At 72.1% G+C, this 41,715-nt stretch carries 36 protein-coding genes and 1 pseudogene; 22 read left to right on the forward strand and 15 right to left on the reverse strand.

The window, feature by feature from the left end; translation table 11 throughout:
* The first annotated feature begins 211 nt into the window (after positions 1–211).
* Positions 212–1,462, forward strand: coding sequence for an FAD-dependent monooxygenase (locus WDW90_RS21015; protein ID WP_336489415.1), 1,251 nt, complete (start codon positions 212–214; stop codon positions 1,460–1,462).
* A gap of 10 nt (positions 1,463–1,472) precedes the next feature.
* Here WDW90_RS21015 and WDW90_RS21020 read toward each other — a convergent pair whose 3' ends face one another.
* On the reverse strand, positions 1,473–2,738 hold the full coding sequence (locus tag WDW90_RS21020; RefSeq protein ID WP_336489416.1) for a patatin-like phospholipase family protein: 1,266 nt from the start codon (positions 2,736–2,738) through the stop codon (positions 1,473–1,475).
* A 366-nt stretch (positions 2,739–3,104) separates the two neighbouring features.
* Here WDW90_RS21020 and WDW90_RS21025 point away from each other — a divergent pair, with 366 nt between their 5' ends.
* Complete coding sequence (locus tag WDW90_RS21025; RefSeq protein WP_336489417.1) at positions 3,105–4,151, forward strand: HpcH/HpaI aldolase/citrate lyase family protein; 1,047 nt, start codon at positions 3,105–3,107, stop codon at positions 4,149–4,151.
* Positions 4,152–4,255: 104 nt separating this feature from the next.
* The gene (gene hspQ / locus WDW90_RS21030) at positions 4,256–4,594 is read left to right on the forward strand and encodes a heat shock protein HspQ (RefSeq protein WP_336489418.1); all 339 of its coding nucleotides are present in this window, start codon (positions 4,256–4,258) and stop codon (positions 4,592–4,594) included.
* A gap of 109 nt (positions 4,595–4,703) precedes the next feature.
* On the opposite strand, the gene WDW90_RS21035 is transcribed toward hspQ, so the two are convergent.
* Complete coding sequence (locus WDW90_RS21035) at positions 4,704–5,483, reverse strand: invasion associated locus B family protein (protein WP_336489419.1); 780 nt, start codon at positions 5,481–5,483, stop codon at positions 4,704–4,706.
* Between the two features lie 385 nt (positions 5,484–5,868).
* On the opposite strand from WDW90_RS21035, the gene WDW90_RS21040 reads away from it, so the two are divergent.
* Entirely contained in the window at positions 5,869–7,236 is a 1,368-nt protein-coding gene (locus WDW90_RS21040; protein ID WP_336489420.1) for an AMP-binding protein, read from the forward strand.
* Between the two features lie 313 nt (positions 7,237–7,549).
* Complete coding sequence (locus WDW90_RS21045) at positions 7,550–7,894, forward strand: hypothetical protein (RefSeq protein ID WP_336489421.1); 345 nt, start codon at positions 7,550–7,552, stop codon at positions 7,892–7,894.
* Positions 7,895–8,520: 626 nt separating this feature from the next.
* Here WDW90_RS21045 and mfd read toward each other — a convergent pair.
* Both mfd and WDW90_RS21055 read right to left on the reverse strand, forming a co-directional pair.
* On the reverse strand, positions 8,521–12,123 hold the full coding sequence (gene mfd / locus WDW90_RS21050; RefSeq protein ID WP_336489447.1) for a transcription-repair coupling factor: 3,603 nt from the start codon (positions 12,121–12,123) through the stop codon (positions 8,521–8,523).
* A 145-nt stretch (positions 12,124–12,268) separates the two neighbouring features.
* Positions 12,269–12,565, reverse strand: coding sequence for an FAD assembly factor SdhE (locus WDW90_RS21055; RefSeq protein WP_336489422.1), 297 nt, complete (start codon positions 12,563–12,565; stop codon positions 12,269–12,271).
* A gap of 194 nt (positions 12,566–12,759) precedes the next feature.
* Here WDW90_RS21055 and recG point away from each other — a divergent pair, with 194 nt between their 5' ends.
* A complete protein-coding gene (gene recG, locus WDW90_RS21060; protein ID WP_336489423.1) occupies positions 12,760–14,919 on the forward strand; it encodes an ATP-dependent DNA helicase RecG in 2,160 nt (719 codons plus the stop codon).
* 200 nt (positions 14,920–15,119) lie between these two features.
* Positions 15,120–15,407 carry a hypothetical protein gene (locus WDW90_RS21065; RefSeq protein ID WP_336489424.1) on the forward strand — a complete coding sequence of 96 codons (288 nt, stop codon included), beginning with the start codon at positions 15,120–15,122 and terminating at the stop codon, positions 15,405–15,407.
* Positions 15,408–15,432: 25 nt separating this feature from the next.
* On the opposite strand, the gene WDW90_RS21070 is transcribed toward WDW90_RS21065, so the two are convergent.
* The 4 genes from WDW90_RS21070 to WDW90_RS21085 all read right to left on the reverse strand — a co-directional run bounded on the left by WDW90_RS21070 (position 15,433) and on the right by WDW90_RS21085 (position 18,328).
* Complete coding sequence (locus tag WDW90_RS21070) at positions 15,433–16,296, reverse strand: DUF502 domain-containing protein (protein ID WP_336489425.1); 864 nt, start codon at positions 16,294–16,296, stop codon at positions 15,433–15,435.
* Positions 16,297–16,483: 187 nt separating this feature from the next.
* On the reverse strand, positions 16,484–16,756 hold the full coding sequence (locus WDW90_RS21075) for a YiaA/YiaB family inner membrane protein (protein WP_336489426.1): 273 nt from the start codon (positions 16,754–16,756) through the stop codon (positions 16,484–16,486).
* Positions 16,757–16,818: 62 nt separating this feature from the next.
* On the reverse strand, positions 16,819–17,550 hold the full coding sequence (locus WDW90_RS21080) for a PspA/IM30 family protein (RefSeq protein ID WP_336489427.1): 732 nt from the start codon (positions 17,548–17,550) through the stop codon (positions 16,819–16,821).
* 208 nt (positions 17,551–17,758) lie between these two features.
* The gene (locus WDW90_RS21085; protein WP_336489428.1) at positions 17,759–18,328 is read right to left on the reverse strand and encodes a MarR family winged helix-turn-helix transcriptional regulator; all 570 of its coding nucleotides are present in this window, start codon (positions 18,326–18,328) and stop codon (positions 17,759–17,761) included.
* Between the two features lie 131 nt (positions 18,329–18,459).
* On the opposite strand from WDW90_RS21085, the gene WDW90_RS21090 reads away from it, so the two are divergent.
* From WDW90_RS21090 to WDW90_RS21140, 11 genes are all read left to right on the forward strand, one after another.
* Positions 18,460–19,734 carry an amidohydrolase/deacetylase family metallohydrolase gene (locus WDW90_RS21090; protein ID WP_336489429.1) on the forward strand — a complete coding sequence of 425 codons (1,275 nt, stop codon included), beginning with the start codon at positions 18,460–18,462 and terminating at the stop codon, positions 19,732–19,734.
* The gene (locus WDW90_RS21095; RefSeq protein ID WP_336489430.1) at positions 19,734–20,630 is read left to right on the forward strand and encodes an alpha/beta hydrolase; all 897 of its coding nucleotides are present in this window, start codon (positions 19,734–19,736) and stop codon (positions 20,628–20,630) included. Before WDW90_RS21090 ends, WDW90_RS21095 begins: the two co-directional genes overlap by 1 nt.
* A 58-nt stretch (positions 20,631–20,688) precedes the next feature.
* Positions 20,689–23,076, forward strand: a complete 2,388-nt coding sequence (locus tag WDW90_RS21100; RefSeq protein WP_336489448.1) for a xanthine dehydrogenase family protein molybdopterin-binding subunit — start codon at positions 20,689–20,691, stop codon at positions 23,074–23,076.
* On the forward strand, positions 23,073–23,948 hold the full coding sequence (locus WDW90_RS21105; protein WP_336489431.1) for an FAD binding domain-containing protein: 876 nt from the start codon (positions 23,073–23,075) through the stop codon (positions 23,946–23,948). Before WDW90_RS21100 ends, WDW90_RS21105 begins: the two co-directional genes overlap by 4 nt.
* Positions 23,945–25,210, forward strand: a complete 1,266-nt coding sequence (locus WDW90_RS21110; RefSeq protein ID WP_336489432.1) for a xanthine dehydrogenase family Fe-S subunit — start codon at positions 23,945–23,947, stop codon at positions 25,208–25,210. The genes WDW90_RS21105 and WDW90_RS21110 overlap by 4 nt, the downstream gene beginning before the upstream one ends.
* A 36-nt stretch (positions 25,211–25,246) precedes the next feature.
* Positions 25,247–26,401 (forward strand): ABC transporter substrate-binding protein, encoded by a 1,155-nt coding sequence (locus WDW90_RS21115; RefSeq protein WP_336489433.1) that lies wholly within the window; start codon positions 25,247–25,249, stop codon positions 26,399–26,401.
* 67 nt (positions 26,402–26,468) lie between these two features.
* Positions 26,469–27,341 carry a branched-chain amino acid ABC transporter permease gene (locus WDW90_RS21120; RefSeq protein WP_336489434.1) on the forward strand — a complete coding sequence of 291 codons (873 nt, stop codon included), beginning with the start codon at positions 26,469–26,471 and terminating at the stop codon, positions 27,339–27,341.
* The gene (locus WDW90_RS21125) at positions 27,338–28,369 is read left to right on the forward strand and encodes a branched-chain amino acid ABC transporter permease (RefSeq protein WP_336489435.1); all 1,032 of its coding nucleotides are present in this window, start codon (positions 27,338–27,340) and stop codon (positions 28,367–28,369) included. The genes WDW90_RS21120 and WDW90_RS21125 overlap by 4 nt, the downstream gene beginning before the upstream one ends.
* A gap of 20 nt (positions 28,370–28,389) precedes the next feature.
* A complete protein-coding gene (locus tag WDW90_RS21130; protein ID WP_336489449.1) occupies positions 28,390–29,250 on the forward strand; it encodes an ABC transporter ATP-binding protein in 861 nt (286 codons plus the stop codon).
* Positions 29,243–29,947, forward strand: coding sequence for an ABC transporter ATP-binding protein (locus WDW90_RS21135; RefSeq protein ID WP_336489436.1), 705 nt, complete (start codon positions 29,243–29,245; stop codon positions 29,945–29,947). The genes WDW90_RS21130 and WDW90_RS21135 overlap by 8 nt, the downstream gene beginning before the upstream one ends.
* 5 nt (positions 29,948–29,952) lie before the next feature.
* Entirely contained in the window at positions 29,953–30,309 is a 357-nt protein-coding gene (locus tag WDW90_RS21140) for a Rieske (2Fe-2S) protein (RefSeq protein ID WP_336489437.1), read from the forward strand.
* A 30-nt stretch (positions 30,310–30,339) separates the two neighbouring features.
* Here WDW90_RS21140 and WDW90_RS21145 read toward each other — a convergent pair whose 3' ends face one another.
* Both WDW90_RS21145 and WDW90_RS21150 read right to left on the reverse strand, forming a co-directional pair.
* Positions 30,340–30,879: a YidB family protein gene (locus WDW90_RS21145; protein WP_336489438.1), complete on the reverse strand. Its 540-nt coding sequence runs from the start codon at positions 30,877–30,879 to the stop codon at positions 30,340–30,342.
* Between the two features lie 337 nt (positions 30,880–31,216).
* Complete coding sequence (locus WDW90_RS21150; RefSeq protein WP_336489439.1) at positions 31,217–31,453, reverse strand: DUF6894 family protein; 237 nt, start codon at positions 31,451–31,453, stop codon at positions 31,217–31,219.
* Positions 31,454–31,644: 191 nt separating this feature from the next.
* Between WDW90_RS21150 and WDW90_RS21155 the strand changes: the two genes are divergently transcribed.
* Positions 31,645–33,438 carry an adenylate/guanylate cyclase domain-containing protein gene (locus WDW90_RS21155; protein ID WP_336489440.1) on the forward strand — a complete coding sequence of 598 codons (1,794 nt, stop codon included), beginning with the start codon at positions 31,645–31,647 and terminating at the stop codon, positions 33,436–33,438.
* Between the two features lie 751 nt (positions 33,439–34,189).
* Positions 34,190–36,070, forward strand: a complete 1,881-nt coding sequence (locus WDW90_RS21160) for a peroxidase family protein (RefSeq protein WP_336489441.1) — start codon at positions 34,190–34,192, stop codon at positions 36,068–36,070.
* A gap of 570 nt (positions 36,071–36,640) precedes the next feature.
* Here WDW90_RS21160 and WDW90_RS21165 read toward each other — a convergent pair.
* Positions 36,641–36,904 carry a hypothetical protein gene (locus tag WDW90_RS21165; protein ID WP_336489442.1) on the reverse strand — a complete coding sequence of 88 codons (264 nt, stop codon included), beginning with the start codon at positions 36,902–36,904 and terminating at the stop codon, positions 36,641–36,643.
* A 209-nt stretch (positions 36,905–37,113) separates the two neighbouring features.
* On the opposite strand from WDW90_RS21165, the gene WDW90_RS21170 reads away from it, so the two are divergent.
* On the forward strand, positions 37,114–38,514 hold the full coding sequence (locus WDW90_RS21170) for a hypothetical protein (protein WP_336489443.1): 1,401 nt from the start codon (positions 37,114–37,116) through the stop codon (positions 38,512–38,514).
* 192 nt (positions 38,515–38,706) lie between these two features.
* Here the strand turns inward: WDW90_RS21170 and WDW90_RS21175 are convergent, their stop codons facing one another.
* The gene (locus WDW90_RS21175) at positions 38,707–38,838 is read right to left on the reverse strand and encodes a recombinase family protein (RefSeq protein WP_336489444.1); all 132 of its coding nucleotides are present in this window, start codon (positions 38,836–38,838) and stop codon (positions 38,707–38,709) included.
* A gap of 486 nt (positions 38,839–39,324) precedes the next feature.
* Between WDW90_RS21175 and WDW90_RS21180 the strand changes: the two genes are divergently transcribed.
* Positions 39,325–40,536, forward strand: a complete 1,212-nt coding sequence (locus tag WDW90_RS21180) for a vanadium-dependent haloperoxidase (protein WP_336489445.1) — start codon at positions 39,325–39,327, stop codon at positions 40,534–40,536.
* 430 nt (positions 40,537–40,966) lie between these two features.
* Here the strand turns inward: WDW90_RS21180 and WDW90_RS21185 are convergent, their stop codons facing one another.
* The 3 genes and pseudogenes from WDW90_RS21185 to WDW90_RS21190 all read right to left on the reverse strand — a co-directional run.
* Complete coding sequence (locus tag WDW90_RS21185; RefSeq protein WP_336489446.1) at positions 40,967–41,188, reverse strand: hypothetical protein; 222 nt, start codon at positions 41,186–41,188, stop codon at positions 40,967–40,969.
* 121 nt (positions 41,189–41,309) lie between these two features.
* Entirely contained in the window at positions 41,310–41,591 is a 282-nt protein-coding gene (locus WDW90_RS40780; protein ID WP_431311092.1) for a PilZ domain-containing protein, read from the reverse strand.
* A gap of 34 nt (positions 41,592–41,625) precedes the next feature.
* Positions 41,626–41,715, reverse strand: a pseudogene (locus tag WDW90_RS21190) (IS5-like element ISMex42 family transposase); the annotation flags it as partial.

Consider the following 41,715-nt stretch of genomic DNA (forward strand, 5'->3'; position numbering starts at 1 on the left):
TCCGGATGGTCACGGGCCGCGGTCTGCGGCGCCCCCTCCGCCGGGCGGGGCGCGGGGTTGCGCGCCGCCCGGTCCGTGAGCCGTCGCCCCGGAACGGGGAGGAGAGACGCGTCGCGTTTCACAGGATGATCGCCCGCCGCGCCGGGACCGAACGTCGCCCGGCCCGAGACAGCGGGCCCGGGCCGTTCTAGATCACGCGGAACCCGCCTCGATGCCGCAGGAGACCTCCGTGAGCGCAGACCCCTCAGCCCCGAGCGCATCCCCCTGCCCGTTCGAGGTCGCGGTGGTGGGCGCCGGCGCGGCCGGGCTCGCGGCGGCGCTGGCGCTGGCGCGCGAGGGCATCCCGACCGCCCTCGTCGGGCGGCACGCGCCCGTCGCCGACGGCCGGACCGTGGCGCTCCTCGACGGGTCGGTGCGCTTCCTCGCGGCGCTCGGCGCCTGGGGTGCGATCGCCCCGCACGCGGCGCCGCTCGCCGAGCTCCACATCGTCGACGACACCGGCAGCCTGTTCCGGCCGCCCCCGGCCCGGTTCCGGGCCTCCGAGATCGGGCTCGAGGCCTTCGGCTGGAACGTCGAGAGCGCCCGCCTCGTCGAGAGCCTGCGGATGGAGGCCCGCGCCGCGCCGGGCCTGACCCTGTTCGAGTGCGACGCAGGGCCTTGCGAGCGCGGCGAGGCGGAGGCTCGCCTCGCGCTCGAGGACGGGCGCGGCGTCGCGGCCCGGCTCGTGGTCGCGGCAGACGGCGCGCGCTCGCTCCTGCGGGCGGCCTCGGGCCTCGCGGTGCGGGACTGGACCTACCCGCAGGCCGCGATCACGACGCTCCTCGCCCACGCGCGCCCGCACCGGGACGTCTCGACGGAGTTCCACACCCGCCAGGGCCCCTTCACCCTGGTGCCGCTGCCGGGCGGGCATCGTTCCAGCCTCGTCTGGGTCATGGGCGAGGGCCCGGCGCGGCGGCTCGCCGCCCTCGACGAGCCCGGGCTCGCCGCCGCGGTCGAGCGCCAGTCCCGGTGCCTGCTCGGATCGCTCCGCATCGACGGGCCGCGCGGCCTCGTGCCGATGCGGGGCCTCTCGGTCGGAAGCCCCGTGGCGCACCGCCTCGCGCTGATCGGCGAGGCCGCCCACGTCTTCCCGCCGATCGGCGCGCAGGGGCTGAACCTGGGCCTGCGCGACGCCGCCGCCCTGCGCGATGCCGTCGTGGCGGCGTCGCGCGATCGCCGCGACCCCGGCGCGCGGGGCGCGCTCGCGGGCTTCGCCCGGGCCCGCGGCCTCGACGCCAGGCTGCGCAATGCGGCGGTCGACGCGCTGAACCGGAGCCTCATCGCCGACCTCCTGCCCGTCGATGCCCTGCGGGGCGCGGGGCTGCTCGCCATGACGACGATCGGCCCGCTGCGCCGCGCGGTGATGCGCGAGGGCGTGCTGCCGCGCCTCAACGCGCCCGAGCTGATGCGGGCGCGGGGCTGAGGCCCGGCCGTCAGCGGCGGGCCACCTCCCCCGAGGCCGTCTGCGCGCGGGCCGGGGTGATCGAGCCCGTGGCAAGCTCCGGCCCGGCGCCGCCGGGACTTTTCGGCGCGAGCGCCAAACCGTCCTGGCTCCCGGGCTGGCTCCCGAAGGCGGTGCCGGCGCGCCCGAGCGCCTCGCCGTGGGCGAAGAGCGCCTGCATGTAGTGCTGGTCGAAGGGCGCCGTCGTGGTACGGGTGAAGCGCCCGTCGATCTCGGCCACCTTCAGCTCGAGCCCGTTGCGCGCCGCGAAGGCCCGCGACAGGGCGATCGTCCCCGCGGTCTGCGCCTTGATGGCGGCCGACAGGGAGCGGCCGAGCACGCTCAGCGTAGTGCGCGTCGCCATCTGGAAGTCCGGCGTCAGCTTGTTGTTGACGACCACGTAGACGGTCCTGGCCGGGATCCGGACGCTCGCCCCGCCGAGGATCGCTGGCCCGGGCGCGAGGTAGAACGGCGCCGTGGTGCCGCCATCCGCGTGCATCTCCTGGAAGCCCTTGCCGTCGGCCGCGACCGCGTCGATCAGCACCGGCGGGAAGATTCCCGGCACCGCCGAGGAGGCGAGCACGATGGCGCGGAACAGGGCGAGCGCCTTCGGGGAGCCGTCGCCGGCGATCGCGCCCAGATCCCACAGGACCGGGCGCTCGGCATCGACCTCCGTGGTCGCCACGAGCAGGCGGCGCCCCCTGGCGTTCTCGGCCGCGACCGCCTTGAGGAGCGCCGGCGTGATCGCCCTGTCGATGCGCTTCTTGAGCGGCCAGGTGTCGGTGAGCGCCTCGTTGCTGCCGCCGAACTCGAACACGTCGGCGGCCGTGATGGTGGTGTAGGCCTCCCGCAGGGGCCCGTTGCCGCGCTCGCCGACGAAGGCGAAGGGCGCGATCAGCGCGCCGGTGCTGACGCCGGTGACCACCCCGAAATCCGGGCGGTCGCCAGCCTCGGTCCAGCCGGTCAGGAGGCCCGCCGCGAAGGCCCCGTTCTCGCCGCCGCCCGAGAGGACGAGCCAGGGCTCGGCGGCCATCGGCGCGCGGTCGATCAGGGCCTGGAAGGCCGCGACGTCGTCGCCCGCGATGCGCACCAGTCCCTTCAGGCCCGCGGGCCGGGCGCTGCCCGCCTCGCCGGCCGTGAACGCGACCCGCTGCGGCTCGCCGGACCGCGGGGCGGCCGGGGCCATCTGCGGGGTGAGCGTGCCGAGCATCACCGCCGCGGTGCACAGGAGGGTGTGCCGCTTGGTCAGTCCGGACATGTGCCTCGGTCCCTCGATGAGCTTGGTTCCCTGCGAGGCTCCCCGCCGGGTTCTTCGCAGGGTTCTTTGCAGGCCCGCCTCGACCCGGAAACGTGCCGCCCGCCGGGGCAGTTCCTGATGGGACCTTGACCGTGCGTGCGATGCAACACCTCGCGCGAGCGCGGCCCCGGGTCCCCAGCCCGCAACCGGCCCCCGTCCCACCACCTTCGGACGGCTTTACGCAGGCCCCGCCCTTGCACTACGGGGTGAGCCGATTCGCCCCGCCGAGGTATCCGATCCCCGATCCCGGGGTACCCCGCGCGGGGTCGACGCCCAGGACCGCCCAGGACCGCCCAGGCAACCCCGAGGAAGACCCGAGGACATCCCATGAAACTGCCGCGCCGCTTCTTCCAGCCGCTCGCCACCGGCGCGCCGGCCCCGTTCCGCGACCTGCCGGTCCGGCTCGAGCGCATGATCCACTTCGTGCCGCCCCACAACGAGAAGGTGCGGGCCCGGGTGCCGGAGCTCGCCAAGACGGTCGACGTGGTGCTGGGCAACCTCGAGGATGCGGTGCCGGCCGACCAGAAGGAGGCCGCCCGCAAGGGCTTCGTCGCCATGGCCCGCGACACCGACTTCGCGGCCTCCGGCACGGGCCTGTGGACGCGCATCAACGCCCTGAACTCCCCCTGGATCCTCGACGACCTGTTCGAGATCGTCGCGGAGGTCGGCGACCGGCTCGACGTCGTGATGGTGCCCAAGGTCGAGGGGCCCTGGGACATCCACTACGTCGACCAGCTGCTCGCCCAGCTCGAGGCCCGCCACGGCGTCGGCAAGCCGATCCTGGTCCACGCCATCCTGGAGACCGCCGAGGGCGTGGCCAACGTGGATGCCATCGCCTGCGCCTCCCCGCGCATGCACGGGATGAGCCTCGGGCCGGCCGACCTCGCGGCCTCGCGCGGCATGAAGACCACCCGCGTCGGCGGCGGGCATCCGGATTACCGCGTCATCGCCGACCCGGCCGGGGACGCGCCGCGGCCTTCGGCCCAGCAGGATCTCTGGCACTACACCATCGCGAAGATGGTCGACGCCTGCATGGCGAGCGGCATTAAGGCCTTCTACGGCCCCTTCGGCGACTTCTCGGATCCGGAGGCCTGCGAGGCGCAGTTCCGCAACGCCTTCCTGATGGGCTGCGCGGGCGCCTGGACGCTGCATCCGAGCCAGGTCGCCATCGCCAGCCGCGTCTTCGCGCCCGACCCCGCCGAGGTCGCCTTCGCGGTGCGCATCGTCGAGGCGATGCCCGACGGAACCGGCGCGGTTATGCTCGACGGCAAGATGCAGGACGACGCCACCTGGAAGCAGGCCAAGGTTATCGTCGACCTCGCCCGGCTCGTGGCCCAGAAGGACCCCGGGCTCGCCAAGACGTACAACCTTTGATCTGCATCCTTTGATCTGCGATCCCTGAATATTACGCGCGCGAAGACCAGCCCTGCCCCGGGCCGGCCGTGACACGGCGCCGGCCCGGGCCTATCTTGAGAATCATGACCGACGAGAACGTGAAAGTCGCGAAGTTCGGCCTCGGCGCGGTGGTCCGCCACCGCCTCTATCCATTCCGGGGCATCGTCTTCGACGTGGATCCGGTGTTCGACAACACCGAGGAATGGTGGCTCGCGATCCCAGAGGACGTGCGGCCCGCCAAGGACCAGCCCTTCTACCACCTGCTCGCCGAGAACGCGGAATCCGAGTACGTCGCCTACGTCTCGGAGCAGAACCTGGTGCCGGACACCTCCGGCGAGGCCCTGCGGCACGCCGGCATCGCCGAGGTGTTCGTGCAGGACGCGAGCGGCGCCTACCGCGTCCGCGACCGCCACGCGAACTGAGGGCGGACCCTCGACGCGCCCTCTCCCGCACCGGCGGGGCGACCCGCGCCAATGAAAAAGCCGGGCATCGCTGCCCGGCTTGTCCGCTCGTGACCCTTGTTCCCGACGCTCAGGGCTTCGGGGCCGCGGCGGCGGCGGGCGCGGAGCCGCCCTTCTCGGACTCGAGCTTCTTGCGCATGTCCTCGCTGCGCTTCTCGAGCTCGGCCTGGAGCTTCTTCTGCTGCTCCTCCAGCACCTTCGGGTCCATGGCCGGGCCGTCGAAGGCCTTGCCGAAGCCCGCGAGCGGCACCGCGAAGGTGACCTCGCGCTGGGTCTGGTTCTGGACCGAGACGTTGAGGGTCGTGCCCTTCTTCATCGCGGCGACCACGCTGGCGTCGAGGTTGCCGGCCTCCGCGAAGCAGCCGTTGGGGAAGCAGACCGCGAACTTGCCGGTGGTCGGCTGCTGGCTGTCGACCGTGAAGCGGATGCCGGGCTGCAGCAGCAGGCCGAGCGGCAGCAGGTAGCGCACCACGCGCACCTCCTGCTTCGTCTGCGGGTTCTTCATCTCGTAGACGGCCACCGCCAGGACCGGCTGGCCCTGGTCGGAGACGAAGTCGCGGGTGGTGTAGCAGATGTCGGTGCCCGAGCTGCCGTCCTTGCCGCAGACCTTGGTCCAGTCGGCCTGGCTCGGCTCGGACTTCACGTTGACCACCTGCGGGCCGCTCTGCTGCTGCGACTGCGGCTGCTGCGCGGCCGGGGTCGTGGGGGCCGGCGCGGCCGGCGCGGGCGCGGCCGGAGCGGCGGGCTTGCCCTTCGGCTGGGCGAGGGCCGGCGCGGCCGCGAGGCCGCCGGCGAGCGCGAGGAACGCGGCGACGCGCAGCGGGCGCGCTTGGCGGTTGGCGAGGAACATCAGCTCTGACCCCTTGGAAGTCTCACGTAGAAGGCGAAAACCATGACGCGGCTCGAGACGCGCTGCCGCCGTGGCAGGAGCGTCGGCCGGCGCATGCCGGAGCACTCGAAGCCCCGGACGCGCCCTGCTCGGCCGAAGGGCAAGCCAAAAGCCTCTCGACTCCGCTCGAACGACCGGGCGGTCTGCTTTCCCCCCGAATGAGGCGAAGACATGACACCGCTGCCGTTCCCGATCCGGGACGCGGCCTCGCGCAGCACGCCCTGACGCAAGACGCCCCGCGACGCAAGCCCGGTCGTGCCGCCTCTCCGGCCTGCCCGCGGACAATTAGGGCCCGGTTAACCTTAAAGTCCCATCAACGACGGGGTATCGGGGGAGACGGGTGCAGGTGTTGGCTTCGATCAAACAACCCGTCGCGGCGCTCCGGGGGGCGGGTTCGCGCCCGCCCGCCCGCCCGCGTCCCCCTGCCCCGGCTCCCCCCGCCCCGCCGCCGGACCCCGTCGCGGAACCGGCGCCCGCCGCCACCCCCGCCGAGGTCCCCTCACGCCGCACGGGGCTGTGCGCGCTGCTCGCCGCCACGGCCCTGCGCCATCCGGACCGCGTCGCCCTCGTGGACGCCGCCGACAAGGCGGCCTGGAGCGGGCGGGCCTCCATGACCTGGACCTACGGCGCCGCGGCCGAGTTCGTCGCCCGCCTCGGCCACGGCCTGCGCGCCTGGCGTCTGCCTCCCGGCAGCCGCGTCGGCCTCGCCCTCCCGGGCAGCACCGAGGCGCTCGTCGCCCATCTCGCGGTCGAGGCCGCGGGCCACGTCCCCTGCCTCCTGCCCCCGTCCTGGGACGAGGACCAGCTGCTCGCCGGCATCCAGGCGGCGGGCATCGGCGCGGTCCTGACCCAGGCGCGGCTCGGGCAGGCCCGCCCGGCCGAGCGCCTGTGCCGCGTGGCCGCCCGCTACTTCGGCCTGCGCTACCTCGCGGCCTTCGGCCCCGGCCTGCCCGACGGGGTGATCAGCCTCGACGAGATGGCGCTCGACCGGCGCTCCGGCGCCGGGCCGGTCGAGGGCGGCGGCGGCCTCGTCAGCTTCGCGGGCGCCGACCCGGCGCGGCCGGTCCACCGGCCCGGCGACGCCCTCCTGGCGGCGGCGGCCGTGCACCTGATCGCGGCCCGGATCGAGCCCGCCGAGCGGATCCTCGGCCTCGTGGCGCCGGGCGACCTGCGCGGCCTCGTCACGGGCCTCGGCGCCGCGCTGATCTCGGGCGCGAGCCTGGAGACCCTGCCGGTCTTCGACGGCGCCGCCTTCGCGGCCGCCCTGCGGCGGCCGGTGCCGACCCATCTCGTCGTGCCGGCCTTCCTCGAGGCGGCGCTGGCCTCCGGGCCCCTGCCCGAGACCCTGCGCTCGGTCAGCGTCGCGCACCGCGCCCCCGCCCGCCTGACGGGGCGCACCCTGCGCCCCGCCTTCCGCGGCGGCCACCCGGCCCTGATCGACGTGCTCGCCCTCGACGAGGACGTCGTCCTGTCCTGCGCCCGCGGGGCGGCGGACCTCGCCCTCACCCTGGCGGAGCCCGGGCGGCTCGGCCTGCCGCCCGGGCTCCTCGCCCTGCGGCACGAGCCGGACGGCCGCCTCGGCTTCCGCGGCCTGGCCGGCAAGGCCGCCCCGCTGCAGCGCGCCGCGGAGCCGCCCGACGCCGCCACCTGGCGGTCTTCCCGCTTCCGGCCGAGCCTGTTTGCCGGGACAGCGACGGGCGTCGTCGAGGCCTGAGCCGCTCCGCTTCGCAGTGCGGGATTTTCTCGAGGCATCGCCCGGCGCGCGCGGCGGCGCCCCCGGACCCTTGCCCCGGACCCGCCCGGCTTCCTCCAAGATTGGTTAAAAACGAACCATCTCAGTCGTTTGGCTCGCCGCATTGACGCGGCGGGCGAGGCCCGCACACCGGTTCGCGCGGGCAGTTCATCGCACGGTCAGGCTCGCCCGGCATCTTCGCATCTGCAATCTCGCCGGCGAACCAACCGCCGCCCCGCGGGTTATGGCTAGGGTCCCTTCCCAAGGGGCACGCGATGGGGTAACGCTGAAGCTTATGGGTGCGCTGCAACAAGTTCTTGTTGTCGACGACGGCCACCGCGCCGTCGATCATTCCCTCGCCGCGGAGCTCGCCGAGCTCGGCTACGCGAGCGTCACCGCCTCGCTCGAGGCCGCCGACGACGTGCTCGCGGTGATCGCCCGCCCCGCCGCCATCCTGCTCCAGACCTCCACCCGCGGCGGCTCCGGCTTCGCGCGCCGCGCCGCCAGGCTCCGCGCCCAGATGCGCAGCGCCGGCATCCCGGTCATCACCGTCGACGAGGCCATGGGCCGGCGCGCCGGCGCCCCGGTGGACCTCAAGAGCTGCATCGGGCCCTACGTCCTGAACGAGCCGGAGCGCTGAGGCGAGGCGGGGCCCGAGGGCGCCTCCCGCACGGGCCAACCCGTTCGCACATCGTGAACAGCGACCGGATCAATGGGGCAACGCGCCCCCTCTCCCGTGCGGGAGAGGGTTGGGGTGAGGGGTGCGACCTCTCCGGAGACGGCGAACCCCTCACCCGGTCCGCTTTCGCGGACTCGACCTCTCCCGCACGGGAGAGGTGGGGCGGCGCGCCAACTCCGCCGGTATCCACGAGAGCGTCGGTGCAGGGCTCGATGGTTCCCAAGGCCGGGCGCGGGTCCCCTCTCCCGTGCGGGAGAGGGACAGGGTGAGGGGTGCGACCTCTCCGGAGACGGCGAACCCCTCACCCGGTCCACGTTCCGCGGACTCGACCTCTCCCGCACGGGAGAGGTGGCGGCGCGGGCTGCGCTGCATCGATACGCCGCCTGGAATTCGTTGAGGCGGAACGTGAGGTCATGGCCTCAACACACTGAGAACACGCGCATTGTCCGCCGAAGCGGCCGCCGGCCCGGGGCGAGGCGATGCGGCACCGGACAGGATTCGTGCGCGTTCCCTGATCCGCAGGCCAGGGACAACGCTCGAGCCGCGCCCCGCCGCCGTCTTCCGGAGCGCGGGCCCGGACATCCCCCTCACGCCGCCTTCCTGCCGCCCTGCGCCGCGATCTTGGCGAGGCTCCGGAGGATCTGCGTCGTCACCTTGAGGCGCTCGGGCACGCTGTCGAGCTCGCGGATGAAGACGATGCTCATGTCGGGGCGGACCTTGGCGAAGGAGCCCTGCTCGGCGACGTAGGCCACGAGGCCGGGCGGGTTGGCGAAGGCCCGGTCGCGGAAGTGGATGACGGCGCCCTTGGGGCCGGCCTCGACCTTCTCGACGTTCGTCTCCCGGCACAGGATCTTGATCGTCACGATCTTGAGGAGCTGCTCTACCTCCGGCGGCAGCGGGCCGAAGCGGTCGATCAGCTCGGCCCCGAAGCTCTCCATCTCGGCGTCGCTCCCGAGCGTCGAGAGGCGCCGGTAGAGGCCGAGGCGCACGCCGAGATCCTCGACGTAGTCCTCGGGGATCGTGACGGGGGCGCCGAGCGCGATGGTGGGCGACCACGCCTCCTCCACGGGCTCCTCGATGCCGGCCTTGAGCGCCGTGACGGCATCCTCCAGCATCTGCTGGTAGAGCTCGTAGCCGACCTCCTTGATGTGGCCGGACTGCTCGTCGCCGAGCAGGTTGCCCGCGCCCCGGATGTCGAGGTCGTGGCTCGCGAGCTGGAAGCCCGCGCCCAGCGTGTCGAGCCCCTGCAGCACCTTGAGCCGCCGCTCGGCCTGGACGGTGAGCTGGCGGTTGGCCGGCGTCGTGAACAGCGCGTAGGCCCGCGCCTTCGAGCGCCCGACCCGCCCGCGCAGCTGGTAGAGCTGGGCGAGCCCGAACATGTCGGCCCGGTGCACGATCAGCGTGTTGGCGGTCGGGATGTCGAGGCCCGATTCGACGATCGTGGTCGAGAGGAGCACGTCGAACTTGCCCTCGTAGAAGGCCGTCATCACGTCCTCGAGCTGGCCCGCCGCCATCTGGCCGTGGGCGACCGCGACCTTGATCTCGGGCATCTCGGCGTCGAGGAAGCGCTTCACCTCGGGGAGATCCTCGATGCGCGGCACCACGTAGAAGGCCTGGCCGCCGCGGTAGCGCTCGCGCAGCAGCGCCTCGCGGATGAGGAGCGGGTCGAAGGGCGTCACGAAGGTGCGCACGGCGAGGCGGTCGACCGGCGGCGTCGCGATGATCGAGAGCTCGCGCACGCCGGTCATGGCGAGCTGGAGGGTGCGCGGGATCGGGGTCGCCGAGAGCGTCAGCACGTGGACATCCGCCTGCAGCGCCTTCAGCCGCTCCTTGTGGGCCACGCCGAAATGCTGCTCCTCGTCCACGATGATGAGGCCGAGATCCTTGAAGGCGACCGCCTTGGCGAGCAGCGCGTGGGTGCCGACCACGATGTCGATGCCGCCGTTCGCGAGCCCCTCGCGCACCTTCTTCAGGTCGGCGCTCGACACGAAGCGGGAGGCCTGGGCGACGTTGACGGGCAAACCCTTGAAACGCTCCGCGAAGGTCCGGTAGTGCTGGCGCGCGAGCAGCGTCGTCGGCACCACGACGGCCACCTGCTTGCCGGAAATGGCCGCCGCGAAGGCGGCGCGGAGCGCCACCTCGGTCTTGCCGAAGCCGACATCGCCGCAGACGAGCCGGTCCATCGGGCGGCCCGCGTTGAGGTCGTCGAGCACCGCCTCGATGGCGTTGCCCTGGTCCTCCGTCTCCTCGAAGGGGAAGCGGGCGGCGAATTCTCCGTAGAGCCCCTCCGGCGCGGTGAGGCGGGGGGCGGGCTTCACGAAGCGCTCGGCCGCGACCTTGATGAGCGCGCCCGCCATCTCGAGGATGCGGCGCTTCATCTTGGCCTTGCGGGCCTGCCAGGCGCCGCCGCCGAGCCGGTCGAGGGGCACCTCGGCATCCTCCGAGCCGTAGCGGGTGAGGAGCTCGATATTCTCCACCGGCAGGAGCAGCAGGCCGCCCGTGTATTGCAGCTCCAGGCAATCGTGGGGGGCGCCCGCCGCCGTGACGGTCTTGAGGCCGACGAAGCGGCCGATGCCGTGGTCGGCATGGACGACGAGGTCGCCGGGCTGCAGCGCCTGCACCTCCAGGATCACGTCCTGGGGGCGCTTGGCCTTGCGCTTGGCGCGCACCAGCCGGTCGCCCAGGATGTCGCCCTCGGCCACCACGGCGAGCTGGCCGGCCGTGAACCCGGCCTCGAGCCCCCAGACCGCCACCGCCACGTCCGTGCCGCGCTTCAGCGCGTAGACGTCCGACAGGCGGGTGATCGCGATCGGCTTCCTCAGGCCGTGGTCGGTCAGCACGCCGCAGAGCCGGTCGCGGGAGCCGTCGGACCAGGATCCCAGGATCACGTGATGCCCGGATCCCTGCAGGTCGCGCACATGCGCGACCGCCGCGTCGAACACGCTCGCCGATTCCTCGGCGCGCTCCGGCGCGAAGCTGCGCCCCGGCTCGCCCTCGCAATCGATCACCGCGCGGGCCTCGCCGCCCGGCAGCGCGAAGGGCGTGAGCCGGGCGACGCTCGCGGCGGCGACGCGCTCCCGCCACTCGTTCGGCGTGAGGTAGAGGGCGCGCGGCGGCAGCGGCTTGTAGGGGGCGACGCCGGCCTGCGGGGTCTTGAGGGCGGATTCGCGCGCCTGGAAATAGTCCTGCACCAGGGCGAGGCGCTCGGCGGCCGCCTCCTCGACCTGCGCGTCGAACACCATCGGCACGCCCGCCACGTAGTCGAACAGGGTGTCGAGGCGCTCGTGGAAGAGCGGCATCCAATGCTCGAGCCCGGCGTAGCGGCGGCCCTCGCTCACCGTCTCGTAGAGCCGGTCGTCGCGGGTCGCGGCCCCGAAATTCTGGATGTAGCCCTGGCGGAAGCGCCGGATCGTCTCGGTGGTGAGCTGCACTTCGCTCATCGGCACGAGGTCGAGGGAGCGCAACTGCCCGATCGTGCGCTGGGTCTCGGGGTCGAAGGCGCGGATCGATTCGAGGGTGTCGCCGAAGAAGTCGAGGCGGATCGGGTTCGGCAGGCCCGGCGGCGACAGGTCGAGGATGCCGCCGCGCACGGCGTACTCGCCGGTGTCGCGCACCGTGCCGGTGCGCAGGAAGCCGTTCGCCTCGACCCAGGCCGTGACCTTGTCCATCGACACGACGTTGCCGACCGCCGCCGAGAAGGTCTCGACCGCGATCCGGTCGCGCGGCGGCACCCGCTGCACGAGGGCGTTGACGGTGGTCAGCAGGATGCGCGGCGCCGCCTCCGAGGAGCGCGAGCGGGCGAGCCGCGAGAGCGCCGTCATGCGGCTCGCGGCGATGCCGGCATTCGGCGAGACCCGGTCGTAGGGCTGGCAGTCCCAGGCCGGCACGCTCATGATCTCGAGCTCGGGCGCGACGAAGCGCAGCGCGTTCTGGAAGGCGTTCGAGCGCCCGGAATCGCGCGCCACGTGCACCAGCACCGCCGGCCCCTCGAAGCCCTGGCTGAGCGCGCGCGCGAGATCGGCCACCACGAGGGCGTCGAACCCCTCCGGCACGCGCGCCAGCGTCGGGCTGTCGCCGCGCTTCAGCGCCTCGAGCGCCTTCGCCAGCGGCCCGGATCTCGGCAGGGCGAAACGCGCGGCCGGCGGCTTCGGCGCGGCGGGGGCGGAGGGTTTCGGTGCGGGTTTGGCCATGAAGGTGGTGCGTGTCGCTTCGTTCGGCTTGCGGAAGTCGTAACCCGGCGCCGGCTCGTCCGGCGCCGACATGCCCCTCCCCGTTCGGGAGAGGGGCGAGGGATGCCACCGCTCCGGACGGGGAGCGGTGATGCGCGGGGACCGCTCAGCCGTGGATCGGCGCGTCGTGCTTATGGAAGGATCCGAGCCGGCGGTAGACCGGCGTGTCGTAATTCTCCGGCACCGGGGCCTCGCCGGTGAGCCAGCGGAACAGGTCGCGGTCGGGCACCTCGATCAGCGCCTCGAAATCGGCAAGGTCCCCCTCGCTGAAGGACCCGATCTCGGCATCGGCGAAGCGGCCCATGATCAGGTCCATCTCGCGGATGCCCCGGTGCCAGGCCCGGTAGAGGGTGCGGCGGCGGCGCGGGTCGAGATCCGCGCTGGTGCGGGTGGTGCCGGACATGAGCCAAACCTGTGATGCCGTGATCCCGGGATCGCCTGACCCCCGGATTGCAAGATCCCGCAATCCGGTGATTCCATGTGATCCCATGCGCAACCCGCGCGGGAAGCTGTGCCGCAGCGGGAGGCGGGCGCGATGGTCTATATAGGGTCTCCCGCCCGCGGCACCATCCCGTCCGCCGCCACCCCGCCGCCCGCATGACCGACGCCTCCGCCCCGACGCCCCCTGCCCCGACGGCCCTCCGGCCGAGCCTCCTCGACCCGCTCTTCGCCCCCGCCCGGACGCTGCCGGGCGTCGGCCCGAAGATGGCGCCCCTGATCGAGCGGCTCCTCGGCACGCCCGAGCAGCCCGCCCGCATCGTCGACCTGCTGTTCCACCTGCCGCAGGGCGGCGTGGCGCGGCAGCTGAAAGGCTCGATCGCCGAGGCGCCCCCGGGCGAGCCGGTGACGCTCGGCGTCACCGTGGTGTCGCACCGGCCCCCGCAGCCCGGGGCCGGCCGGCGCCCGCACCGGGTGCTGGTGGAGGATGCCACCGGCGACATCAGCCTCGTGTTCTTCGGCATGCCGCGCGCCCGCATCGAGAAGATGCTGCCGCTGGGCGCCCACCGCTACATCTCGGGCCGCATCGACCTCTGGGACGGGCACCGGCAGATGGTGCACCCCTCCCGCGTCACCGACGAGGCGGGGCTCGCGAGCCTGCCGGCCGTCGAGCCGATCTACGGGGCGACCGAGGGCCTGACCTCGCGGGCGATCTCGAAGCTCGCCCACGCCGCCCTCGACCGCCTGCCGGTGCTGCCCGAGTGGCAGGACCCGGCCTGGCTCGACCGCAACGGCTGGCCCCCCTTCGCGGACGCGCTGCGGGCCGAGCACCGGCCGGACGAGCCCCCGCCCCGCCGGCAGGAGGACGCGGACGCCCCGCCCCGCCCGCCCGCCCGCCGGCGCCTCGCCTACGACGAGATCCTGGCCTCGCAGCTGGCGCTCGCCCTGCTGCGCGCCCGCCAGCGGCGCAAGCCCGGCCGGGTCAATGCCGGCGACGGGCGCCTCGCCGCCCGGATCGAGGCCGACCTGCCCTTCGGGCTGACCGGCGCCCAGAGGCGGGCCGTGGCCGAGATCCGGGCGGATCTGGCCAGCGACCGGCGCATGCTGCGCCTCCTCCAGGGCGACGTCGGCTCGGGCAAGACTGCTGTGGCGCTCATCGCCATGGCGCATGCCGTCGAGGCGGGCCGCCAAGCCGCCCTGATGGCGCCGACCGAGATCCTGGCCCGCCAGCATTACGAGCGGCTGCGGCCCCTCGCCGGCCCCTTGCGCCTGCGCCTGATGACGGGGCGCGACCGGACGGCGGAGCGGCGCGCGAGCCTCGCCGACCTCGCGGAGGGGCGCATCGACATCCTGGTCGGCACCCACGCCCTGTTCCAGGAGAGCGTGGTGTTCCGCGATCTCGGCCTCGCGGTGGTGGACGAGCAGCACCGCTTCGGCGTGCACCAGCGCCTCGCGCTCGGCGCCAAGGGCGAGGCGGTGGACATCCTGGTGATGACCGCGACCCCGATCCCCCGGACGCTGGCGCTGACCTTCTTCGGCGACATGGACGTCTCGGTGCTCGACGAGAAGCCCGCCGGCCGCCAGCCGATCCGGACGATCACGATTCCCGTGGAGCGCATCGAGGAGGTGGTGGCGGGGCTGGAGCGGGCGCTGGCGCGGGGCGAGCGCGTCTACTGGATCTGCCCGCTCGTGGCCGAATCCGAGTTCGTCGACCTCGCCGCCGCCCAGGAGCGCTTCGACGACCTGAGGCAGCATTTCGGCGACGCGGTCGGGCTGATCCACGGCAAGATGCCGGGCCCCGACAAGGATTCCGCCATGGAGCGCTTCGCGTCCGGGCAGACGCGGATCCTGGTCTCCACCACCGTGGTCGAGGTCGGGGTCGACGTGCCGGAGGCCACCATCATGGTGATCGAGCATGCCGAGCGCTTCGGCCTCGCGCAGCTCCACCAGCTGCGCGGCCGGGTCGGGCGGGGCTCGGCCGCCTCCGCCTGCCTCCTGCTCTACCGGGGGCCGCTCGGCCAGGTCGCCCGGGCCCGCCTCGAGATGATGCGCGAGAGCGAGGACGGCTTCCGCATCGCCGAGGAGGACCTGCGCCTGCGCGGCGAGGGCGAGGTGCTGGGCACCCGGCAATCCGGCCTCGCCGCCTTCCGGCTCGCGAGCCTGGAGAGCGACGGCGACCTCCTGGAGGCGGCGCGCGACGATGCCCGCCTGGTGGTCGAGCGCGATCCCGCCCTCAGGAGCGAGCGCGGCCGGGCGCTCAGGGTGCTGCTCTACCTGTTCGAGCGCGACGCCGCGATCCGGCTCCTCGGCGCTGGCTGAAGGGCGCGCGAAAAGTCCGTGGGCGCTGTGCCCTCGCGGCGGCAGCGCCGGCTCCGTTCATCTGCCATACAGATTCGGGGTTGCGGCGGGGGCGCCGGAACGGCATCATCCCTTGCCGCGTTCATGACCCAATCTTAACTCAACATGAACGAAGGGCCGATTCGATCGGCCCGACATCGGGACATGTGGAGGGTATGCCGATGCTGACCGGACCGTTCCAAAACCTGGGGTCTTCCGAGGGCTGGAACCCGTGCGCGGGCGAACCCTGGCTGCTGCCGATCTCGGATTCCGACGCCGTCCCGGCCGACACCGCCACCGACGCGATCGCGATCGCGGTCCGCCGGGCCTCGCGGCCCCTCTTCATCGCCGCCAACGCCCTCTGCGTCGCGCTCGGTCTCCTGATCGCGGTCGAATCCGCGACGGGCTGGATGAGCCACGGCCCCGCCGCTCCCGTCGCCAAGGCGCCGGTGGTCGCCAGCGCGTCCTGACCGGCTCCGCCCGGGAGCCCGTCGCTCACGCGTCCTGCCGCTCGGCCGCCGGGCCGACCGGGGACGCCCCGACCTGGGACGCCCCGACTTGGCCCGCGCCGACCTGGGCCGCCCGCAACCCCGCCGCCATCGCCTGCAGGCGCGTCTGCGGGTCCTCCGGCTGGATCACGCCGGCCGACATCACGAGCTTGGCCGCGTCGTCCACGCTGATCCCGACCTCGATGATCTCGCTGCGCGGCAGGTAGAAGAAGAAGCCCGTGGTCGGGTTCGGCGCGCAGGGCAGGAACACGCCGACATAGTCGTGGCCGGTCTCGCGCTCCTTCCCGTCCCCCGCCGCGTCCTCCTGCCCCGCCTCGTCCCCTTGCGGCAGCGCACCCTGGATCTCGGCGGCGGCGGGCGCCGACAGGAACACCACCGACCACGTCCCCTTCACGGGGAATTCCACGAGCCCGACCGTGCGGAACGAGGTGCCGTTCGCCGAGAACAGGGTCTCGAAGATCTGCCGCAGGCCCTTGTAGAGCCCCGAGATCACCGGGGTGCGCGCGAGCAGGACCTCGCCGAACTCGATGACGCTGCGCCCGACGAGGTTGGCCGTGAGGAAGCCGAGCAGCGTCACCGCCACGAAGGCGATGACGAGGCCGAGGCCGGGGATCGAGAACGGCAGGTAATGGTCCGGCAGGTAGCTCGCCGGCACCAGCGGCTTCACCCAGCCGTCGATCAGGGTGATGAACCACCACGTGATGTAGATCGTGATGGCGAGCGGACCCGCCACGATGATGCCGGTGAGGAAGTAGGTCCGCAGCCGGCCCCGCACGCTGACGCGCTTGCGCGGGCTCGCGGGATCGATCTCCGGGAGCGGGGGCTGGATCGGCGGGACGGGTGGCGCCACGGGTTTACTTTCGCGAGCAGGCAACGAGCCCCGGGGCCGCGGCTCCCCTCTCGGGACCGCCCCGGGGCAGAGAGGTAGCGGTTGCCGGGCATGGGCTCAAGAGAGGGGCGGCCGGGGACGGGCGCCCGGCGGCCAGCAAGTCCGGCCCGCAAGTCCGGCGCATGCCAGGCCCGCATGCCCGGCCCGCTCAGTCCTTGCCGACCGACATCAGCAGGCGCTCGGTGCGGGCGTCCTCGATCCGGTTGACCATGCGCTTGGCCTCGTGGACGTCCCGCACCGTCTTGGTGAGCGTGACGCAGGACTGGACCAGCATCACGACGCCCATGGCGAAGTAGCCCTTCAGCCAGATGTCGACCGGCATGAACAGGATGCCGAGCGCCACCATCGCGGTGGCCCCGGCGAAGGAGGCGTAGGTGAAGGTGACCCAGGCCCCGGAATGCTGCGTGGTCTCGTTGCTCATGGTGATCCTCTCGAAGCGGGATGACGTTCGGATCGGGCGGGCCGGGCCCGCCCCGAGGGCGGTCAGGCGGTCGGTCCGGCGGGCTCGGCCGCGCCGAGGCCGGCCTTGCGGCGCAGCCGCTCCAGCACGGCGCCGCCGCTCGGGCGGGTGCGGGCGCCGAAGCCCTCGCGCTCCAGGCGCTCGGCGATGTCGAGGCAGGCCTCGGACCCCGGCCCGGCCTCGGCCAGGGCCGCCTCGGTGTCGGCCGCCTCGGCCTGAAGCGCGCGCAGGCGCGCCAGCGTCGCCTCCGCCTCGCGCAGGGTCGCGCCGTCCTCCGCCCCTGCCCCGATTCCGGCCCCCACCCCCGCGCCGAGCCGGCGCACGGCCTCGGCGGCGGCCGCGGCCCGGCGGCCCCGCTCCAGTTCCGCCTGGCGGCGCCCCGCATCGGCCACGACGGCGCGGATGCGCGCCACCTCGGCCTCGAAGCGGGCACGGGCGGCCCGGATCGCCTCCTGCTCGGCCTCGAGCTCCGCGATCGCCTCGGCGGCCTCCCGGGCGAGATCCTCCCGGCCGGCGCCGAGCGCGGCGACCGCCCGCTCCTCGAGGTCGCGGGCCCGGGCCGCGACGGCCTCGCCAAGCCGCGCCTCGGCGCGGTCGCCCGCGATCGCCGCCGCGAGCGCCCGCCGGCTCCGCTCCAGCGCGGCCCGCGTCTCGCGGATCTGCTGGTCGAGGATCAGGAGGGCGTTGCGGTCGAACAGGTCCTCGGCGGCGCGGGCGGCGGCGCCGCGGGCGAGGGTGCGAAACATCTTCAGCATGGATCGGCTCCGGCTGTTGGAACATCGTTCACGAGCCGACGCTCGCAGATCCGAGGACGGGCTTCGGTGTTTTTTTGCACATTGTGCAAAAATCCGGGCCGCCTCATCGTCGACCGCCTTCGGCGTCCTCTTCGGCGGGCCCTTGGACGATCCCCTTGGAGACCCCCTTGGACGACCCTCTCGACGGCGTCCCGCGGGCGGACCTGCCTCAGAGCAGGTCCGCCGCCCCCCGGCGGTCGCCATGCGCCGCGGTGAGCTTCTTCATGAGCCGCACCAGCGATCTCCGCTCGGCCGGCGCCAGGGCCGCGAGGGTCGCCTCGTGCGCCTGCCGGGCGGCGGCCTCCATCGCGGCGTGGAGCGCGCGGCCCTCCGGCGTCAGGCCGCATTGCTGCGCGCGGCGGTCCGCCGTCGAGGTCGTCCGGCTGACGAAGCCGCGGGCCTCGAGCCGCTTCAGGGCCCCCGTCGTGGTCGTCCGGTCCAGCGCGACGGCGTTCGCCAGCGTCGTCTGGTCGGCCTCTCCCTGCTCGAACAGCAGGGAGAGCAGGCTGTACTGGAGCGGGGTGATGCGAAACTCGGCACACCGCTCGGAAAACAGGCTGCCGTGGATCTGATGCAGCCGCCGGATGAGGAAGCCCGGCCGTTCGGCCAGGGGCCAGGGCGCCGCCGGCACAGGGGGCGAGGACGCCGCCGGCACAGGGGGCACTGCCGGTGCAGGGGGCGATGAACCGCCCGCCGGCGCGCCAGCCTCGGGGCTCGCCCCCGCGGACCCGTCCTCCATCCCGCCCCTCCTCAGAACGCTTCCAACTTTGGCACGAGGCGTGCTAGCTTCAAAAAGCGAAGCATACTGCGCTTTCCGAATCAATCGTCGGACCGCCCCGCGGACCGGCGCACCGGTCGAGAGGTAGCACGATGGACGAGTCCCGGTACGACCTGCTCCTGCGCGGCGGGCGCGTGATCTGCCCGGCCTCGGGCATCGACGGCATCCGCGACGTCGCCCTGCGCGACGGGCGCATCGCGGCGGTCGAGGACGCGATCATCCCGTCGAGCGCCGCCGAGGTGGTCGACGTCTCGGGCAAGCTCGTCCTGCCGGGCATGATCGACACCCACGCGCACGTCTACCAGTACGTCACCGGGCGCTTCGGCCTGAATCCCGACATGGTGGGGGTGCGCTCCGGCGTGACCACGGTGGTGGACCAGGGCGGGCCCTCCTGCATGACCCTGCCGGGCTTCCGCCACTTCATCGCGGAGCGGTCCGAGACCCGGGTCCTCGCCTTCCTGTCCGCCTACCTCGTCGGCGGCCTCGAGGGGCATTTCTACCCGAACCTCTACAGCCCGGACGGCGTCGACGTCGACGCGACGGTGAAGTCGGCGGTCGAGAACCGGGACCTCGTGCGCGGCATCAAGGGCCATGCCGAGATCGGCGGCTTCGCGCGCTGGGGCATCAAGGTGATGGAGCTCGCCGCCGAGATCAGCCGGCGCGCCGACCTGCCGCTCTACGTCCATTTCGGCCAGCTCTGGGGCCTGCCGGAGAGCGGCGCCAACGGCGAGGATGCCGACACCATCATGGAGCGGGTGATCCCGCTCCTGCGCCCCGGCGACGTGCTGGCCCACCCCTTCACCCGCCATCCCGGCGGCTTCATCAACGAGCAGGGCGAGGTCCATCCCATCATCCGGGCCGCCATGGAGGCCGGCCTCAAGGTCGATGTCGGGCACGGGAGCCACTTCTCCTACCGCGTCGCCCGCGCCTCGCTGCCCGCGGGCGTCGTCCCCTACACGCTGGGCGCCGACATGCACGGCTACAACACGGAGGTGCCGCCGCCGGCGGGCACGCCCGACGAGCACCACGACGACGAGAACCACCCCTTCCTGGGCCAGGCCCGCTTCAGCCTGACCCAGGCGATGAGCTCGATGATGGCCCTCGGGATCCCCCTCGAGCAGGTGGTGCCGATGGTGACCGCGCACCCGGCCGAGATGCTCGGCCTCTCCGACCGGCTCGGCGCCCTCCGGGTCGGCCGCGAGGCCGACGTCTCGGTCCTGCACGACGACCGGGGCCGCTTCCTGCTGCGCGACAACGAGGATACGCGGGTGATCGCCGACCGCCTGCTGCGCCCGGCCTTCTGCCTGCGCGCGGGCAGGCGCTTCGACGCGGATTCCCCGATCCTGCCGCAGGCGATCGCCGCCTGATGCCGGCGCGGGCGAGCGTGCCGCCCTCCGGCTTCGCCGTCGGCGACCCGACGCCGGCCGATCCGCGCCGGGGCTGGGACGGGCTCGATCAGGCGCAGCGGGACGCGGCCTACGACAACAACGCGGCGGTCGCCGACAGCGCCCGTCAGGTCGAGGCCCGCAACGCCGCCTCGGCCGCCTACCGGGCCGCCCATGCGGGCGCGCTCGACATCCCGTACGCGGGCGCCGCCAGGACCGCCTTCGACCTCTTCCCGGCCGCCGACCCGCGCGCGCCCTGCCTCGTCTTCGTCCACGGCGGCTACTGGCAGCGCAACGCCCGCGAGGTCTTCGCCTGCCTCGCCGAAGGCCCGGCCGCGGCCGGCTGGTCGGTGGCGATCCCGGGCTACACCCTGGCGCCCGAGGCCAGGCTCGCTCGCATCGCGGCCGAGATCGGGACCTGCCTCGACTGGCTGGAGGCGGAGGGGCCGGCCCGCGGCATCGCCGGCCCGATCGTGCTCGCCGGCTGGTCGGCCGGCGCCCAGCTCGCCGCCCTCCATCTCGGCCATCCCGCCGTCGCCGCGGGGCTCGCGATCTCCGGGATCTACGACCTCGCGCCGATCCGCGACACCGGCCTCGACCGGGCGCTGCGGCTCGCCGACGAGGAGATCGCGGCGCTGTCGCCGCTCAGGCTGCCGGTGACGGCCAAGCCGCTGGCGATCGCCTACGGGACCGCCGAGCTCCCGGCCCTCGTCCACGACGCCCGCAACTTCCACGGCCTGCGCAGCGCCGCCCACGCGCCGGGCCCGCTGCTGCCGGTGGCGGGCGCCGATCACTTCTCCGTCCTCGACGCGCTCCGCCGGCCCCGCGGCCCGCTGGTGCGCGCGGCCGCCGACCTGATCGAAGGGACGATGCCATGAGGGTGTTGTCATGAGTGACGCCATGAATGACGCCACGAGGGGTGCCCTGAAGGGTGCCATGAGCGACGCCGTCGGCGGCGCGGCCGCGCAGGGCGTCGGCGCCCGCCTGCCCCGCAAGGAGGACGAGCGCCTGATGCGGGGGCGCGGCCAGTTCGTCGGCGACATCCGGCTGCCCGGGCTGCAGGACGTCGCCTTCGTGCGCAGCCCCCTGGCGCATGCCCGCATCCGGGCCGTCCACGTGCCGGAGGCCGTCCGCGACCGCGTGTTCACGGCGGCCGACCTCGCGGGCGTGGCGCCGATCCGCGCCGTCTCGGGGCTCGCGGGCTTCAAGGTCTCGGAGCAGCCGCCGCTCGCGGTCGGCAAGGTCCGGCAGGTCGGCGAGCTGATCGCGATCTGCCTCGCCCCGACCCGGGCCGAGGCCGAGGACATCGCGGCCTCGGTGGTCCTCGACCTCGAGGAGCTTCCGGCCGTCCACGACATGCTGGCCGCCCGCGAGCCGGGATCCGCCCTCGTCCACGAGCACTGGGGCGACAACGTCTTCCTCGAGACCCTCGTCGACGTGAACATCGAGGCCGCCCTCGACGCGCCGATCCGGGTCAGCCGCACGATCTCCACCGGGCGCCAATGCATGGCCCCGATCGAGGGGCGCGGCGCCGTCGTGCATCTCGACCACCGCCTCGACCAGCTCGTCGTGCACACGGCGAGCCAGATGCCCCACATCGTGCGCAACGGCCTGTCCGAGTGCCTCGGGATCGAGCAGGGCCGGATCCGCATCGTCTCGCCGGATGTCGGCGGCGGCTTCGGCTACAAGGCGATCCTGCTCGCCGAGGAGATCTGCCTCGGCTGGCTGGCGCTGCGCTGCGGCCATCCGGTGCGCTGGCTGGAGGACCGGCGCGAGCACCTGACCGCCAACGCCAATTGCCGCGAGCACCATTACCGCATCACCGCCTATGCCGAGCGCGACGGGACGCTCCGGGGCATCGACTGCGAGGCCACGGTCGATTCCGGCGCCTACTCGGCCTACCCGTTCTCGGCCTGCCTCGAGGCGGCGCAGGTGGCGAGCATCCTGCCCGGCCCCTACGACTTCCCCGCCTATCGCTGCCGGACCTGGTCGGTGGCGACGAACAAGTGCCCGATCCTGCCCTATCGCGGGGTCGCCCGGACCGGGGTCTGCTTCGCCCTCGAGCTCGTCCTCGACGCGGTGGCGGCCGAGGCCGGGCTCGAGCCCGCGCGGGTGCGCGAGCGGAACCTCGTGCGGCCGGACCAGATGCCGTTCGACAACATCACCCGCAAGCATTTCGACAGCGGCGACTACCCCCAGGCGCTGGCCCGCGCGCTCGCGGCCGTCGACGTCGAGGCCGTGCGGGCGCGCCAGCGGGCCGGGGAGCCCGACGGCCGCCGGATCGGCCTCGGCCTGTCGATCTACTGCGAGCAGGCCGCGCACGGGACCTCGGTCTATTCGGGCTGGGGCATCCCGATGGTGCCGGGCCACGAGCAGGCCGGGGCGCGGCTCACCCCGGACGGCGGCCTGGAGCTGCGGATCGGCGCCCACTCGCACGGTCAGGGGCTCGAGACGACGCTCGCGCAGGTCGCGCACGAGATCCTCGGCGTGCCCGTGGCCCGCACCCGCCTCGTCCACGGCGACACCGCGATGACCCCCTACTCGACGGGGTCCTGGGGCTCGCGCGTGATGGTGATGGCGGGCGGGGCCGTGGCGGCCGCCTGCCGCGCGCTCGCCGACCGGGCCCTGCGGATCGGCGCCCATCTCCTCCAGGCGGACGTGGCCGCCTGCCGCTTCGAGGCGGGGCGCGTCGTCGGCCCGGCGGGCGAGGTCGGCCTCGCGGAGATCGCCCACACCTGGTACCGGCGCCCGCAGGACCTCGCGCACGACGTCGATCCGGGCGGCCTCGAGGTGACCGCCGGCTACAAGCCGCAGCGTGATTCCGGCACCTTCTCGTACGCGGCGCACGCGGCCGTGGTCGCGGTCGACCCCGATCTCGGGGCGGTGGAGATCCTCGACTACGTCATCGTCGAGGACGGGGGCACCCTGGTGAACCCCCTCGTGGTCGACGGCCAGATCTACGGCGGGCTCGCGCAGGGGATCGGCACCGCGCTCTACGAGGAGATGGCCTTCGACGGGCGCGGCCAGCCGCTGGCCTCGACCTTCGCCGACTACCTGCTGCCGGGCGCGGCCGAGGTGCCCGAGCCCCGCATCGACCACATGGAGACGCCCTCGCCCTACACGCAGTTCGGCGTGAAGGGCATCGGCGAAGGGGGCGCCATCGCGCCGCCCGCCGCGCTCGCCAACGCCATCAACGACGCGCTGCGGCCGCTCGGGGCCGAGATGCTGCGCTCGCCCGTCACGCCGCGCCGCATCGTCGAGGCGGTGCTGGCCGCCCGGGGTGCCGCGGCCCCGGGCGCCGCGCCGAGGAGGCACGCCGCATGAAGCCCGCGCCCTTCGCCTACGAGCGCCCGCGCGACCTCGCCGCCCTGCTCGACCGGCTCGCGGAGGCGCGCGGGGCCGTCAAGCTGATCGCCGGCGGGCAGTCGCTCGGGCCGATGCTGAACCTGCGCCTCGTCGAGCCGGATCTCGTGCTCGACATCACGGGCATCCCGGAGCTGCGGCAGGCGTCGCGCGAGGGCGACGCCCTGGTGATCGGCGCCTGCGTCACCCATGCCGACATCGAGGACGGGCGCGTGCCGGACGCGACGGGCGGCGCCATGGCGCGCGTCGCGGCCGCGATCGCCTACCGGCCGGTGCGCAACCGGGGCACGATCGGCGGCAGCCTCGTCCATGCCGACCCGGCGGCCGACTGGGTCACGGCCCTGACGGCGCTCGGCGCCGCGGTCGAGATCGCCGGCAAGGCCGGCCGGCGCCGGCTGCCCCTGGAGCGTTTCGTGACCGGCGCCCTCGAGGTCGCCCTCGAGCCCGGCGAGATCCTGACCGCCGTGCGGGTGCCGGCGATGCCCGCCGGCATCGCCTGGGGCTACGTCAAGCACTGTTCCAAGCTCGGCGAGTTCGCCCACGCCATCGGCGCCGTGCGGATCGACGCCGCCGCGGGCAGCGGGCGCGCCGTGATCGGCGCCATCGAGCGCGCGCCGCTGGTCCTCGCCGATGCCCGCCCGCTCTTCGGCGGCCGGATCGGCCGCGATTTCGGCGAGCGCTTCGACCCGGCCGCGGCCGACGCGGCCCTGCGCTCGGCCGGCCTGGCCGATCCCGTCGACCGCCACGTCCACGTCACCGTGCTGGCCCGGGCCGTCGCGCAGGCCGCGGCCCGGCCGGCGCCCGCCGCCGAGCCCCTGACGGAGGCCGCATGAGCGCCCGCGCGAGCTCCCGCTTGGACACCCTGCCGGCAGCCGCGGCGGACGCCCTGATGCCGCTCGCCCTCACGGTGAACGGCCGGCCGGTCCGCACGGCCGTCGAGCCCCGCACCCACCTCGCCGACCTCCTGCGCGACCGGCTCGATCTCACCGGCACCCATCTCGGCTGCGAGCACGGGGTCTGCGGCGCCTGCACCGTGCTCCTCGACGGCGAGCCGGCCCGCGCCTGCCTCGCCTTCGCGGGGGCCTGCGCGGATGCCGAGGTGGTCACGATCGAGGGGCTCGACGAGGACGCGGTCGCAGCCGAGCTGCGCGCCGCCTTCAACCGCGAGCACGCGCTCCAGTGCGGGTACTGCACGCCGGGCATGCTGGTCGCGGCCCGCGACCTCGTCCTGCGGCTGCCCGAGCCGGACGAGCGCCGCATCCGCGCCGGGCTGTCGGGCAACCTCTGCCGCTGCACCGGCTATGTCGGGATCGTCCGGGCGGTGCGCGGCGTCATCGCGGAGCGCCGCGCCCGCGGCATCCCGGCGCTCGACCCGCGCCGCGAGGGCCGCGGCCTCGGACCGGTCGGCGCCCGCATCGGCACGGCGGCCGGCGCCGTCCCTGCCGGCGGGCTCCCCGCCGCGCCGGCGCGCGGCGCGGAGAGCCGGCCCCTCCCCGGCCTGACGGCGGATTTCGAGCCGGCCCACCGCTTCGATCAGCGCCTCGACCTGGCGCATCCGCCGGAGGCGGTCTTCGCCCTGCTCGGCGACGTCGCGGCGGTGGCCGCCTGCCTGCCTGGCGCCGTGCTCGACGGCGCGCCCGCGCCGGACCGGGTCGAGGGCGGCCTCAAGGTGCGGATCGGGCCGATCGCCGCCGTGTTTCGGGGCCGCGCCCGGATCGAGCGGGACGAGGCGTCGCGCTCGGGCCGGATCCACGGCGCGGGCAACGACGCGGGCGGGCGCTCCACCACCGAGGGGGAGATCCGCTACCGCGTCCTGCCGGGCGAGGCGCCCGGCACCGCGCGGGTCGAGCTCGGCGTGGGCTACACCCTCAAGGGCCCGCTCGCGCAGTTCGGCCGACCCGGCCTCGTGCAGGATCTCGCCGGACGTCTCGCGGCGGAGTTCGCCCGCGCGCTCGAGGCGCGCCTCTCCGGCGAGGCTGCCCCGGCCTCCGCGGCCGGCCTCGATCCCCTGCGCCTCCTGCTCGGCGTGCTGCGGGCCCGCTGGACCGCCTGGCGAACCGCTCGGCGAAAAACCCGGCGCGACCGCCGTCCCTGACTTCCGCCGCCCTGCCCTTCAAGCCCGGAGACGATCATGACGAGCACACGCACACTGGTCCCCGCGATGGTCCTGTCGCTCGCTCTGGCCTCGGGCGCGGTGGGCGCCGAGGCGATCCGCATCGGGGTCAACGAGCCGCTCACCGGCCCCTTCGCGGCCTCGGGCACCTACGTGGTCAACGGCGCCCGGATCGCCGCCGACGAGATCAACGCCAAGGGCGGGGTGCTCGGCCGCAGGATCGAGCTCGTCGTCGAGGACAACAAGAGCAACCCCACGGAGGCCGCCGCGGTGGCCGAGAAGCTGATCACCAGCGACAAGACGCCCGTGATGATGGGCGCCTGGGGCTCCAGCCTGACGCTCGCGGTGATGCCTAAGCTCGCCGATTACGAGACGCCGATGCTCGTCGAGACCTCCTCGTCGGGCAAGATCACCACCTCGGGCAACCCGTTCGTCTTCCGGATCTCGCCGCCCTCGGCGCTGGAGGCCGAGTCCTTCGCCCCGATGGTCGACAGGATCGGGCTGAAGAAGGTCGACTTCATCGTCATCAACAACGATTGGGGGCGCGGCGCCGCGGCCGATTTCGGCAAGATGCTCAAGGACAAGGGCGTCGCGGTCGGGCTCGTCGAGACCATGGACCAGGGCGCGCAGGACATGAGCGCCCAGCTCGCGAAGCTGAAGGGCTCGGACGCCGACACCATCATGATCACGAGCGCGGTGGACCAGCTCACGCTGCTGTTCAAGCAGATGGCGGCCCTCGGGCTCAAGAAGCGCGTCATCACCACCGGCGGCTCGCAGAACCCGGACCAGATCATCGCCCAGGCCGGCGGGGCCGCCGACGGCACGATGCACCTCACCACCTTCCTGCCCTGGTACCCGGACAGGACCCCGAACCCGGGGGCGACGACCTACTTCATCGAGGAGTGGAAGAGGCGCGGCTTCCAGTTCGCGGGCGTCACCGAGAGCTTCCGCGGCTACGACGGCATCCGGACGATCGCGCAGGCCATCGAGAAGGCGGGCTCGACCGACCCCGCGGCGATCCGGAAGGCCTTCTGGTCGGTGGACTTTCCCGGCCTGAACGGCGCGATCCGCTTCGCCAAGGCGGGCCCGAGCGGGCGCGAGAGCGGCCAGAGCAGGCCCGACGTCTACCTGATCCGGATCGACGGCGGGAAGGTCGTGCTGCCCGAACTCTGACCGCGAGACCCCGACGCCCGGCCGCCGCCCGCGGCCGGGCCCACCCCCGACAGAGCGAGCGCCGCGCATGGACCAGCTGCTCCAGCATCTCGTCAACACCCTGATCCTCGGCGGCACCTACGCGCTGCTCGGGATCGGCCTGACCCTGATCTTCGGGATCATGAACGTCGTGAACTTCACCCACGGCGCGCTCTACACGGTCGGCGCCTACCTGACCTACCTCGCCGTCTCGGCGCTCGGGCTGAGCTTCTTCCTGGCGCTGCCGGCGGCGATCCTCGGCGGCCTCGCCCTCGGCGCCGCGATCGAGCTCGTCCTGCTGCGGCCGCTGCGCGGCTCGGACATCGACACCACCATGCTGGTGATGATCGGGGCCGGCATCATCCTGCAATCGGGCACGCTCTGGTTGTTCGGCGGCGTCGCGAAGTCGATCCCGACGCCGTTCCCGGAGGCGCCGCTGCAGCTCGGGCCGGTCTCGGTCTCCTGGCTGCGGCTGTTCGTGCTCGCCGCGGCGCTCGCCCTGATCGGCCTCACCTACGCGCTGATCAACCGGACCCGGCTCGGCCTCGCGATGCGCTCGACCTTCCAGGACGAGGACACGGCGGCGCTGATGGGCGTCAACGTGCGGCTGATCTACACCGCCACCTTCGCCATCGGCTCGAGCCTCGCGGCGGCGGCCGGCGCGCTCCTCGGGCCGGTCTACGTCGTCTTCCCGCAGATGGGGGGGCTCGCGGAGCTCAAGGCCTTCGCCATCGTCATCCTGGGCGGCCTCGGCAACATCACGGGGGCGGCGATCGGCGGCTTCATCCTGGCGCTCGCCGAGGAGCTCGGCGCCGGCTACATCTCCTCGGGCTACCGCGACGCGATGGGCTTCCTGATCATCATCGCGGTGCTGCTCGTCAAGCCGACCGGGCTCTTCGCCAGGGCGGAGCGCATCGGATGAGCCGGCTCCCGCCCCTCCTCCTCCTGGCGGCGCTCGCCCTCCTGCCCCTCGCGCTGGGGAGCGACCCCTACCTCCTCAACGCCCTGATCACGACGGGCATCCTCACCATCGGGGCGATGAGCCTGAACCTGCTCCTCGGCTTCACCGGGCAGCTCAGCCTCGGGCACATCGCCTTCTTCGGCATCGGCGCCTACGTCAGCGCCCTCACGAGCCTCGGCTTCGACGCCGAGATCGGCTTCGGATACCGGGTCGTGCACGAGCCCTGGCCGGCGGCCGCCGGGTTCGGGCTGGCCGTGCTCGCCGCGGGCCTGTGCGGCTGGCTGATCGGGCGGCTCTCGTTCCGGGTGCGGGGCGCCTATTTCGTGATCGTGACGATCTCCTTCGCCGAGGTGGTGCGGCTCGTGGCCCTCAACTGGATGGAGCTGACGCAGGGGCCGCTCGCGCTCACCGGCATCCCGGCCTTCACCCTCGGCCTGCCGGGGCTCGGCTCCGCGACCCTGCGCACCAAGCTGCAGAACTACTACCTCGTCCTCGCGGTCGGCACGCTCTGCTACGGCATCATCGCCCGCATGGTCGGCTCGCGCTTCGGCCGGGCCATGCGCGGGCTCAAGGAGAACGAGTCCCTGGCCCTGTCGGTGGGCATCAACGCCACCCGGACGCTGACCGTCGCGGCCGTCGTCTCGGCGGCGATGGCGGGCGCCGCCGGCAGCCTCTACGCCCATTACCTGCGGATCATCGACCCCGACGTGTTCCTGTTCGCCACCACCGTCACCATGGTCATCATGGTGGTGGGCGGCGGCAAGGGCACGCTGCTCGGGCCGGTGGTCGGCGGCCTGATCTTCGGGCTGCTGCCGGTGGCCCTGCGCCCCGTGATGGCCCCGGAGGCGCAGTGGATCGTCTACGGCCTCGTCCTGATCCTGATCCTGTTCCTCATGCCGCGCGGCATCGTGCCGGGCCTCGCCGGGCTGCTCGCCCGCCGCCGCCTGCCGCCCGCCCTGCCCGCCGTGTCCGCGGAGGCCCGGCCATGAGCGTCAGCGGAGACCCGGCCATGAGCGCGATCGAGGAACGGGGGACGGGCCGGAGCGGGACGCCGATCCTCTCGGTGGAGCATGTCGGGGTGCGCTTCGGCGGCCTCGTCGCCATCGCCGACCTGCATTTCGAGGTGGCGCAGGGCGAGATCGTCAGCCTGATCGGCCCGAACGGGGCGGGCAAGACCACGGCCTTCAACGTGATGACGGGCTTCCTGAAGCCCAGCCAGGGGCAGGTCCGATTCCGCGGCACGTCGCTGAACGGTCTGCAGCCGCACGAGATCGTCCGGCTCGGCCTGTCCCGCACGTTCCAGCGCACCAGCGTGTTCCCCGACGACACGGTGTTCGACAACGTGATGATCGGCCTGCATCGCCGGGCCCGGTCGCGCCTCCTCGCGACGATCCTCGGGCGCGACCGCGCCTCGGAGAGGCGGCTGCGCGGGGAGGCGGCCGGGCTCCTCGACTGGGTCGGCCTGACGGGGCGGGCGCACGAGAAGGCGGGCTCCCTGTCCTACGGCGAGCAGCGGCTCGTCGGCGTGGCGCTGGCGCTGGCGAGCGAGCCCGCGATGCTGCTCCTCGACGAGCCCGTCTCCGGCATGAACGCCTCCGAGACGCGGGTCTTCGTGCGGCTGATCCGCTCGATCCGCGAGCGCGGCGTCACGATCCTGCTCGTCGAGCACGACATGCCGATGGTGATGGAGGTCTCCGACCGCATCGCCGTGCTGAATTACGGCCGCCTGATCGCGCAGGGGCCGCCGGCCGCGATCCGCAGCGACCCGGCGGTGATCGAGGCCTATCTCGGCCAGGGCAGCGCGGCCCGCGAGGCCGCGCTCGCGGCCGGCAGGACCGCCGACAGGGTCGCGGAGGCGCAGCATGCTTGAGATCCGCGACCTCGTCTGCGGCTACGGGCACGTCGCCGCCCTGAAGGGCATCTCGATCGAGGTCCGGGCGGGCCAGCTCGTCGCGCTCGTCGGCGCCAACGGCGCCGGCAAGTCGACGACGCTCCGGGCGATCTCGGGCCTCGTGCCGCCGAGATCCGGGAGCATCGCCTTCGACGGGCGCGACATCACCGGCGCCGAGCCGCGCCGCGTCCTCGGGCACGGGATCGCGCATTGCCCGGAGGGGCGCAAGGTCTTCCCCCAGATGAGCGTGGCCGAGAACCTCGCCATGGGGGCCTATCTGCGCCGCGATCACGCCGGCATCGCCGGGGATCTGGCCCGCATCTACAGCGAGTTCCCGCGCCTCGCCGAGCGGCGCCACCAGGCCGCCGGCACCCTCTCGGGCGGCGAGCAGCAGATGCTGGCGATCGGCCGGGCCCTGATGGCGCGCCCGCGGCTCGTGCTGTTCGACGAGCCGTCGCTCGGCCTCGCCCCCAACATCGTCGAGCGGATGTTCTCGGTCATCCGCTCGATCTGCGATGCCGGGACCACGGTGCTGCTCGTCGAGCAGAACGCCTTCGCGGCGCTCGAACTCTGCGACTACGCCTACCTCCTCGAGACGGGCCGCATCGTGCTGGCGGGGACGGGCTCCGCCCTGATCGCCGATCCGCACGTCCGGGACGCCTATCTCGGCGGCTGAGACCGGTGCCCGATCGCGCCGCGCCGGCCGGCTCGCCCCGCTGGCTCCCCGCCGGCCGGCTCGAGGCGCTCGATGCGCGCCCGATCCTCCCGGTCCTGGTGGAGGGGCGCCCGCTCATCCTCGTGCGGGACGGCGGCCGCATCTTCGCGGCGGAGCGGGCCTGCCCGCACGAGGGGGCCGACCTCGCGCGCGGGCGGTGCTCCGAGGGACGGTTGCTGTGCCCGCATCACCTCGCCTGGTTCCGGCTCGAGGACGGCGCGGTCTCGCCCGGATGGTCGTTCCGGCCGCTCCGCACCTACCCGGTCCGGACCTTAGGCGGCGTGATCGAGGTCGATCTCGGCCGCGCGGGCAGCGCCCCGTAGGCCGCTGCCGAGGCCGGCACGCCCGAGCGCTCAGGCGGCCGGCACCCGCCCGTCCGGCGTGTACCGGTCGATCGCCTGCGGAAGGTCGCGGGAGAGCCGGGCGAGCAATTCGTCGCGCGACAGGCCGGTGCGCTGCGTCAGCGCCGCCAGCACGTCGGGTCCGATCGCCTGCTCGAGCTGGCTCGGGCCGATCTCCTGGTTCGGGCCGTGGCCGACCCAGGATTGCGCCGCCGCGCCGTGGCCGTTCTGCTGGAAGCGCTCGAGCATCTCGCCGAGGCCGCTGTGCAGGAAGCCCCCGGCCCCGGCGCCGCCCGCGAGGCCGCCGAGGCTCCCCAGAAGGCCGCCGAGACCGCCGCCGAGCCCGCCGCTCTGCCCGCCGCTCTGGCCGCCGGCCTGGCCGGTGCCTTGACCGCCGCCGAGCCCGCTGCCGAGCCCGCCGGCCTGGCCGGCCGTCGCGGGACCGGCCTGCCCGAGCCCGCCCAGCATCTCCGCGAGCTTGTCCCGGTTCTGGTAGCCCGCCAGGGCCAGGAGACCCAGAAGGGCCGTCATGGACGGAAATCCGTCACTCATCGCATGCCTCCGTTGTGCGGCGAGCCGGCACGCGGCGCCCGCTCCGCGGGACGCCGGGGCGAGGCGCGGGTGGCGGGCATCGGCCGTCGCCCGATGCGGGGTTTCCTCGAGGCCGCTCGCGGCGCTCGGCGCACGGGTAACGCGGGCCCGGGCGAAGCCGTTCGACCCCGAGCCCGGCTTGGTCCGGAACCGGCGCCTCGGCGCCGAGACGAAAACGCCCGCGCCGGTCGGAGCTGCCGGGCGGGCGAAGTTTGATCTCGAACTGCGGTTTGTGCCGCCCGACGATGGAACACCACGCCGCCATCGATTCCATTCGACTCAAGTACAAGGCTGCGCGTCACCCGACCCATCCGGCGGTGAGCGACAGGCGCGCGCGGAAGATCGTGCGGCCCTGCTCGTCGCGGACGCTGGCGACGAAGGTGCGCCGGTCCCCGTCGGGAAGCGCGCTGCGGGCCATGTCGGGCAGGACGCCGATCGCGATCCGGCGCGCCGCCGCGCGATCGGGGAGCTCCTCGCCCCTCTCGTCGCGCACGTTCAGGTCGCCGTCGTCAGTATCGATGTAGTAGCGCGGCATGGGGCTTCCCCGAGGCGGTCTCGAAGAACGGTGCGCTCGCGTACCCGTTCCGCGCGGCCCCGACGCGCGGCGCGGGCTCGCCGAGATGGACGGCGAGGGCGAGGTCTCAGCCTGCCGGCCCGCGTATCGCCGGCCTGCTCCGTCGCGCATAGATTGCACCTCATCCCACGCCACCGGGGCAGCACGCCGCGATGCACTCTCCCTCCGCAAGCCCGGCCGGGCCCGCCCCGGCAACGCCCGGCCGGCGGGAGCGCCGCCGGGGCCCGAGCCTGCGGCAGGCCCGCCTCGGCACGGGGCTCGTCCTGTTCGCCTACGTGCTGACGCACCTCCTCAACCACGCGCTCGGCAACGTCTCGCTCGCCGCGATGGAGGACGGGCTCGCCCTGGTCGCCGCGCTCTGGCTCAACCCGGCGGCCCTCCTCGTCCTCTACACGGCCCTGATCGGCCACCTGCTGCTCGGGCTCCACGCCCTCTACGAGCGCCGGCTGTTCGAGTGGCGGCCGGCGGAGGCCGCGCAGCTCGCCCTCGGCCTCGCGATTCCCGCCCTTCTCCTCAACCACATCGTGGGCACGCGCATCGGCTTCGCCGCCGAGGGCCTCGAGAAGGGCTACGCGCAGGTGCTCTACCTCTTCTGGACCGCATCGCCCTGGAGCGGCGCGCAGCAGGCCGCCGTGCTCGTCGTCGCCTGGCTCCACGGCTGCTTCGGCCTCTATTTCTGGCTCAGGCTGAAGCCCGGCTTCGGGCCGGCGAGCCCCTGGCTCCTCGCGGTCGCCATCCTGGTCCCGGTCCTGGCGCTCCTCGGCTTCGCGCAAGGGGGGCGCGCCGTCGCCGCGCTGGCGCGCGATCCGGCGTGGCGGGCGGAGGCGCTCGCGCCGGTCCATCTCGGCCTGCCCGCCCAGGCGGAGCGGCTCGCCGCCATCCGCGACGGGTTGCTCGCCGCCTACGCCGCGGCGGTCGCGCTCGTGCTGGCGGCCCGCGGCGCCCGGACGCTGACGGAGACCCGGCGCGGGAGCGTGCGCCTGACCTACCCGGACGGGCGCGTCGTCAAGGTCCCGCGCGGCACCAGCGTGCTGGAGGCGAGCCGGCGCAACAACATCCCGCATGCCAGCGTCTGCGGCGGGCGGGGGCGCTGCTCGACCTGCCGGGTCCGGGTCCTCGACGGGATGGAGGGGCGCGGCGTGCCGGCGGCCGGCGCCGCCGAGCGGGCGGTGCTCGACCGGATCCGCGCGAGCCCCGGCGTCCGGCTCGCCTGCCAGTTCCGGCCGGACCGCGACCTCGCGGTGGCGCCGCTCTTCCCGCCGCATCCGCGCCCGACGCAGGCGCGGATGCGCGAGCGGGCGCAGTCGGGCGAGGAGCACTTCATCGCGGTGATGTTCGTCGACCTGCGCGGGTCGACCCGGCTCGCGCAGGAGCGCCTGCCCTACGACACGGTGTTCGTCATCAACCGCTTCCTCGGGGCGGTGGGCCATGCCGTGCGGGAGGCGGGGGGCCAGGCCAACCAGTTCCTCGGCGACGGCATGATGGTGCTGTTCGGCCTGAACACCGACCCGGAGACCGCCGCGCGCAGCGCCCTGCGGGCGGTCGAGGCGATCGCCGAGCACGTCGCGGCCCTGAACGGTATGCTGTCGGCCGATCTCGGGCAGAGCCTGCGCTACGGCATCGGGCTGCATGCCGGCACGGCGATCGTCGGCGAGATGGGCGACGAGATCGACGCGCGCTTCACCGCGCTCGGCGACACCGTCAACGTCGCCTCCCGCCTGCAGGGCCTGACGAAGCCGCTCGACTGCGTCGCCATCGTGTCGGAGGCCGTCTACGCGGCGGCCCGGATGCCGGCGCCGCCGCTGAGCGAGCTCACCGTCGCGGGACGGACCGGGACGCTCAGGGCGCGGCTCGTCGCCAACCCGGGCGCGACGGCCGCCGACGATCGCAGCGCTCACGCCGGCCCGGGCCCTGGCGCACCCCTCGACGGGTATCGGTCAAGTTAAGCGAAGCATTATTCAGGATTTCGGGTCCACGCCGCGTGAGTACCAAGCTAAACGGTCAAGCTGCTTGCGACGCGTGCCAAGGGTTCGGCCGCCGCAATGCACGATGAGGATGACCGCGGCCTATCCAATCGACCGCGTACGTTCTCGAACACCAGGGTTTCTGAAGATAAGGACGCCTTTGTTCTTGCAGAGGCGCAGAGTCTGCCCCCAAATTGGCTCGTTTTTGTATAGAATATCTGTCGACAGCACGCCTTTTTATCGAAAATAATCAATATGACAAGCGAAGTTTACTAAAAGATGATATTGATAAATCCGCCCAGATTGTCGCGTAATAACCAGATAAAATTTATTTATTCAATACATAAATATTACTCTGATATTGCATGAATTGTTTCAGCTTAACATTTGCGGGAGATTTCCCAACGAATCATCCCGTATCGTCCCGTTCGACGCCGCCATACTTCCCATCGACACTGGATCAACCTTGCAGGTCTGTTCGCGTCCGGGCGAGTCCTGCCCCGCGGGCATACTAGGAGGGCTTCCATGACCGCTCAGCGAGGGCGCCGCACGCGACGGCTGCGCCGCGACGGGCATCGTCGCTCGCGACGATGACGCGATCCTGATCCGTCCCATCCCCTGACGCGCATCGCGCGGCTCACGCCGCGCCGCTGCTCGACGGCCGCCGCCCCGGCCGCCGGGATCCTGCTGGCTGCGCGACACCCTCCGACACGCCGTAAAAGGACGAAGCGACATGGAATCCTACTCGATCAACGGTTCCGGCAACAATCTGGCCCGGCCCGGGGTCAACGCGGCCGGCAGCGACTTCGCGCGGCTCGGCGAGGCGCACTACGCGGACGGGATCTCGTCCCTTGTCGACGGGCCGAACCCGCGCACGATCAGCAACGTCGTCGTCGGCCAGGGGGACGCCAACATCCCGAATCCCGACGGCTTCTCGGGCATGCTCTACGCCTGGGGCCAGTTCGTCGACCATGATCTCGACCTCAGCCGCAACGACGGGGTGACCCCGATCAGCGTCGTCGTTCCGCCCGGCGACCCCTACTTCCCGCCGGGCAGCCTGATCCCGATCACCCGCGCGGTCATCGATCCGAAGACGGGGGCGGGGACGGACACGCCCGCGACCGCCGTGAACGCGATCACGGGCTGGCTCGACGCCTCGATGGTCTACGGCTCGGACGCTGCCACGGCGGCGAGCCTGCGGCGTCCGGACGGCCACATGGCGACGTCGTCGGGCGACAACCTGCCGATCGTGAACGGCTCCTTCGTCGCCGGCGACGTCCGCGCCACCGAGAACCCCTCGCTCACAGCGCTGCAGACGCTCTTCGTGCGCGAGCACAATCTCCAGGTCGACCGGCTGCATGCGGCCCATCCGGACCTCGGCGGGGACGCTCTCTATGACCAGGCGCGGGCGATCGTGACGGCGGAGATCCAGCACATCACCTACGACGAATTCCTGCCGCACCTCCTCGGGCCCGACGCGATCCACCCCTATTCCGGCTACGATCCCGGGATCGACCCGCGGATCAGCGTCGAGTTTGCGGGAGCGGCCTATCGCTTCGGCCACTCGATCGTCTCGGCCGAGACCGAGCGGATCGACGAGTACGGCAATGTCGTCGGGCCGGAACTGGCATTGCGGGATACGTTCGGGATGACGCCGGCGGCCTTCGCGGCGGCCTCGGGGGCGGACGGCTTCCTGCGCCACCTCGGCGACGATGCCTCGCAGGCCATGGATGCCCGCATCGTCGAGGATCTTCGCAACTTCCTGATCGATCCGCCGGTCGGCCAGGACCTGGCCAGCATCAACATCCAGCGCGGCCGCGACCTCGGCCTCGGAACCCTCAACGAGACCCGCGTGGATCTCGGTCTCGCGCCCTACCACGACGTCTCCGAGATCACCGACGACCAGGCCACGGTCGCGGCTCTGCGCGAGGCCTTCGGATCGGTGGATGCGGTCGACCTCTGGACGGGGGGCCTGGCCGAGCGCCACGCGCCGGGCGCGGCGATCGGGTCGACCTTCGCGACCATCATCGGTTCGCAGTTCGAGCGCCTGCGCGACGGCGACCGCCTCTGGTACGAGAACGGTCAGTTCGATCGGCAGACGCTGAAGGAGATCGAGCACACGACGCTCTCGGACATCATCGAGCGCAACACCGACACGCGCTACCTCCAGGACGACGCCTTCACCTTCTACGAGCGCCGCGCCAGCGACGTCGCGCCCGAGGATCCGGAGGCGCACCAACTCGTCATCGGCACGGCGGACGGGGCACAGCTGGTCGGCGGCCCGAAGGGCGACATGCTGGTCGCCGGCACGGGCGAGCAGACCCTGACGGGCAAGGGCGGGGCCGACCAGTTCGTCTTCTCGGCCGACACCCGCGCCGTCGTCACGGACTTCCACCCTGGACAGGATCATCTGGTTTTCGAGGAAGCGGCCGGAGCCCGGGCCGACGGCCGGCCCGCGATCTCGGCTCGTCCTCATGAGCCGCAGAGCCTCGCGGCCCTGCCGGTCGTCGTCGATGATCACGGACATGCCGTCGTGACGTACGGAAGTGTCCGGGTTGAGCTGGACGGGGTGACGGCGAGCCAGCTCACCCGCGGTGATTATGATCTCGTCTGAACGCCGATGATGCGACGCGCGGTCTTGCGCGCCCGCATCGGCATTCCTCTGCACGGCGGGTTCGACATCGGCACCGCCCGCCCCGCCCCGGCCGAGGCACCCTTCCGTGCTCGCCATGCGTCACGCACGGGTATGCCCCGGCAGGGCCGCGCAGGCCCTGTGCTGGATGCGGGCTCATCGCGGGAGCGCCCAGGGCCGACGATCTCGCGTCATGGGATCGAGCGGGCCTCAAGGAACGTGGTCGGGCCGCGCGACCACCACCGAAGCTCGCACGAGATCGCGCAATTCGGATAATCCGGGCGTCTCCCTTCGCGGAAGGGGCGTTACGGAGCGGGATCACCGGCCGCCACCGCCACAGAGCGCACGCGGCCGATGCCTGCCACCCCTATTTGGCTTCCGGGGCGCAAGGCCACGCTGCACTGCCGCGAACGATCCCGATATCCGTAGAGACCACGCGCATGCTGTCGAAGGGGATATCCAGCACCGTGGCGTCGCCGATTGGGCGTTATGGAGCCACCGGGCTCGCGCCAGGAGAATCATGGGCTTGTCGCTCAGTTCTCGGAGCGCCGGTCATCGCTCCCGTGGTCTGGCCAGTAGAATGGCGGTTCGAGCGGCAGCCTGCTTGACCGGCAAGGCCACGCCGGGATCGCGCAGCAGGCAGCGGGCAAGGGCGTCCGCTTCGACGGCCGCCACCACGTTGACCGCATATGCTCTTCCGAGAGGAAGCATCCCGGTCCCTGGGTGGGTCAGGTAGGTGTCGGCCGCCGCGTGCACGGCCGCGATAGGGATCGCACCTCGCTTGAAGAGATCATTGACCGTCAGGTTGGTCGACATGGCAGCAGGCTCGCAACTTCGTGTGGCGAGAGCATGGATGACGCCCCCGAGTTCGAACCGCACGTTCCACGCGCGTTTTTAATCCGCCGTGCTCTCAGAATTTTTAATGCAGGTCATTGCCACGGCGCCGCTTGGCGCAAAGTATGCCAAAGCCGCCCGGGAAAAGGCCGAGGCGGTGAACAAGAACCCTTTAGGGAGGGTACGAAGTCATGGCGACGTCGACCGACGGCTACGCGCTACTGAAGACCATCAACTTGCCCGGCACGGTAGGCGGGCACGGCGACATCGTCGCCTTCGATGCCGACACCAAGACGGTGTGGCTCGCGCAATCACCCGACAACAACGTGGTGGTGATCGACACGACCACGAACACCGTCAAGGCCACCATTCCCAATATCGGCAACGCCAACGGCATCGCGCTCACGCCGCAATACGCCTTCGTGGCCGATGTCACCAACAACACCACCGACGTCATCGACAAGCACACCTTCCAGGTGGTCGCGCAGATCCATCAGACGGGCACCACTCCGGATGGCGTCATCTACATCCCGAGCACCAATCAGGTCGCCGTCGCGTCCGACGACGCCAACGTCCTCGACTTCATCAACGCGAGCGGCCCCTTCACCCAGACGGCGAGCATCCAGCTCCAGCCCAACCCGGCCGTGTCCGGGCCGGACGTGCCCCTCTACGTCCCGCAGAAGGATCTGATCTACCAGCCCGACGACCAGCAGATGGACGTGATCAACCCGCATACGGGTGCGATCGTGAACACGTTCAATCTGGTCTCGACGGGGACCGTCAAGCCGGCGGTCTACGATCCGGTCACCAACCACCTCCTGGTCGGCACCACCAACAACCAGCTCCTCGTGGTCAATCCCGACACGGGCGCCATCCTGCAGACCATCGCGATCCCGGGCAGCGTCGACCAGGGGACGATCGACGTCAGCGCGCGGCTTGCCTTCTTCGGCGACAAGGCGGGCACGGCCGATATCGTCAATCTCGACACCAACCAGCTGGTCGGCGGACTGCCAGCCGAGAAGAACATGCACACGCTGGACGTGGATCCGACCACGCACGACGTCTACGTCTACGAGAACAACCGCAACACGGTGGACGTGTACGGGCCGCAGAGCCAGCTGCACACCGAGTACCGGTTCTTCAACCCGACCACGGGCGACCACCTCATCACGGCTGACGTGAACGAGGTCAATCAGCTCATCAAGAACCAGCCGAGCTATCACTACGAGGGCGTGGTCGGCGCTTCGCCGGACAAGAGCGCGGACACCCAGGACGTGTTCCGCTTCGTCGACACGGCGACGAACTCGCACTTCTACACCACGAGCACGACCGAGCGGGACCAGATCCTGAAGACGCAGCCGAGCTATCACTTCGAGGGCGTGGCCTTCGAGGCCTACACGAACCCGAGCTCGGTCGGCTCGAGCGGGGCGACGTTCGAGCGGTTCTTCAACACGAACACGCACGAGCACACCTACACGGCCGACCCCAACGAGATCAGCGCGATCAACAGCGGCAAGGAGGGCGCCGGCTGGGTGGATGAGGGCAAGGCCTTCACGATCCACGTCGCGACTGACGGATTGCTGCACGTCTGAGCCGGGCGACACGATCTGCGGCAGGCCCACGATCCGGGGCCTGTCGCACAAGCGACCGGCCTTTTTAGTCCTCACGCGGAGAGCCCCGAAGCTCCTGCACGACCGCAGACCACGGCCTGCCACCTATAATCCCAGGACCTAAGGTGACCTCTGTTCCAATGTGGAACGGCAGGGCCGGTCTTCGAGCCGCACTCAGAGACGTTCCAGGGCCCGGATGACGGTCTGGGCGTGCCAGCGCCGGCCGGCCGGCGTCGCGATCTCGCGCCGGTTCAGCTCCTCCGCCATGCCGCGCGCCGACAGCCCGGCCGCCTTCAGCTCGGACACGACCGGCGCGTTGTCGCGGATTGGGCGTTATGGAGCCATTTAGGACGCCTGCAATCCACTTGTACAAGTGTCAATACATTATGAAAATCGTAAAAAATATACAAATTGTACGAATATTATCTCCGATCGGCAACATTTGTTAGAGCAGCAAACCTAAACTCAAAGACTACTGCTACGGATACATCGATCTGATCTGATTCCTGCACGTTTGCCGCGGAGTGGAACCACAGGAGATTGCTGATGGCCCTCGAACAGATCCATTGGTCCCATCGTGGCGCGTTCTCCCTGCATAAGGTGGACGATGGTTCTGATCCCGGTGCGCAGACGCCAAGCGGGGTTTGGGAGATGTCGGCTCCTCGCCCCACTGGTAGCGATGATGCGATTTGGGGCACCGGCACCTCAGCCGCGACGCTGCCTGCAGTTCATCACGCTACATCGGACGGGCAGCACGACACGACCGCGTGCGAGCCTGCCTTCGGGAACGTCGTGCTGGACTGGAATCAGGTCGCGCTCGACGCCATCCGGCACGCCTCGGTGACTATGCCGCCCGAGGACCCAGGCTACGTTTCGCGAGCCTTGGCGATGGAGAGCATCGCCATGTTCGACGTGCTCCAGGCCATCAACCACCATCCCGGCTTCCTGGTCAGCCTCGGCGCCCCGTCCGGCATCGCCAGCGACGCCGCCGTCAGCGCGGCAGCCCACGAGATCCTGGTCGAGCTGTTCCCGGACTACAAGCCGCAACTGGATCACGCCTACGAGGCGCGGCTCGCGCAGATCCACGACGGGCCAGCGGAGAGCCAGGGCGTCGCATTCGGGGAGCAGGTCGCCGATGCGGTGATCGCCGCCCGGGCTCACGACGGCTCGGACGAACTCGCCCATCTCGGGCTGGTGGCCGGATACGAGCCCGGCGAGTACCGGCCGACGCCGCCGGACTACACCGAGGCGATCCAACCGGACTGGGGGGATGTGACACCGTTCGTGTTGCAGAGCGCGAGCCAGTTCCGGCCGGGCCCGCCGCCCGCCTTGACGAGCGCCGAGTACGCGGCCGCCTTCAACGAGGTGAAGGCGCTCGGCGGCCTGGACTCGACCGAGCGGACGCCGGAACAGACCCAGAGCGCGATCTGGTGGTCGAACGACCAGGACAGCTACACGCGGGTCGGGCAGTGGAGCGACATCGCCGACCACCTTCTCGCCGACCAGGGCCGCTCCCCGCTGGAAAGTGCCTATCTCCTGACCGAGTTGAACGTCGGGCTCGCGGACGCCCTGATCGCCTGCTGGGACACCAAGTACACCTACGATGCCTGGCGACCGATCACGGCGATCCAGGAGGCGAACACGGACGGCAATCCGGCGACCACCGCCGATCCGGACTGGACCCCGCTCCTCCCGACCACGCCGGACCACCCGGAATACACCTCCGGCCACGCCGTGATTGGCGCTCTGGCCGCCAAGGTGATGACCGGCTTCTTCGGTCCGATCCCGTTCTCGGCCACGAGCGAGACGCTGCCGGATGTGGTTCTGCACTTCGACAATTTCACGCAGGCGGCGGCGGATGAGGCCCTGAGCCGCGTCTATGGCGGGGTGCACTTCGCCTTCTCGGCGCAGGCTGGCCTGGTCATGGGCGGGCAGGTCGGAGACGTGGTGGTCGACGCCTTCCAGAAGTTCGACATCCCGGCCAGCGACGGGCATCTGGTGTGAACGTCAGGTCAGCCGCTTCAGCGTAGGCAACCTCGGGCATCAGCGTTCCAACAGGGCTTGATCCAATGGATCGTTCCGCATGCGTCGGATCTGGGGATTTAGAACGGGCTTTCTCCGGCGCCTCAGAACCTACTGGAACGCTCGTGCTCCGGCCGAGCTATGCGCTTTCGTCGGTACCGTTTAGGGGTATGCTCCAGATGATCCGCCCTCGCGCCGGTTCAATAAGGCCGGTTTGGCCGTTCAAACTGAACCACCAGCATGTGAACCATCCGAAGCGAACCGATGGCCCCGTTTGGCTTGCGCTATCCGTACCGGTAGGCCGCTTTTGAGCATTTGGGCGGTCTCGCCGACTCGGCAGGTGGCGGAAACAGCCGAGAGCCGGCAGCCTCTCGAACCGGAGGCGTGGCCGGCGCCTAACGTAATCCCCTGGCTAGTGTATGGCGGCCCCAGCAGGCGGCAGCTTTCGCTGTAGGAAGCTGTCCTGCAGGACCTCGCGCGCTCTCTGCGTCACGAGGTCGGCTTCCTCGAAGCTGCCAAAGGCTTCGGCATCGAGAACCGCTCCATCAGGCCCGAAGCAGACCGAGAGCCAGGGCAAGCCCGGGCTTGCGGGTGGGTAGACGACGAAGCCGTAGTCATCGACTGTCTCGGCCATGTGGGCCATCTTTCCGGTGGGGCCTCCCGAGGTCTCAACCGGCGTCGCGGTTCATTGTTCGATCGTCGCGTTCTTGTGCGCGGCCCTGACGGGAGCCAAAGGCACAGCTCACACCGCGCAACTAGCCCGGGATCACGTCAGGAGCGGTTCGGCCCTCCAGGAACGTCACCCCGACCTCGCTTGCGTGCCGCCACATGACCCGAGCTCTGCAGGGTCGGGCACTCCGACCGACAAAGAGATCGAAGTGGCTGGGTACCGTGACGCCAGCTGGGAACTGGACACGCGCTCCAGCGGCGGAAAGAGCCTGCACGACGCAGTTGATGATGACCGAGGAGCCTCGCTCGAAGGCTGCACGACCGACAAGGCAAGTCTGAGCACGTAGGGCTTCGCGACGCTCACGCATAAGCGGGACTTTAGACTGGATGCATTACGGCCTGTTAGCTCTTGAGCCAGTCCAGAGCGGCTGCGAGCGAGAGAACGCCCATGAAGCTTGAAGCTGTCTTCTCGTAGCGGGTTGCGATGGCACG

The sequence above is a fragment of the Methylobacterium nigriterrae genome, from assembly GCF_037106235.1.
GTDB classification, from domain to species: Bacteria; Pseudomonadota; Alphaproteobacteria; order Rhizobiales; family Beijerinckiaceae; genus Methylobacterium; species Methylobacterium nigriterrae.

Coding starts and splice junctions, on each gene's coding strand:
- WDW90_RS21015 (WP_336489415.1), top strand. CDS start 212: ATGCCGCAGGAGACCTCCGTGAGCGCAGACCCCTCAGCCCCGAGCGCA.
- WDW90_RS21020 (WP_336489416.1), bottom strand. CDS start 2,738: ATGTCCGGACTGACCAAGCGGCACACCCTCCTGTGCACCGCGGCGGTG.
- WDW90_RS21025 (WP_336489417.1), top strand. CDS start 3,105: ATGAAACTGCCGCGCCGCTTCTTCCAGCCGCTCGCCACCGGCGCGCCG.
- hspQ (WP_336489418.1), top strand. CDS start 4,256: ATGACCGACGAGAACGTGAAAGTCGCGAAGTTCGGCCTCGGCGCGGTG.
- WDW90_RS21035 (WP_336489419.1), bottom strand. CDS start 5,483: ATGTTCCTCGCCAACCGCCAAGCGCGCCCGCTGCGCGTCGCCGCGTTC.
- WDW90_RS21045 (WP_336489421.1), top strand. CDS start 7,550: ATGGGTGCGCTGCAACAAGTTCTTGTTGTCGACGACGGCCACCGCGCC.
- mfd (WP_336489447.1), bottom strand. CDS start 12,123: ATGGCCAAACCCGCACCGAAACCCTCCGCCCCCGCCGCGCCGAAGCCG.
- WDW90_RS21055 (WP_336489422.1), bottom strand. CDS start 12,565: ATGTCCGGCACCACCCGCACCAGCGCGGATCTCGACCCGCGCCGCCGC.
- recG (WP_336489423.1), top strand. CDS start 12,760: ATGACCGACGCCTCCGCCCCGACGCCCCCTGCCCCGACGGCCCTCCGG.
- WDW90_RS21065 (WP_336489424.1), top strand. CDS start 15,120: ATGCTGACCGGACCGTTCCAAAACCTGGGGTCTTCCGAGGGCTGGAAC.
- WDW90_RS21075 (WP_336489426.1), bottom strand. CDS start 16,756: ATGAGCAACGAGACCACGCAGCATTCCGGGGCCTGGGTCACCTTCACC.
- WDW90_RS21080 (WP_336489427.1), bottom strand. CDS start 17,550: ATGCTGAAGATGTTTCGCACCCTCGCCCGCGGCGCCGCCGCCCGCGCC.
- WDW90_RS21085 (WP_336489428.1), bottom strand. CDS start 18,328: ATGGAGGACGGGTCCGCGGGGGCGAGCCCCGAGGCTGGCGCGCCGGCG.
- WDW90_RS21090 (WP_336489429.1), top strand. CDS start 18,460: ATGGACGAGTCCCGGTACGACCTGCTCCTGCGCGGCGGGCGCGTGATC.
- WDW90_RS21095 (WP_336489430.1), top strand. CDS start 19,734: ATGCCGGCGCGGGCGAGCGTGCCGCCCTCCGGCTTCGCCGTCGGCGAC.
- WDW90_RS21100 (WP_336489448.1), top strand. CDS start 20,689: ATGAGCGACGCCGTCGGCGGCGCGGCCGCGCAGGGCGTCGGCGCCCGC.
- WDW90_RS21105 (WP_336489431.1), top strand. CDS start 23,073: ATGAAGCCCGCGCCCTTCGCCTACGAGCGCCCGCGCGACCTCGCCGCC.
- WDW90_RS21110 (WP_336489432.1), top strand. CDS start 23,945: ATGAGCGCCCGCGCGAGCTCCCGCTTGGACACCCTGCCGGCAGCCGCG.
- WDW90_RS21115 (WP_336489433.1), top strand. CDS start 25,247: ATGACGAGCACACGCACACTGGTCCCCGCGATGGTCCTGTCGCTCGCT.
- WDW90_RS21120 (WP_336489434.1), top strand. CDS start 26,469: ATGGACCAGCTGCTCCAGCATCTCGTCAACACCCTGATCCTCGGCGGC.
- WDW90_RS21125 (WP_336489435.1), top strand. CDS start 27,338: ATGAGCCGGCTCCCGCCCCTCCTCCTCCTGGCGGCGCTCGCCCTCCTG.
- WDW90_RS21130 (WP_336489449.1), top strand. CDS start 28,390: ATGAGCGCGATCGAGGAACGGGGGACGGGCCGGAGCGGGACGCCGATC.
- WDW90_RS21135 (WP_336489436.1), top strand. CDS start 29,243: ATGCTTGAGATCCGCGACCTCGTCTGCGGCTACGGGCACGTCGCCGCC.
- WDW90_RS21145 (WP_336489438.1), bottom strand. CDS start 30,879: ATGAGTGACGGATTTCCGTCCATGACGGCCCTTCTGGGTCTCCTGGCC.
- WDW90_RS21150 (WP_336489439.1), bottom strand. CDS start 31,453: ATGCCGCGCTACTACATCGATACTGACGACGGCGACCTGAACGTGCGC.
- WDW90_RS21155 (WP_336489440.1), top strand. CDS start 31,645: ATGCACTCTCCCTCCGCAAGCCCGGCCGGGCCCGCCCCGGCAACGCCC.
- WDW90_RS21160 (WP_336489441.1), top strand. CDS start 34,190: ATGGAATCCTACTCGATCAACGGTTCCGGCAACAATCTGGCCCGGCCC.
- WDW90_RS21165 (WP_336489442.1), bottom strand. CDS start 36,904: ATGTCGACCAACCTGACGGTCAATGATCTCTTCAAGCGAGGTGCGATC.
- WDW90_RS21170 (WP_336489443.1), top strand. CDS start 37,114: ATGGCGACGTCGACCGACGGCTACGCGCTACTGAAGACCATCAACTTG.
- WDW90_RS21185 (WP_336489446.1), bottom strand. CDS start 41,188: ATGGCCGAGACAGTCGATGACTACGGCTTCGTCGTCTACCCACCCGCA.
- WDW90_RS40780 (WP_431311092.1), bottom strand. CDS start 41,591: ATGCGTGAGCGTCGCGAAGCCCTACGTGCTCAGACTTGCCTTGTCGGT.